This window comes from Flavobacterium sp. (genome assembly GCF_027482425.1).
Lineage (GTDB): Bacteria > Bacteroidota > Bacteroidia > Flavobacteriales > Flavobacteriaceae > Flavobacterium.
Genome location: NZ_JAIXWA010000051.1, coordinates 1 through 45,166, shown reverse-complemented (window position 1 = coordinate 45,166; position 45,166 = coordinate 1). Strand labels below are relative to the sequence as shown.

The following is a 45,166-nucleotide window of genomic DNA, read 5'->3' as shown; positions in this document are numbered from 1 at the left end:
TTCGAATCCCGTTTTTCGCTCAAAATACCAAGGCTTGAGTGGTGGAATTGGTAGACACGCTGGACTTAAAATCCAGTGGGCAGTAATGTCCGTGCGGGTTCAAGTCCCGCCTTGAGTACAAAAGCTCCTTACCTTGTAGGGGGCTTTTTTTATGTATTTATATGGTAGAGGTTTTTAAGGTTAAAAACCTACAGAAAATAAAAAAGTCCCGAACTCGGGACTTTTTTCTTAACTAGAACGAGGTTCTAATTATTTTTTCTCAGCTGGAGCAGCTGTTTCAGCTTTAGCAGTTGTGTCAGCAGCAGTTGTGTCAGCAGCAGTTGTATCAGCAGCAGCAGTTGTGTCAGCAGCAGTTGTGTCAACAGCAGTTGTGTCAGCAGCAGCAGCGTCAGCGTTTTCTGATTGTTTACAAGATACTACAGTCAAAGCAGCAATTACAGCCAAGCTTAAAAATACTTTTTTCATCTTACTTAATTATAAAAGGTTAATTATTAATTCGGAGCAAAGATATAAATTTTTTTAATCAGAAAAACAATTGCCTCCTTTTTTTTAAAAAATTCGTACTTTGGATTCCGCGATTTATTTATCAAATATCATGCCAAAGTCTATTTTTTGGACTTTTTATTTTTTGTTTGCGGAGTGATGATTTTCAGCTCTTTAATGATGTTTTGTGCATTGGCAAATTTATCAATCACAAATAAGATGTACCGCGCGTCTACCATAATATTGCGACAAATATCGGGTGAATAATAAATATCACTCATAGTTCCTTCCCAAACGCGATCAAAATTACACCCAATTAAATTCCCCTCCGCATCAAGCGCCGGGCTCCCCGAATTACCACCTGTGGTATGGTTGGTCGCAATGAAAGCCACGGGCATTTTACCTTGTTTGTTCGCATAGGGTCCAAAATCCTTGTTATTGTATAACGAAATTAATTTTTCGGGGACGTCAAATTCATAATCGCCAGGGATGTATTTTTCTATCACTCCATCCAGCGTGGTAAAGGGTTCGTAATAAACACCATCACTTGGTTTGTAGCCTTTAACCTTTCCAAAAGTCACGCGTAAGGTGCTGTTGGCATCAGGGAATATGCGCGCTGATTTCGGACTCAATTCAACAATAGCCTTCATGTATTTGCGTTGTGTAGCGGCAATTTTAGCATTCCATTCTTCCCATTTGGGAGCCACTAATTTCAAATACGTATCGGTAATCGATTTGACCAATTGGTACCCTTTGTCTTGACGCATATTGGCTAAAATAGTAGCTGTGTCGCCCTCCAATAGTTTCCGAAACCCTTCAAGATTCGTTAGCGCTGAATTAGTGTAGATTTCATCGGTCAAGCTTTCCGCATTGACATTTTCCAACACATTAGGTAGAAAAGCCTTTGGTAAACGTTGAGCATACAACGCGATTAATTGTTCGAAAACAGCTTTATCCAGCGGGGCATGATAATCTTTGTAAAAGGCATCGATTCCTTTATACAATACATTTTTACGTTCTGTAAACGCTTGCTCTCCTTTGTTTTGATACAATTGCTCCAGTTGAACCAGTTTGTAGCCTGTTTGAAGTAACTCGGTATTGCGCAACACCACTTCGGTAAATAAATCGCGGGCCAAGGCATAATCACGGATTTCAGCGTAGTAGGTTTTAAAATCACTCAACAAATTTCCATATTCCTCCTGTTTTTCGGCTTTGATGATTTTTTCACTCAGTTCTTTTTCAAACGCTTCTTTGGCGGCAAGGGCATTCGATTTTTTCAAGCCTTTGGTTTCTCCAATCCATTTCTTCCAATAATTGGCAATACTCGAATTTTTGGAGGCATATTGAATTTTAATCGCTTGATCTTTGCGCATAAAGCTGTTCTGAATTTTCAAAGCAGCGTCTCGCACATCGATTTTGGCCGGATTTAAGGTGTTCACAATTTGTTCTACGGCATACGAAGGTAAGTATTCTTGTGTACGCCCAGGGTAGCCCATTACCATGGTAAAATCATTTTCGCGAATACCTTTTATTGAGATAGGGAAAAAATGCTTTGGGGTGTAAGGAATGTTCTCTGCAGCATAAGCCGCCGGGCGATTGTTTTTATCGGCATAAATTCTAAACAAGGAGAAATCTCCCGTATGTCGGGGCCAAACCCAGTTGTCGGTGTCCGAACCAAATTTCCCTATGGCACTGGGAGGGGCTCCTACTAAGCGAATGTCTTTAAACGTTTCGGTTACAAAACGAATGTATTGATTGCCGTCGTAAAAGGGTTTGATCACGTTTTCTTGCCAACTTTCTTTAGGTAAGTTCTTGGTTAATTCGGCGAGATTTTGTTGAATTTTTTTCTGTTTTTCGGTTTCATTGGTAATGTTTTCCGTGCCAGCGAGTACACTCGAAGTAACATCCTCGATACGTACTACAAACGTAACGACCATATCGGGGTTGGGTAATTCCTCTTTTAAGCTGTAGGCCCAAAATCCATCCCGCAGATAATCGTGCGCTACCGACGAATGATTTTGAATCGCATCAAAACCACAGTGATGGTTGGTTAAAATGAGTCCTTGATTGGAAATCACTTCAGCCGTACATCCTCCATCAAATTGGGGAACGGCATCTTTTAAACTCGATTGATTGAGGGAGTAAATTTGTTCGGCGGTCAACTTGAGCCCCAAATTTTTCATTTCTGTTTCCCGGTCGCCTTTCAGTAAATGAGGCAACCACATTCCGCCCTGTTGGGCAAGGACTTGAAAACTTAAAAAAAGTACAAAAAATAGAAATTTACATTTTTTCATGCGTCAATGTAGGTATGTAATTAGTAGTAATATAGGAAACAATATGTTCGGTAGCTCCCGTATTTTTTTGGACAAAGGTAGCGCAAAGGTTGCCTTTTTCTTTTCGTTCTTTGGAATTGGTAATCCATGTGTCGAGTATCGCTTTTAATTCCGATTCATTCGAAATACTTACGCATCCTCCCAAATGAACCAGCGCTGTGGCTTCTGCAAAATGCTCGTAATGCGGACCAACCACAATGGGAATGCCAAAAGTAGCGGGTTCCAAAACATTATGAACGCCCGGATGACCAAATCCACCGCCCACATAGGCGATATCAGCATAGGCATAAATTTTAGTCAGTAGCCCCACCGTGTCAACAATTAAAATGGCAAAATCTTTAAGCGGCAATGTGTCTCTTTGTGAATACCGAATTGAGGGACGTTTCAATTGCGCTTCAAAAGCATTCAGCTGTTCGGTTTTTATATTGTGCGGTGCAAGGACAAACTTTAGGTTCTCAGGTGCTTCATTGATATAATGCGCCAACAGTTCTTCATCTTTGGGCCATGAACTCCCAATAACAATAGTAGTGGCGCCCTGTGTATATTGTTCCATAAAATCAAGCGTATACTCGCGTTGCAGCACGGCATTGACGCGATCAAAACGCGTGTCGCCTGAAACCGAAACCGCCATTATTCCAATGGATTGTAAAAGGGTTTTGGATAGGTTATTTTGAACAAAAAAGTGGGTAAATGTGCGCAAAGCATTGCGGTAAAATCCGCCATACACTTTAAAGAAAACTTGATTGGGTCGGAAAACACCCGAAATTAAAAAAGTCGGAATTGCTTGTTGACGCAATTGTTTCAAGTAGTTAGGCCAAAATTCATATTTGATAAAAAAAGCCATTTGAGGCCGAACCGTTTGTAAAAAACGATGGGCATTTTCGGGAGTATCCAAAGGTAAGTACACCGTGATGTTGGCAACAGTGTTGTTTTTTCGTACCTCATACCCCGAAGGAGAAAAGAACGTGAGTACAAGCGTATGATTGGGGTATTTCAATTTTATTTGTTCCATCACGGGAAGTCCTTGCTCGTATTCGCCCAAAGAAGCGGCATGAAACCAAAGCGTGTTATCGCGGCCGTGTAGTTCTTTTTCCAAGGTGTCCCAAACCGATTTCCGGCCCTCCACAAACCGCTGTAATTTGGCATTGAAACGGGCCAAAAGAGGGAGAATTAGCGCCACAAAGCGGATGAGTAAGGAGTAAGCAAACTGCATTATGGGAATTTTTCTGGGCTAAAATACAAATAAAATGTGGAAGATGGGAAGCGTTTTTCTCGTCAAATGCGTTGTGGAAAGTAGTCGGATTTTTACGAAACTTTAAATCGAAAAAGAGAATGGGGGTCGTAAAGCGCATGGAGATTTTATGTACTTTTGTTTTGTATTAAGACGATGTATGAAAAAATTACAAATGGTTGACTTAAAAAGTCAATACGATAAAATAAAGGAAGAAGTCAATGCTTCCATCCAAGAGGTTTTAGATACTACCACCTACATTAATGGACCCCTAGTGCATCAATTTCAAGCCGATTTAGAGGCGTATTTGGGGGTAAAACATGTAATTCCTTGTGCGAATGGAACCGATGCATTGCAAATTGCCATGATGGGATTGGGGTTGCAACCTGGTGATGAAGTAATTACAGCCGATTTTACCTTCGCAGCTACCGTTGAGGTCATTGCTTTGTTGCAATTGACTCCAGTTTTAGTAGATGTGGATCTCAATAATATGAACATATCTTTGGAAGGAATTCGCAAAGCGATTACGCCCAAAACCAAAGCGATTGTTCCGGTACATTTGTTTGGTCGTGCGGCCAATATGGATGCGATTATGGCCATTGCCAAAGAGTTTAATCTGTATGTTATTGAAGACAATGCTCAAGCGATTGGAGCTGATTACACGAGTGCCGATGGTGTCAAACGAAAAGTAGGGACCATCGGTCATGTAGGAGCTACCTCATTTTTTCCATCCAAAAATTTAGGATGTTATGGCGATGGTGGGGCGATTTTTACGAACGATGATGCCTTGGCGCATACCCTAAGAGGGATCGTCAATCACGGTATGTACGTGCGGTATCATCACGATGTGGTAGGTGTCAACTCGCGACTGGATAGTATTCAAGCCGCTGTGTTAAAAGCAAAACTTCCCCATTTGGACCACTACAACCGTGCGCGTCAAGAAGCGGCTCGTAAGTATAGCGCCGCCTTGGGAAGCAACCCGAATATTTGGGTGTCTACGATTTGTGAGCAATGTGATTGCCATGTGTTTCATCAATATGTAATTCGCATTCTAAATGGCAAACGCGATGCCTTACTGGCGCATTTACAAGAAAAAGGAATTCCCTGTGCCATCTATTATCCCATCCCGTTACACCGTCAAAAAGCCTATTTGGATGTGCGTTACCGTGAGGAAGATTTTCCCGTAACCAATCAGTTGGTGGATGAAGTTATCGCACTACCCATGCATACGGAACTGGATGACGAACAGATTCGTTTTATTACCGATACCATTTTGGATTTTATATAAAAATAGAAAGTACATGAAAATTGTTGTCACAGGGGGGTTAGGATTTATAGGGTCGCATACCGTTGTTGAATTGCAAAACGAAGGATTTGATGTTATAGCCTTGGATAATTTGTCCAATTCTTCACTCGATGTTTTAGAGGGAATTGAACGAATTACGGGTAAAAAACCCCAATTTGAGCAGATTGATTTGCGCGAGAAAGCAACGGTGCACGATTTTTTCCAACGGCATAAGGATGTATCGGGAGTAATCCATTTTGCGGCCAGCAAAGCAGTGGGGGAAAGTGTTGAAAATCCGTTGTTGTATTATGAAAATAATATTAATGCCTTGGTGTATGTGTTACAATCGTTGGCACAACTTCCCCAAGCCAATTTCATTTTCAGTTCGTCATGTACCGTGTACGGTCAGGCTAAACAAATGCCAATCACGGAGGATGCTTCGGTGCAACCCGCCATTTCTCCCTATGGCAATACCAAACAAATCGGAGAAGAAATTATCACCGATACAACTAAAGTCACCCATATCAATGCGATTTTGTTGCGGTATTTTAACCCTATCGGGTCGCATCCTTCAGCCGAGATCGGAGAGTTACCCTTGGGGGTGCCTCAAAATCTAGTCCCGTTTATAACGCAAACGGCCATCGGACTTCGTGAAAAACTTTCCGTCTTTGGGGATGATTATCCTACCCTCGACGGGACGGCTATTCGGGATTATATCCATGTGGTTGATTTGGCAAAAGCTCATGTGGTTGCCTTACAACGCTTACTACACCAAAAAAACACCGAAAAAGTGGAAACCTTCAACTTAGGAACGGGTACAGGAAGCTCGGTTTTGGAGGTCATCAAAACTTTTGAGAAAGTGAGTGGAAAACCCTTAAACTATCAAATTGTAGGGCGTCGAGAAGGTGATATTACGGAAGCATATGCCAATACCGACAAAGCCAATACGGTATTAGGATGGAAAGCGCAATCTACGCTAGAAGAGGCATTAGCCAGCGCTTGGAAATGGGAGCAAAAGATTAGATCATAATCCATAAAATCAAAAAGAGGGCCTAAGCCCTCTTTTTTTTACAACTAATTGGCCTGTAAATTATTTCTTTACAGCTTCTTTCGCGGCAGTGGTTGCTTTATCAGCACCCTCTTTCGCAGTCTCTTTGGCTTCTTCACCAGCGGCTTTCACAGCATCTCCGGTTTCTTCAATGGTAGCCTCGATTTTGGTGGCTGCGGTATCAGCCTCTTTTTCCAAAGTATCTGCAATCTTTTCAGTTTCAGACACTACTTTTTCATCGGTTTTTTTCTCGCAAGAAACCACCATCAATGCTCCGATTACAGCGAAGCTCAACATTACTTTTTTCATTTTTTTAAGGGATTAAGAATTAATAAATAAAAAGAACTAATTCCCCTATTACAAATCGAATGCCAAAAAAATACGATGTTCGACAAGAATCGAAAAAAAAGTATTTTTTAACACTTCAAGGTATAAAAAAACCCCTGTTTAAGGGGGTTGATAAGTTTGATAAGTTAAAAAAGTTTAATAAGTTTAAAGCGTTTACTGTTTTGCACTTTCTTTAATTGCTTTGGCTTTTTCTTCAACTTTCGTAGCGCCTTTTACCAAAAGCGTATCTACTTTAGATTTAATTTTTTTCGTAGTTGAATCCAATGCTTTTTCTGTTTTGGTAGTCACCGAATCCACTTTTTCTTTTACTTCTTGCGATACCGCATCTTTGGCGGCATCTAGTTTCTCTTGAGTCGTTTCTTTGCACCCAACGAATAGCAGTAGGGATGCAATACTAAATACAATCTTTTTCATCATTATGCCGAAATTGTGGTTACTTCTTTATTAATTTTATTGACCAATCCTACCAATACTTTCCCAGGACCCACTTCCGTAAATGAAGTAGCGCCGTCAGCAATCATTTGTTCTACCGATTGGGTCCATTTTACAGGTGCTGTCAATTGAATGATTAAATTCTTTTTAATGGTGGCGGCATCTTTTACCGCGCTTGCTGTTACATTTTGGTACACGGGACAAATTGGGTCGTTGAAATGGGTTGCTTCAATCGCCGCGGCCAATTCTTCACGAGCGGGTTCCATCATGGGTGAGTGGAAAGCACCGCCCACCGGTAATAATAAGGCGCGTTTGGCACCTGCTTCTTTCATTTTTTCACAGGCTTCTTCCACCGCTTTAAATTCGCCCGAAATCACCAATTGTCCGGGACAGTTGTAATTGGCAGCCACCACAACACCGTCAATGGAGGCACAAATATCTTCTACTATTTTATCGTCCAAATTCAACACTGCCGCCATCGTAGAAGGTGTAATTTCACAGGCCTTCTGCATCACTAAAGCACGTTGTGAAACCAATTTCAAACCGTCTTCAAAAGACAAAGCGCCACAGGCGACCAAAGCTGAGAATTCCCCTAAGGAATGTCCAGCCACCATTTCGGGTTGGAAATCGGCTAAGGTTTTTGCCAAAATCACCGAATGCAAAAATACCGCAGGTTGGGTTACTTTGGTTTCTTTTAACTGTTCAGCCGTCCCTTCAAACATAATGTCGGTAATGCGAAAACCTAAAATTTCATTGGCTTTTTCAAATAACTCACGCGCAACTGCTGAGCTTTCATATAAGTCTTTACCCATACCGGTAAATTGAGCTCCCTGACCTGGGAAAACGTATGCTTTCATATGATGCATCGGGTATTAATTAATGGCTTATTGTATCTTGGTAACAAAAATACAAAAAATTACCTGCCCTGATTAGAATTCGATACCGCGAACAATAGCTTCCAATTGCGCCTTGATTTCGGGTTGGATGATTCCATTGTTTACATCAAAGTTTTCATAAAAACTGGGTAAGGAAAACGTGCCTTTGAGCTGTGCCCCTTGATACGGGAATCTATTTTGCGCCATTTCCAAAACACTTGCCCCGCCGCGTGCCCTTGGAGAAGTCGCGAGAAGCAGCATCGGTTTGTTTTGAAAATTTTTAGGGTTGATACGGGAAGTCCAATCCAACAAGTTTTTAAAGGCAGCTGAGTAGGCTCCGTTGTGCTCGGCTAGTGAAACCACCAGCAAGTCGGCCGAGCCTATTTTTTCATAAAAATCATGCGCCGCTTGGGGGATGCCCTCTTTTTCCAAATCGACCGAAAATAGCGGAAGCGGGTAATCATTTAAATCCAATACTTCAACCGAAGCGTCGGCAACCAAGTGCGCGGCATAAGAAGCGAGTTGTTTGTTGATCGAAGTTCGGCTAGTCGAGCCGCCAAAAGCAATAATTTTTTTCATAGTTACGTGTGAAGCCAAGCTCCAAAATGATTACGTAAAAGCGGTAACAACACATAGGCCATCAAAGGAACAAGAATCAGCGTCATGATTAAGATTCGAATAAGTAAGGCCTGCTCTTTACTACTGTCGCCAAAAAAATGATCTCTTAAGTATATTTATTGAAACATGGGGACTTCCATCAATAACAATTCCGTGTCTTCGGTCATTTGAAAATCAACCGTGGCCAATTGAGCACCGTCAGTCCAAATGCCCATACCGTCACGAAGCCCTAATTCCTGGCCGTCCACAGTCAAAGCTCCTTTAATCACAAAAACATACAAACCGTTGCCTTCTTTTTTAAAGGTATACTTAGCCGCATTACCTGCTTTAAAGTTCCCCATATGGAACCACGCATCTTGGTGAATCCATACGCCTTCATCGTCGGCATTGGGCGATAAAATTTGTTGAAATTTCCCCTCACGATCCGGAACATGCAAGGTAATTTGTTGGTAACGGGGTTCGACATTGCGGTATTTTGGGAACACCCAAATTTGTAGCAAATTCGTACGACGGTCGTGATTGGGGTTGAACTCACTATGTTGAATGCCTGTTCCTGCACTCATCACTTGCACGTCACCGAATTTGATGGTTTCAGCATTGTTCATGCTGTCTTTGTGGGCCAAATCGCCTTCCAGTGGAATCGTGATGATTTCCATATTGTCGTGTGGATGCGTACCAAAGCCCATGCCGCCGGCCACTATATCATCATTGAGCACACGAAGGACGCCAAATTGCACCCGATTGGGATCATAATACCCCGCAAAACTAAAGGTGTGACGGGCTTCTAGCCAACCGTGATTGGCATAACCACGGGTGTTGGATCTATGGATAACAGTATTTTTCATCTCGTTTAAAAAGTAATCATTAGTTCGATACAAAGGTAGGCGAGGTCTTGTTTTGGAGCACTTAATTTAGGTTAAGAAAATGATTTTGATTTTTTGAAGCAGACGTTTTTGTTCTTTATCCAGTATCTTCCCGCTATCCGCTATATCCCTCCACTGCGTTACGGGGATGTCGCTCCTATCGGGGCTAGAAGTCAAGTTTGATTGATTGTTTGAGGTTTTATTTTCGAACCATCTTCCCCTTCATCTTGCTAAAAAACTCAGGCGTAACGCCAATGTAGGAGGCAATCTGCTTTTGCGGCACCCGTTGGATAAGGGCAGGGTAGCGCTTGCAAAATTTTTCAAACCGCTCTTCGGCACTGCGACTCATGTTGTCACGCAATCGCTCTTGATGCGATACCAAAGAATTCTCAGCCAGAAAACGAAAATACCGTTCCAGTTGGGGTAGTTTTTGGTAAAGGAGTTCTTGTTGGGCCTTGGGCAATACAATGACATCGGTGTCTTCCAAGGTTTCGATAAACAAATCGCCCGGCTTTCCCGAAAATAAACTGTACATATCGCTAATCCACCAACCCTCGCAGGCAAAATGAAGAATATGTTCTACGATGTTGTCGTTCACATAAAAACTCCGCACCAAACCCGATGTGATAAAATAGGTCTCCGAACACACCGTGCCCGCATGCTGTAGTACCGATTTAGCTTTGTACGTTAGGGTTTCCGTATGGGCCATAAACAACGCCGCCTCTTCAGGAGAGAGGCGAACATGTTTTTGGATATGTTCGGTAAGTAAGTACACCTTTATTTTTTCAACGGAAGTAATTTAAAATAGGTCACCACAAACCTGTTGCCTTTGATTTCACCAATGACTTCCGCTTTACGAACAGCCGAACAAAAGCCGTCCTCCGCATGGGCATCGCCATGATCGTCTAGTTTCGTTCCGTCTACAAAATAGGATTTCCCGTCGATGCGTACGGCCAAATCACAGCCTTTTTTGTCGTTCATTCCAAATTGGCACTGGCCACAGGAAACTTCGACCAACTGTGTTTTGGGTTGTGCTTTGGGTTCTTGAGCTTGCATCGTAAAGGAACAAACAATCAAGCATAAAGTAAATAGGATAGTTTTCATAACTTACGGGTTTACAGTAATTATTTGCGCCGTTTCTTGCGCGCGTTCAACAAGTTGCTCAATCGGTGTTTCTAATACATCATGGGTCAACACCACGCCCATTCTGCGGTAGGGTCGCGAAGTGGGTTTTCCAAAAATACGAAAATCAGTTTTCGGTAAGCCCGCCACAGTTTCAATACCGGTATAGGTGGGATTGTCAGAATTCGCACCTGCTAAAATCACGGCACTTGCTCCCGCTTTTTCTAGCGTAATTTCATAAATAGGTAAACTCAACACTGCACGCAAATGCAATTCAAACTCGTTGAAGTTTTGCGTACCCGCCAAGGTCACCATGCCCGTATCATGCGGACGTGGCGAGAGTTCAGAGAAGTACACGCCTTCGTCGGTTAAGAAAAACTCCACACCAAACAATCCCGCTCCGCCCAAGGCTTCGGTAACTTTTCGTGCCATGTCTTGGGCTTCGGACAAGTCGCGCTCCGAAACGCGAGCCGGTTGCCAACTCTCTTGGTAATCGCCGCGTTCTTGACGGTGACCGATAGGCGCACAAAATAGGGTTGGATTATTGTTTTGCGTGACGGTCAATAACGTGATTTCCGAATGGAAGTTGACAAAGGCTTCTACAATGACTTCGACCACGTCTCCCCGCGAACCTTCAACAGCGTAAGCCCAAGCTTTGGCAATATCTTCGGTAGTTTTTATCGTCGATTGGCCTTTGCCCGACGAGCTCATCAAGGGTTTCACCACACAGGGGATGCCCACTTCGGCAACGGCTTGCTCCAATTCGGCGGCGGAGGTCGCATAGCGGTAGTTGGCCGTTCGTAGTCCCAAGTCTTGGGCGGCCAAGTCGCGAATGGCTTTGCGGTTCATCGTAAAGTTGGCCGCTTTGGCAGAAGGAACCACTTTAATTCCTTGCGCTTCATAGTCGTAAAACCGCTCGGTGCGAATGGCTTCGATTTCGGGCACGATATAATCGGGTTGGTGTTTGGCTACAATTGCATCAAGTGCGGCACCGTCAAGCATGTTGATGACTTCAAACGCATGGGCCACGGGCATGGCAGGCGCGTTTTCGTAGCTGTCGACCGCAATTACAGTTTGACCCAAACGTTGGGCCGCAATGACAAATTCTTTTCCGAGTTCACCGGAGCCTAAAAGTAAAATCTTTTTTTTCATGCAGTGTATTTTGATACGGTAGGCGAAACATTCGTTTCAGGTTGCGTTAGGGGGTGCACTGGAAAGCCCGGATGCTGGAGTTTACGGAGGCAACGGACTTGCAAGGGAACACCCGACCTGAAGGGGAACGCCCAAAAAATGAAACAAAAAAGCCCCAAGTTTCCTTGAGGCGATGGGTTTATGCAACGGCTTCTTTGATGCGGCGTAAGGCTTCGGTAAGGAGCTCTTCGCTGGTGGCATACGAGAAACGAATGCAGTTGGGGTTTCCGAAAGCGTCGCCCGTTACCGTGGCTACATTGGCTTCGGAAAGCAAATACATTGAGAAATCATCGGCGTTCTGGATTAGTTTTCCGCGCAAGGTTTTTCCAAAAAAGGACGACACATCGGGAAACACATAAAAGGCGCCTTCGGGAACGTTGATTTTCATACCGGGGATATCTTGGAGTAAACCTACGACCAAATCACGACGGCGTTGGAAAGCAGCCACCATGTCGTTTAACACACTCGGATCGGCATCAACGGCGGTAATTGTGGCGCGTTGGGCAATCGAGTTGGCCCCACTGGTCACTTGGCCTTGCATTTTGGTACAGGCCTTGGCAATCACTTCGGGGGCACCGATATAGCCAATACGCCACCCGGTCATGGCAAAGGCTTTGGCCACACCATTGACGGTAATCGTGCGGTCAAACATCCCCGGAATCGAAGCAATGCTGCAAAACGTTCCCGAGAAGTTGATATGTTCGTAAATCTCATCCGAAACGACGTAGAGATTATCGTGTTGGAGTATAATGTCTGACAGTGCGGTCAATTCTGCACGGCTATATACGGAGCCGCTGGGGTTACAGGGCGAACTGTACCAAATCATTTTGGTTTTAGGCGTAATGGCTTGTGCCAATTGCTCAGGTGTAATTTTGAAATCGCTTTCAACGCTCGTGGGAACTTCCACCGGGATGCCGCCTGCGATTTTTATAATTTCAGCATAGGAAACCCAATACGGTGCAGGAAGAATCACTTCGTCACCCGGATTGATCATCACTTGGGCAATGTTGTACAACGACTGCTTGGCGCCTGTAGAAACCACAATTTGTGCCGGGGTATAGGTCAGATTATTATCCCGTTTGAACTTACGGCAAATAGCCTCTTTGAGTTCGAGATACCCATCGACAGGCGAGTAGGTACTGTAATTTTCATCAATTGCTTTTTTAGCCGCTTCTTTAATAAAATCGGGCGTATTAAAATCGGGTTCGCCCAAACTTAAACTGATGATATCTTTTCCTTGGGCTTTTAATTCGCGTGCCAAGGCAGCCATAGCTAAAGTTTGGGATGTAGTCAGACTGTTGATACGGTCGGATAACGGATTCATGGTGGTGTTGTGTTTTGAGATTTCGGGCAAAGATAGTCCTAAAATTTATGCCAATTGGGGTTTTTTACCCAATTCCTTCAAGTGGCTAAAATGCGAAATCACGGCCTCCCGCATGGTTTTAAACTCATAATAAGGGAGGTTACATTCTTTGGCCGTTTGTTTTACGATTTCTGCAATTTTATCGTAGTGAATGTGACTAATATTAGGAAAAATGTGATGCTCAATTTGGTGATTTAAACCGCCAGTATAGTAATTGACCAACCAGTTTTTGGGGGCAAAATTGGCCGTAGTATACAATTGGTGGATGGCCCATGTATTTTCGATTTCTCCATTCTCATTGGGTACAGGGTTGTGGGTTTCATGCACCACGTGGGCCAATTGGAACACAATACTCAAAATAAGACCCGCGGTATAATGCATCACCGCAAAACCTACTATTACTTTCCACCAGGTTATTCCCATCACCATTGGGGTCACTAACCAAATAGAGAAATAAATCACTTTGGTAATAATCAAAGTGGTCCATTGAAACGTTGGACTTTTGAAATCGCCATACGATAGTTTTCGTGCCAAATAGCGTTTCATTTGTAAAAAGTCGGTCGTAATAGCCCAGTTGAACGTTAGCAATCCATACAAAAAGATGGAGTACACATGTTGAAACTTGTGGTGTTTGTACCATTTCGCCTCCCGTGTAAATCGCAAAATACGTCCCGCTTCGAGGTCCTCATCATGGCCTAAAATATTGGTATACGTATGGTGTAAAACGTTGTGTTGCACTTGCCAGTTGTAGACATTGCCCGCCAGAATATAAATACTGCCGCCCATGATTTTGTTCACCCAAGATTTGGTCGAATACGAGCCGTGATTACCATCGTGCATTACATTCATGCCCACGCCTGCCATACCGATACCAGTGATGATATTCAGCAAAAGATACATCCAAAATGGCATATCCATCGCCAAAACAAAAAAGTAAGGCACAAGAAAAATGGAAAACATCACCATGGTTTTCAGGTGCAATTTCCAGTTTCCAGTGCGGCTGAGGTTGTTGTCTTTGAAGTAGTCGTTTACGCGCTTGTTAAGCGTTCTGAAGAATTTTAATTGATCACTTTTGGAGAAGATAGGACTTCCTGCTTCCATGTATTCTAAATTTTAAATATTGCCTCAAATTTAAGTAATATAATTTTTTCAAACCTGACATTGCCCATATTTTATTCACGATTTAACGTAACTTTGCTTAAAATTCAATGCATGGAAGAAATTTGGGAGCAATTTCCTAACCTTACTGAAAATCAACGCAATCAATTTACGCAATTGCAAGCGCTGTATACCGAATGGAATGCTAAAATCAACGTGATTTCGCGAAAGGACATTGACGCGTTGTATACCCGACATGTCTTGCATTCGTTAGGGATTGCCAAGGTTATGGAATTTCAACCGGGCGCTTCGGTAATGGATGTTGGAACGGGAGGCGGATTTCCGGGTGTTCCGTTGGCCATACTTTTTCCAGAAACCCAATTTTACTTGATCGATGTCATTGGTAAAAAGATAAAAGTGGTCCAAGAAGTTTCCGCAGCTTTGGGATTGACCAATGTCAAAGCGGCCCAAATGCGCGCAGAAAACGTGCAAGAAGAGTTTGATTTTATTGTGAGCCGAGCCGTCACCAACATGCCCGATTTTGTGAAATGGGTGAGAGGCAAAGTAAAAAAACAATCCAAACACCCGCTCGATAACGGAATTCTCTATTTAAAAGGCGGCGATTTGACTGAGGAATTGGCTGTTTTTCAGCGTACGGTATTGTATAATTTATCCGACTATTTTGAGGACGACTTCTTTGAAACTAAAAAAGTAGTCTATCTTCCGTTGAAATATAAAACCTAAAAAAAAGTCCCTCTTGAAAAGGGACTTTTTTGTTATGATTTAATCAGTTTAAAGGTTTTTTTACCCGATTCATTCGACAAAGTCAGAAGATAGGCACCAACAGATAGATCCATCGGAATACTTATCAAACCCGAAAATGAGTCCTGAGTAGCTTTCCAAACGGTTTTCCCCGTCATGTCGGTAAGCTGTAAAGTCGAGGCCGTCACTTCATTTGGAGCATAGAGTTCCAATTGGCTCCCCATTGGATTTTTTACTTGCAGTTGCTCTATCGCTAATGCATTCAATCCCAACTGCCCTTGTACAATTTCGTTGTAGGCAAAAAGTTGGTTGGTCGGCGTCAAGGTCACGTGATTTTCATTCACATTGGGCACATGGTAATTGACAAAAGGGGTAACCGAGTTGGTTGTAATCGGACTGTACCAATTGGGGTTGCTCACGGCCAAGGCACTTAACGTGGGAATAAAATCAAAAAATTGTATCTCCAAATTATCCATAAACTCCGTAATTAAGGTATTGCCTGGAGCTCCTGTAGCCAATCCCGACATATCAAAGCGACCGCCTGGGGCCGAATCCAATCCAGCGGTGGTAGCGGGATAGCGGCAGTTGGCTAAGCTTTCTAATAAGGTTACCCATCCAAACAAGATAAAGGTTTGCCCACGGAAACGGCTCACCTGATTGGTTTGACCCGCGGCTGGCGTAAAGCGTAAGTTGATAATGGCCCGTTGGGAGGTGCTTTGGTTAAACGTATGGTCCATGACGACCATATCGGGTGTACCGGTCATTGTTCCATTGCCCGCCCCGTTGGCGATAGCGACATTGCGAACCGTAGTGGGGAATCCCATCGTGTTGAGTTCGTTTTGAAAGGCATTCCGATAGTTGGGAGCTCCTGTCGGAAGTAAAGCATTGGTGGCGGTCATGAATTCAAAGGCACTTCCCGCTTGAAGGTGACCTTCCAAATGGTCAATCAGCATCTGTCGAGCAGCGGGACTCTTCAACATCCCATTGACAATTGCTTGCATAGAAGTGTCGCCCAAAGGACCAAAGGCCATATAATTGAATAAATGTTGAAAGCCAATCGGTACGTTGGCTCCTAAATGGGGCGAATCAAACGAAATATACAAACGGGTATCGTGATTTAAGCTATTCATTTCCATATACCGCAATGCATAACGTGAAATCAATCCCCCCATGCTGGGTCCGATAACTACATTTTGCTCGTTTCCAACTTTCTGCGCATTGATTTGCTGCAAGAGTTCGACCAACACAAACGCATTACGTTGGATAAAGTCCACACCGCCATCGACGGTTGTTGTGCTATTTGGACGAACATAATTGGGGAAGTTGAGCACAATGACATCAAACCCTAGAGCGCGTAAATCATCGGCCATATTTTGTCCCACGCCATAGGTTAATTGGTTGTAAATAGCGGTTGTATTTCGGGTGTCGCCGGGGTCAAAGCCATCTACAAGAATAATCGGTTTGTCCAAAACGCCATTGGTGGTATCCAAAAAAAGTTCATATTCACCACGACCGGCAAAGGGAGCTGTTTCGCCAAAACCTTGGTAGGTGAGTGTCGAATTTAGGGCATTGACCACGTTGGGGACCACGGTAAATCCATTGCTTTTTCCATATACTTGTCCTTCGGTGGTGAAGGTAAATCGGCTTTGGGACTGACTTCCATCGGTAAATTCAAGTAAAACTTCAACCGTATGTTGTCCGCTACGGGGGAACGTTATCGGTAGTTTTTGTCCTTTTTGAAGGGAAAAACTAATGCCGTTTTCTAAAGTAAGTGATAAGGAAGCGAGCGTTTTGGTCGTGCTAAACACCAAATTTTCAGGGAGCGTAAACGTCACTGTATTGGTGCGAGAAGTGCCTATGATGGGCGCTACACCCGCAAAATGGTGTTGTTGTAAATAGTGGGAATTTCCTTTTGCTAACCATTGCCCGAGACTGTTTTTTTGTAAACTGGCATAATGGCTTTGAGGAATAGATTCAAAATCGGTTACCAAAACAGCAAGCGGAATTTCATGTTGTGCTATACCAATCGCTTTAGGGGTTTCCCATGCCGAAAGGGCGGGCAAGCGCTGGTCAAAATCAGCCCTTTGCATTTCGCTGTAGATTTGTTTAAAAAGAGATGCATTAAGTGTGCTGGGAACTTGTCCTTTGATTTTTGAGTTACACCATACCCGGTCGATCAGGATGTGTGTTTGGGAGTCGGATTTCAAAAGATCGTAAGTAGCTTCTTGCGCGTGCAGGGTCATTCCCCATAAGCCCAAAACGAAAACGCGTAATGTTTGATTCATGTGTTAGGATTTTGATGCTCGAATGTACAAAAAATTCAGAATCAAGCCGATAAAAAAATCCGATTCTTAGGTAGAACCGGATTTGTATACGATGAACGTTAAAAAACTATTCGCCCAAAAACGGATAACGATAGTTCGCGGGCGTGACAAAGGTTTCTTTGATGGTACGCGGCGAAACCCAACGCAATAAGTTTTGCATGGATCCTGCTTTGTCGTTGGTTCCAGAAGCCCTCGCTCCACCAAACGGTTGCATTCCGACTACAGCACCCGTAGGTTTGTCGTTGATGTAGAAGTTCCCTGCACTATTTTCTAAAGCTTGTGTCGCTTCCACAATAGCGTAACGATCTTGGCTAAAGATAGCCCCCGTCAAAGCATATTCAGATGTTTGATCGATGAGTGTTAAGGTGTCTTTCCAATCGGCGTCCTCATAAATATATACCGTCAAAACGGGTCCGAACAACTCAGTTTCCATCGTTTTGTATTTGGGATTGGTAGTCAAAATAACGGTAGGTTGAATAAAATATCCCACGGATTTGTCGTAGTTTCCTCCAAATAAGATTTCCGCATCCGCATCTTGTTTGGCTTGTTCAATATACGATACCAGTTTGTCAAACGACCCTTCATGAATGACGGCCGTCACAAAGTTGGAAAAATCTTCAGGCGACCCCATTTTTATAGAAGCCAATTCTTTTCCCATTTCTTCTTTAATCGCTGGCCACAAGGATTTTGGGAAATAAGCACGAGAAGCCGCACTACATTTTTGTCCTTGAAATTCAAAAGCCCCGCGAATGGTATTGGCAACCACCTGTTTCACATTAGCCGAGGGGTGCGCCAAGATAAAGTCTTTACCACCGGTTTCCCCCACTATGCGTGGATAGGTTTTGTAGGTATGGATATTTTCTCCAATTTTTTTCCAGATTTCTTTAAAGACAAACGTGGATCCTGTATAGTGAACGCCAGCAAAATCAGGGTGTTTTAAAACAATATCGGTAATCATTACGGGGTCACCAAAAATCACGTTGATTACCCCATCAGGGACACCTGCTTCTTGGAATACATCAATAATTACTTTGGCCGAAAACACCTGACTGTCGCTCGGTTTCCAAACAACGGTGTTGCCCATTAAGGCAGCGCTGGCAGGAAGATTGGCTGCGATAGCTGTAAAATTAAACGGCGTAATGGCATACACAAATCCCTCTAATGGACGGTATTCTACACGGTTCCAAATGTCAGATACCGAAGTAGGTTGGTCGCTGTAGATTTGCGTCATAAATTCTACATTATAGCGTAAAAAGTCTATTAATTCACACGCAGCATCAATTTCAGCTTGAAATATCGTTTTGGATTGCGCAATCATCGTGGCTGCATTAATGCGTGAACGGTAGGGACCTGCAATCAACTCAGCCGCTTTTAAAAAAATAGCCGCACGATGCTCCCAAGGCATGTTAGCCCATTTTTTTCGCGCTTCCAAGGCAGCGTCAATCGCTTGTGTAACATGCGTAGCTCCCCCTAAATGGTAGGTACCTACTATATGTTTATGATTGTGAGGTGCCGATAGGGTTCGCGTATTGCCTGTTCGAACTTCTTGACTACCAATGTACATAGGCACATCAATCGTTTCGTTCCACATTTTTTGGTAGGCGGCAAGCACAGCTGCTTTTTCAGGGGAATTTGGGGTGTATGCTTTTACGGGTTCGTTAACCGCTTTGGGGACATTAAAAAATCCTTTAGGCATGGTGTTGGATTTAAAAATTGAACAATAAAGAAAAATGGGGGTGCTTTTTACGAATGCATTACCCTTTCGCAAAAATACAAAGGTTTTGGTGATAAAAAAGGAATAAGGAAAGTAATGTGAAAACGACTTTAATTCAGTGCATATGGTGCGTTCAATCGAAAGCCTGGAACAATTACGCGAAAGTTTTTGGTGGTGGTAAAATTGACCATAGTAAACCAACCGCGCATCCCTCCATGGGGTGAAGAAAGTAAGCATCCGGAAGAATAAGTGTGGGTTTCTCCAGGTTTTAAAACGGGTTTTTTGCCAATAACGCCTTCACCATCGACTGTTTCTAAGTCGTTGAGGGAATCAAAAATTTCCCAATGACGGGACAACAATTGTACCGAGTCTTTGCTGTGGTTTTCAATGGTAATTTCATACGAAAAGGCGTAGTGCAACTTGTAGTTTTTGAAGTAGGTACCTTCAAAATTTGTGCTGACAGAAATTTTTATGCCTTTGGTGATTTGGGTTACCATAACCTATTTTTTGTGTCGTAAAGTTATAAAAAATATGTAATAATCAACGCATTACCTGTTAAAGAATCATTAATTGATAATATCAACCGATGAGGCAATTCCTTTTCCAATGACCCGATCATAGCGTTGGTTATTTTCCCGATAATAAACCAAAACCATATAGTCATTTTCGGTTTCAAAGTAATTGCCATCGAGTGCATTTTCTTCGTCGATATTGCCACGGCTATCTGCGATAGTATAGCTAAAATTGGTAAATCCTTGCTTGATCATCACTGCCTTCTCGTATATTTTTTTCTTTTCATTGTACTCCATTTTGTACTCATCATTGAGGGCAAAATTGTTGAACATTCCCGTGATGTAAATGTTTTTATTCGCAAAAAAGGCGGGAGCTGATAACGAAAAATAAACCCAAGCATAATCCGCTTCAATCTCTGAATTGGCCGCGTTGACATTGTTTACCATGAAGTTCCCGTTTTTATCAGGCCAAAAGGTATACGGCTTGTTGCCTCGCGCTTCATTGGTATACAAATAGCAATTGTACAAACCGCCGTTGGTGTCGATGCGCGCAATAGAATTGTTGGCCGCTTGGATTATTTTATTTTCCAAAAACAAATACTCATTGCCACCCCAAAATTGCGTTTCCGCATCGTATTTATAAATTAAATCATTGCCCACCGTAAACATAGGTCGAATATTCGTTTTGGCATTGTTGAATTTGCCGTTTTGAAGCAACATTACTTTGACGTTTTGCAAGGGACTTTGGAAGGTAATCGAACCCGAACGAACGGCAAAATCAAGGTTGTGTTTGTGCGGTGCATCTTCATTGCGGCGGGCGCGTTTTACCTGAACGGGGACCGAAACTAGATTTTCATATAATACAAATTTTCGCGAAAAAACTACTTCACGGTCTTCGTTCAAAATACTAATCATGTAGTTACCACTCACTTTAATTTGGGTGAATTTGTTGGGAAATCCGATGCGGTAGTGCGAATAGATTTGCAAACAATTGAGCGAGTTGGTGTACTCTATGATGCGTTGGTCGTTGAACCCATTCAAATATTCGTTGATGCTGAGTTGCGATGGTTTCCAATCGTAATCACAATGCGTAATGCGGTAGTAATAGTTATCTTCTGAGCCGTGTAAATCGTCGAATTGCAATTGAAATTCGTCGCCCAATTGAAAAACGGGAACTTTATTCAGTCCATTTTGGATAAAAGAAATCGTTTTAATGTAATAGGGTGGAAGTACTTCTTTTTCTTGTGTCCAGCCCCAACAAAAACAAAGGTGTAATCCGAACAGCCAAAATAGATTGCGCATATTTCTTGGTTTAGTTTCGTAAAGATACTAAACTCGCGAAAACAATGCCAAATTATTTAAAACAAACGGGAATGATTTCTCCTTGCGCCAAACAATAGCGCTCTACTTCCTCGGGAGACAGTTTTTTGGTATAATTTTCTTCAATTACTACAAATCCGATATGGCGAAGTTGGTCAAAATAATCACGGCCATATACGCGTACATGATCGTATTGACCAAATATTTTTGCCCGTTCTTTGGGGTCTGTGATGCTATCATCCGTAAAAGTCACTGCCCGATTGAGATCTTGTGGAATCTGGAAAATCCCCATCCCTCCAGGTTTCAACACGCGAAACAATTCTTGCATAGCTTTGGTGTCATCCGGAATATGTTCCAACACGTGGTTGCAAAAAATGATGTCATACGTATTATCTTCAAAAGGTAAGTTGCAAATATCTGCTTTGACATCGGCTAGCGGTGATAGTAAGTCTGTGGTCGTGTAATGAATATTAGCTTGTTTTTTGAAACGCTTGTAAAACTCTTGTTCAGGAGCAAAATGCAATACGTTCTTTTTTTCTGTAGCCGTAAAAAAATCGGTTTCCCGTTGCAAATACAGCCACAACAAACGGTGTCTTTCTAAGGATAAGGTGCTTGGTGAGAGCACATTGTTGCGTTGCGCCCCATAACCATAGGGTAAAAACATTCGGAAGCTTTGACCATCAATTGGGTCGGTAAAGCGATTTCCTTTTAACAAAAAAGCCAATAACGGGCGCACCACGATACTCAGCCGAATCAACAAAGGACGAGGGATGGTGTTGAGTATAAATTTGAATGTTTTTTTGATCATACTACCAAAGGGTTTTTTCGGAATTCATCTTCCTCATGGCTCTCAATACCTAAGGCTTGATACACATATTGGAAAGTAGATAGCAATTCAGGTTTTCCATCGACCAAGGCCACATTGTGTTCGAAGTGTGCACTTGGTTTTCCATCGGCCGTCAAAATCGTCCATCCGTCTTTCAACTGCTTGATATTCTTGGTTCCCATATTGATCATCGGTTCAATAGCGACCACCATGCCTTCAATAAATAATTTTCCGCGACCGCGTTTGCCGTAATTCGGCATTTCGGGTTCTTCGTGCATTTTTCGACCCAATCCGTGTCCCACCAATTCACGAACCACTCCATATCCATTACTTTCACAGTATTTTTGAATGGCATTTCCCACATCTTCCACACGATTGCCTGCGCGAAATTCACGAATACCCACATACAAACTCTCCTTGGTTACTTGTAAGAGTCTTTTTACTTCGGGCGCGACTTCGCCAATTTCAAAACTGTACGCATGATCGCCATAGAATCCATTTTTCAGCACCCCACAGTCCACCGAAATCACATCGCCCTCTTCCAACGGTTTGTTGCTCGGAATGCCGTGAACCACTTGGGCATTCGGACTCACGCACAGGGTGTTTGGAAAACCATACATACCCAAAAATCCGGGTTCAGCTCCGTGATCGCGGATAAATTCTTCGGCAAGTTTGTCCAACTGTAAGGTCGTCACACCCGGTTGAATGACTTTGGCTATTTCCCCTAAGGTTTTGGAAACCAGCAACGCACTTTCGCGCATGATTTCGATTTCTTCACGGGTTTTGGGTTGAATCATAAGTTAAAAATGAGACCGCAAAAGTAGGTATTTTTTTTGGAAAAATTACCGCAGATCACTCTATCACCCTTTACGTTTCTTAGCTTACTTTTTCTCTAACAGAATGAGAAATATCATGTTTTCCTCCAGTAAAGTGACCTACCTTTGACCTTAAATTGTTTAGGTATGCGCAAATATGTAACGGCCGCAGAAGCGGTCAAAGTAGTTAAATCAGGCGATCGCGTGTATTTGCAAGCGGCCGCTGCAGCACCAACCGTATTGGCCAATGCGTTAACCGATCGGGCTTCGGAGCTGCGCAATGTTGAAATCTGTCATTTGCACACCGAAGGCGAAGCACGCTATGCGCATCCCGATTTGGCCGAGAGTTTTCATGTGAATTCCTTTTTTATCGGCGCCAATGTTCGTCATACACTTAAAGCCGGAAATGGATCCTATACGCCTGTTTTTTTGAGTGAATTGCCGCTTTTGTTTCGGAAAAATGTGCTGCCTTTAGATGTCGCTTTTATCCATGTTTCACCGCCCGATATCCACGGATATTGTTCGCTCGGAGTATCGGTTGAAGCTACGGTGGCAGCTATCGAAAACGCCAAAATGGTTATTGCGCAAGTCAACGTTCAAATGCCGCGTACCTTTGGTGATGGTATTATTCACGTTTCAGAGATTGATTATCTGGTTGAAGTCGACAGGCCAATTTATGCGCACGATATAGATTCGACTTCTCCCGAGGAAGAAAAAATTGGATTCTACATCGCCTCACTGATAGAAGATCGCAGCACCTTGCAAATGGGAATTGGATCGATTCCAAATGCGGCATTAAAACAGTTGATACACCATAAAGATTTGGGATTGCATACTGAAATGTTCTCCGATGGGGTTATTGATTTGATTGAAAAAGAGGTTATTACATGTAAATATAAAGGAACGCTTCGCGGTCGTGTTTTGGCTACTTTTTTGATGGGTTCCCAACGGTTATACGATTTTGTACACGACAATCCTTTTATCGAAATGAAGGAGTCTTCTATGGTGAATGATACGGCACGCATTCGCAAGAATCCCAATATGGTGGCCATCAATTCGGCGATTGAAGTCGATGTAACGGGACAAGTTTGTGCCGACTCGATAGGCCCACGCATGTACTCAGGCGTTGGAGGTCAGATGGACTTTATCCGAGGGGCTTCATTGAGTCCAGGGGGTAAAGCGATTATTGCACTTCCCTCCATCACCAAACGCGGGGAAAGTCGCATTGTACCGTTTCTTAAACAAGGCGCCGGCGTAGTGACTACTCGAGCGCACATCCATTATGTGATTACTGAATATGGCATTGCGGACTTGTACGGCAAAACCTTGAAGCAACGCGCCGATGCGTTGGTTCGTATCGCCCATCCCACCCATCAACAAGCAATAGAAAGAGGCTATTACGAAATGGTTCAATAGGGTTAAAAAAGAAAAACGCCGATGAAGGCGTTTCTTTATGCAATATCTTAGGTATTGGTCCTATTCGTTAATCGGGTTGTGCCATAATGCGGAAAAGTTCGGCATTGGAAATTAGGTAACGGTTGTTCAAGGCAATCGCTGATAATTGGGCCGTCACCAAATTGTTCTCGCGGGAATTCAATAAGAAAATGGAACTTTCTCCAAACGAAAATAAGCGTTCTTCCGATTGCAACATGATTTGGTAGTCATTGACCAATTGATTGGTTAACACCCCTTGTTCGAGTAGTGAATTCAATTCGGTTTGTTGCGCTTTGACCTTGTTCCCCAATTGAACGCGTTCCAGGTTGAGGTCAAATTGTGCGTCTTGCACTTTAAATTTGGCCAATTTCAAACTACCGCGTTCTTTTCGTAAAAATAACGGAAAGGAAAAGTTGACGCCAATTTTATAATTCTCAAAATCCCGATTGTTCCATGCACTCGGTTCCGAAAGGTAATGATACCCCACATTGGCTTTCGGCAAAAGCATGTTGGCCTTCAACTTTCGGTCGATTTCGAGCAGATTCACTTTGCTTTCCAAAGCGGTAATTTTGGGGTGGTTGTTCAAACTAACATCGCCCGCCATCAAAGCGTTGGTGCGCAAGGTTTCCTGAATCGTTTTTTCCAGTTCGGGTTCGGGGATCATGGTGTCTTGTAACTCCATGGGAATGTTGTTCTCCAACCAAAGGAAGTTGGACAACTCCAGTTTAGCTTTCACCAATTTCAACTGGGATTCGGTGAGACTCAATTTACGATTGCGCACGATAATTCCCGCTTCTACACTGTCGATGGCGGGTTTGTCACCGTTGCGAATCAAACCGCTAATCCCTTTGAATCGTATCTCAGCATTTGTCAAATACGTCGTGTACAGTTGCACTTCGTCAAAGGTTCGTTTCCAATTGAAATACGCTACCGAAGCTTCATAAAGCACCTGAACCGCCTCCAATTGACGTTCGGCGTTGCCCAAGTTGATTTGGATTTTTGCTTTACGCAAATCGGCCATCCGTTGATTAATCCAAAGTCCTTGACCCAGCGGAACCGTCACTCCAAAGGAGGTCAGTCCTTGATTGGGCAGTGTATTTTCGGGGTTGACAAAAATCCCTTCGCTGTTGTCAAAACCGGCTTTGACCTCGATGCCGTACCAGGTAGGAATTTTAAAACTGCTATTCAACAACGAGAAGTATTCCTTTCCCTTAAATTGTTTGGAGTCAAAGTCCACTTCAATTTTAGGGTCAAAGGCTCCCCGTGCCATCATCAAATTAGCTTGGGCATTGCTGATGTTTAAATCGGCGCTCTTAACCCGTGGATGAAATTTTTTCACATATCCCAAAAACTCGTTGTAGGTGAGAATGTTTGACTCTACATTCTGACCCCAAACGGGTATTGTGATGAGGAAGAAAAGTATTTTTTTCATATGTTTCAAGTAGGCCTGAAGCCTGAATTTTTTAACCCTGATTGCCGTGAAAATCCCGTGGCCGTTGCCAAACGGCTGCGGATTGTAACAGAAAGCAGGAACTAGGATGGCCGGGAAGCCCAAGCCATTCGTTCCTCATTATTTTCCTTTGCCATCGGTTTTGGATTCCCCTTTGTTACCGCCTTTGGGTTGGTAATAGTTGGGTGGGAATCCGTTGAGTGTTCGCCAGATTTCATACCAAACCGGCACATTGTTTAACAAGGCCAAGGTTTGGGCTCCTGAACCAATGCTGATTTGTTTTGGCCAGGCTTGATCTTCGGGATCGGGGGCAATCAATACGCGGAATTTACCGTTGCTGCTGATAAAATTCTCCACGGCCACAATGCGACCTCCAAAGGTTCCATACGACATATTGGGCCATCCCGAAAAGATGATGGTTGGCCATCCATCAAACCAAATTCGTACGCGCTCCCCTTTGTGAATTAGCGGAATATCGTTGGGACTCACATAGGTTTCTACCGCAATGTCATAATTGGCGGGCATGATACTCACGATTTCGGTCCCTTCTTTGATGGTTTCCCCAAGTCCCGATTTTAAGGCGCGGTTGACATAGCCATTTTGCGGTGCGGTAATGTAATACAGTCCGTTACGAATGCGGTAATTGGTATATTGGTTTTTGAGTTTGTTTACCTGTGCTTCGGTATCAAATTGGTTGCTCATTGCTGTAAAGCGATCGCTGCGTGCTTTGGACGCTTTTTCGGCATATTCGGCACCGATACGGTTGATTTCGACACGAGTATTGATTAACTCGTTTTTACTTGCTAAAAATTTGTTTTCTTGGGTGATGATTTTGGCTTCTACTTCCTGCAATTTCAAGCGTTTTTCTTCTACATCGGTCAAGGGTTTTAGCCCTTCTTTGTTTAAGGTCACTGCCCGGTTGAATTGGGTGTTGGCAATTTTAAGTTGGGTTTTCACCGCCTCCAAGTCCATACTGTCGCTTTGAACTTTAAGCAGCGCTTGACGAATTTTGTTTTTGGCTTGTTGCAGTTTCAAATTCCGTTCACTTTCGATGGCTTGAATTTGGGTTCCCAATGTAACCACTTTGTCGCCGTAGGATTCTCCAGCCATAGCTTTAGCTTCCATTTGACTCTTGGTATTGTCCACCAATTCGGGGTCAAAGTAATCATCTTTGATCTCGGAAATAAACAAAATAGTATCGCCTTTTTTCACGTAGTCTCCTTCTTTGACAAACCATTTTTCAATACGGCCCGCGATAGCATTGTGCACGGTTTGGGGACGTTGGTCGGGTTTGAGCGTAGTGACCGATCCTGTTCCGCCAATGTTTTGCGTCCACGGCAAAAATAAAATGATGACGATGATAATGGATACCCAAAGGATAATGCGATTGAGTATTTTGTAATGGGGACGGTCGGCTAGATTTTTAACCGTAGTGTATTGCTCAATTTTTTCGGTAATCGGATTTTTGTCGGATAGATTAAGCATAAGGGTTATTGCGTTATATCGTTACTAATTTTACCTTCAGAGATTTGGATAATGCGTTGGCATTTTTGTTTCCAATACGGATTTTTAGAGGTCACAATTAAGGTCCAAGGATGCTTCGAATCGGTTAAGAAATCAATGATTTTTATAGCGGCATCATCATCCATTTTGTCCAAAGGATCTTCGTAAAATAAAATTTTAGGCTGGGTTACAATACTGCGTGCCAACAAGATTTTTTGCGCATTGGAAGAGGATAATTGACGGCCTTCCGGATAAATCATGGTGTCTAATCCATCGGGAAGTGATTTGATGAAGCTACCTAAGCCAACACTATCAATGGCCCATTTCACTTGTTCGTCGGGGACATGTACATTTTTAAAGGTTATATTTTCTAAAATAGTTCCTTCAAAAGGGGTTTCACCATTCAATATAGTGCCAATATGCAAACGGAATTGGTTGATATCAACTTTGCGGTACGTGTCGTCGTTGATAGAAAACGAACCCGATGTGGGTTGCATCAATCCTGAAAGAATTCGAATTAATGTTGATTTTCCTGAGCCGTTTCGTCCGTCCAAGTAAATCTTTTCTCCGGGGTTAATTGAAAGATTGATGTTGGACAATACCGAATCCTGACTGTCTGGAAATTTGAAACACAAATGATCGGTAACGATTTGAATGTTGGTATAACAAAATTCAGGTTCTTTAGTTTCCATTTTCTCAGTGTCCAATTCGACCACGTGGGCAATTTTTTCTACTGAAGTCAATACATCGTAAAAGGTTTCCAAGCCTAAGATGACTTTCTCTACCGAGTTGATCACCAAAAGGATGATAATCTCAGCTGCGACAAACTGTCCAATGTTCATTTCTCGGCTGATGACTAAATATCCACCGATAATCAACAACGAAGCGGTGATTAAGATTTTAAATCCAATCAATTGAATGTATTGGCGTTTGATGACGTTGAAATGTTTTTCGCGGTTGACCAAGTATTCTTTGACCAAATGATCGTTTTTGTCCAAGGCAAAATCAAAGTTTTCACGACGACGGAAACTGATGCTGTTGCGGGCGATTTCTTGCAACCAACCCACGACTTTATACTTGTATTTGGACTCTTTTAAACTTGTGTCGAGCCCTTTGTAGTAGGAAAAGCGGAAAATGGCATACAGCATAAACAGCAACAACAACCCAAACAAGATGAAGAACGGGTGGTACAACGAGAGTAGAATAATTCCAAAGATGATTTGCAATAAAGCGGAAGAAAAATCAATCAATAATTTGGAGGTTCCCTTTTGAATGGTGAGCGTATCAAAAAAACGGTTGGCCAATTCGGGAGGGTAGGTGTTGTATAGTGCTTCAAATTTAATTTTCGGCAATCGGTAACTAAATTCAAACGAGGAACGGATGAATATTTTCTGTTGTAAGTTTTCTGTAATTCGCAATTGCATGACGGATAAAACGCCACTCAAAGCGACTCCAAAAACCACAATGACCACCAAAAGAATCCATGAAGCACTCACTTGACCCGATTGAATTAAGTTGATAATGGCTTGAATACCAAGTGGAAGAGATAAACTCACCAGTCCGGCAAAAACCGCATACAAGATGATTTGGGTCACATCTTTTCGGTCAACTTTTAGCAAGCCAGTGAGGCGTTGAAGAGGGGTGGATTTCATACTTATTTTAAAATTTGTTCCATTAGATTTTTATAAAAAACAGCGGGCGATTGGGCATCATTGCAATCGGTAATGGTGGTCAAATGCTCTTTCAAAAAATGTTGATGCAAAGAACCTTCAATGATTGACGAAGCCAAACTTTTAGCAAAAGGGTAATCGGGCTTGGCTTCCAAAATTAAATTGACCAAACGGTTGATGACGCGCTTGTATACCAAGAAAAAACCTTCACGATTTTCGCGATCGACTTCTTTGGTCAGTATCGTTTTGGTAAATTCCAAAATGATAATGTTGTTTAGCAACGCTTCATTGATGTGCAACGTAGCCGAGTCGTCTTTTACTTTTTCGGTTAATATCTCGATGCCCTTCAACAACTTCGTTTTGGGGTCGGGGATGTTGTTCGTTTCCAAAACCAATCGGTATTCCATCCATCCCCAATACCAGGAGGAAAGGTACAACAATAATTTGTGTTTGTTTTCAAAATAGCGGTATAACGAACTTTCATTCGAACCAATGCGCTCCCCAAGTTTTTTAAACGTAAAGGCATCAAAGCCGATTTCGTCTATTAAGAGGATGCTGTGCTGGATAATCTTGCGTCCCAAATCGGAAGACTCCGGATTTTTGACATAAAGTTTATCGTTTACAGCAATAATGATCTGGTTTAAAATCATGGTTTAGTCTTTTTTTTGCGGAATCGTTTTCATCTGAATCACATCGACCAAAAAGGCAAATGCCATTGAGAAATAAATGTATCCTTTTGGAATTTCAAAGTGCAATCCTTCCGCAATCAAGGAAACACCAATCATCATCAAAAAGCAAAGCGCCAATACTTTAAACGAAGGGTGTTTACTGATAAATTCACTAATGGGTTTAGAAGCAAACAACATGATGATTACTGTAATAATCACAGCCGTATACATAATCCAAATTTCATTCACCATCCCTACCGCAGTAATAATCGAGTCGATAGAAAAAACCAAATCCAAAAGAATTACTTCACCCAACAAACGACTAAAGGTAGCTTTTTTTGGTGCGCTAAGGGCATCGGGATTGGCGGCCTCGGTTTTGTGGTAAATTTCTTTGGTACTTTTATAAATCAAAAAGAGGCCTCCCAGCAATAAAATGATGCCTTTCCCCGAAAAGGGAATGTTGGCTATAGTGAAGAGGGTGGTGTCCAATTTCATGATCCAAGCGATAACGGTCAACAGTACCAAACGCATAATCATCGCCAATCCTAGTCCCCAAAAACGCAGTTTTTTACGCTCTTGTTCGGGCAAACGGTCGGCCAAAATGGAAATAAAAATAACGTTGTCAAGACCCAAAATTACTTCAAGGGTCACTAAAGAAAGTAGGGCAATAATAGCGTCTGTCATGATTACAATTGAATTTTAAAACCAAAATTTAAGTTACGGGTATCGATTACATCGGGTTGTAATGTGTTGTTGCGCATCTCAAGGTATTGCAAATGAGGAAGCCCCTCCAATTGACGCGGAATCTCAGGTAATTTATTGTTATTGAGGTATAGCGATTCCAACTGCTTCAACGCATACAACTCCTGAGGCAATTGAACCAGTCCGTCATTGTCCAAATGTAAGGACTTTAGCTTAGGCAACTTGGCCAAGATTTTCAGGGTTTGGGGTAAATCCAATGCCACATCGTTGTTGAGGTACAGTTCTTCCAACGACGTCAGCTGGGCCATCGACTCGGGTACCGTGCGTATCGGATTTCCGCTCAAGTTGAGCACTTTTAATTTTTTTAAACGGGTAATGCTCGTTGGAACTTCACGTAGATTGTCGTTTTGCAGCGACAACGATTCTAAGTTGGGAAACAACACATCCCAATCGGTGGGCAATGTTCCAGAAAAATTGTTTAAATCCAATTGTTTTACAGCTAAAGCATTCTTTTTGGCTTCTTCCAAATTGGTAAAGTAGCCGGTCATTGTTTGCTGTGCGGCTACTGGCATGCCCAAAAACAGCATGCAACCGATGATTCCTAAAAGTAGTCCGCGTTTCATATCTAAGTATTTTAACGCAAATATAATAGTAATACTTTCAGTTATGAAATTTTAACTTTTAATTATAAAAAAGAGGCTCCCGAATGAAAGCCTCTTTGAATAATAAATTGCATCGTTTTTATACTAGCGAACGACCTGTCATGACTGCCGGTTGCGGAATCCCCATTAAGGTTAAAATGGTTGGAGCGATGTCGCCCAAAATCCCACTTTCGATGTGTTTGCGATCGGAGTCGATCAAAATCAACGGTACGGGATTGGTGGTGTGGGCGGTGTTGGGGGAACCGTCGGGATTGATCATGGTTTCACAGTTTCCATGGTCGGCAATGAGTAAGGTGGTATACCCATGTGCTAAAGCCACGGGAATAATTTCGGAAACACATTGGTCGACGGCTTCACAAGCTTTAATGGCCGCTTCCATGATTCCGGTGTGTCCCACCATATCGCCATTGGCAAAATTCAAACAAACAAAATCGGCCGATTCATTGAGTAGCTCTGGAATTAAAGCGTCTTTCAATTCAAACGCACTCATTTCGGGTTGTAAATCGTAGGTAGCTACTTTGGGTGAATTGCGTAAAATGCGACTTTCGCCTTCAAACGGGACTTCTCTTCCTCCCGAAAAAAAGAAGGTCACGTGGGGATATTTTTCGGTTTCGGCAATGCGAATCTGTTTTTTTCCGGCTTTTTCAAGGACTTCCCCCAAGGTTTCGCTTAAGTTGTTTTTGTCGTAAATGACATGTACATTTTCGTAGGTATCATCATAGTTCGTCATGGTGACGTAATACAAAGGCAATTTATGCATACCAAACTCCGGAAAGTCTTTTTGCGTCAAGGTTTCTGTTAATTCGCGACCACGATCGGTTCGGAAATTAAAGAAAATCACCACATCATCTTCCGCGATAACAGCCATGGGCTCCCCATTGGCTTGCGTCACTACCAAAGGTTTGATGAATTCATCGGTTACACCTTCTTTATAACTCTGCTGAATACTTGCAAGGATGTCCCTAGTTTTTTCACCCTCTGCATGAACTAGTAGGTCATAGGCTAACTTTACCCTTTCCCAACGTTTGTCGCGGTCCATGGCATAATACCGTCCAATCACACTAGCAATTTTTGCGTTAGATTGTTGGGTGTAGGCAAGTAAATTAGCCAAGTCGGTTTGCGCCGATTTCGGATCAACATCGCGGCCATCCGTAAATGCATGAATGTACACGTGTTCTAAGTCGTAAGAAGCCGCCGCATCCAACAAACCATATAAATGAGACGTATGCGAGTGCACGCCCCCATTGGAAACCAACCCTAAAAAATGGACTTTTTTATCATGTTTTTTAGCATATTCAAAAGCATTGATTAAAGGTTGCTCGTTGCGTAAGGTTTGGTTTTGTACGGCTAAATTTATTTTTGCCAAATCCTGGTATACAATGCGACCTGCACCGAGATTCATGTGGCCCACTTCGGAGTTTCCCATTTGTCCTTCTGGGAGTCCCACATGCAACCCATCGGTGCGCAATTCAGCATGGGCATAGCGGGTGTACAAACTCTGAATAAAGGGAACTTGGGCATTGTCGATAGCCGAAACTTTGGGGTCGGGTGACTTTCCCCAACCGTCCAATATCATGAGAATAACTTTTGAATTCATTGCAAAATAATTTGAACAAAGGTACGGCAATTCGGTGGGCTGAATCAAGTCTCCACCCATAGAATATTCTCAAAAATACAGTGGGAATATTACTTTTTTCGTAACGAATTGTAGTCAACAAAATAGCGAACACTCACCGAAAGAATGTGGTCTAAGCTATCGGCACTCATAACACGCCCAAAATTACTGCGGGTGTCAATATTGAAATCTGCACTATTCAATAAAAAGGCATTATTGCGGTACAAGATGTTGATTTGACTTCCCGGCGCAAACCACCATGAGAAATTCAAGTCGCAGTTCCACGTGTTGAAATTCTGATCGGCATCAAAGGCATCGGCTCCCAAATTGGTCAATGAACCATTGGTATTCAAACTGTAATACCGGTTGTACAAGGCATACGACCAGTAGTAACGGGCAATAAGGTTGATGGTGATGTTATGATTGATCGAGTATTTTCCAGTAATGGCCAAGGTGTGTGTGGTGACATCACGGCGCCCCATATAAATGTTGCCCAAAATATCGTTTTGCCCTGTGTATCCAATATTGTTGTTTTGGAAATTAAAACTGTAATCCCACACCATCGAAAATTTATTCGAAAAACGGTAGCGCGGCGCCAATTGTACATAATACGAACGACGACCCTCTTCATTGAGATAGGTGAAAGAGGGATTGAAATCAATAGCAAAAGGACGGTTGTAATTGGTAGAGATGTACGCAAATACATTGAACGTCTCTGGAAGTGTTAAAAATCGGGTGTCAAACTCGGTGCGCGCTTCATAAAAATCATACACTTTTACTGGACGCGTACTTATACCAAAACCATAGTAATCATTTTTCTTGTCGACAATGTTCATATTGTAACGCAAATTGAATTGCTGTACTCGTCCCGTTCGGTTATCAAATTCTGAATATCCGTTTACAAACAAACTAAACGTGTTGAATCGTTTGGTAGGATTCAGGATCCTGTAACTCGCATTGGCATACAACGAGTGGTAATGCGTTTGAAAGTTGACGCCCAAATCATTGATATCAAAGAAAGTACTTACATATTGTCCGCCGATTCCAAAACGATAGTTGCCGCTAGTTTCACCAAAAAATAGGGAATTATTGTATCCAGTTAAATCACGTGCCTCAGGGCGTTTTATGGTACTAATTTTATAATCGCCACTCAGGTTGAAAGTATTTTCACGAGTGTTCAAATCAAACAAAAGTGCCGTTACATTAGCATCCCGAAAATGACCTTCGCGGGTAACATTGGTATTGATCAAACTTACCGAAGAATTTTTGCGAAAACGTTGGTCCAAGACCATTAAATTGTAGTTGGTTAAAGGTTCCACCAATTCCTTTCGTGTTGCTCCTGTCACCGTATTCCGTATATCCGAAAACATACGTTGGGTTAACGCATTCAATATCCCCACACCCAAGCCTTTTTCGGTACGTCCGGAGATTTTCATGGCATTATACAAATTCACGGCTACAGGGCGCTCTACAACTTCTTCATTAGGACCCAAATTTTCTTGCAAAATGGGAGTGCCCCCAATACGACGGGAGTACAGTAAATCCCCTTTGCTGAACATTTCAGTCCCTTCCGTAAAGAACGGACGGTTTTCATTGAAGGTTTGTTCAAAGGGTCCCAAGTTGAGCACCACATTATCAAATTTGGTTTGTCCAAAATCGGGTATTAGAATGGCGTCCAAGGTAAAGGCGTCGTTGATTCCATATTTGATATCCATTCCGCCTTTGAGTTCGCCATTCGTTTTTTGAGTATTGTTGGTGTTGAGGTAAAACGAAGAATAGGGAATAAAAAAGAGGCGCGTAGGGGTTTTGATATTTTCAATCCCTTCCAATATACCCGCTTGATTGGCTTCGGTGCCAATTTTATTATTGATTAAATTCCAAGTATATTGAAAACGTAAGGTTTTAACCTCCCGATAAAAGTTAATGCCCCAAGTTTGTTTCGCATTAGGAGGAAATCGCAAGGCCGCATAAGGAATTTTAAATTCGGCTACCCAACCGAAATCAGTGATTTTGACATCGCTTTCCCAAATGGCATCCCATGAAAAATCTTCTCCACTTGCGTCCGTGTACACACAGTCTTGTTGCACGCCCGCCGAACTTACAAAAAATCGGAAATCTTGTTGACCGTCGTTGTAGCCGTTTAAAATCACTCCAAAATGATCGGCTGTAGCAAAGTCATCGCGTATGGTTAATTCTCGTAAAATGGTTTCTGGCTGACTATCGTACATGATGGCGCCCACATACAAGGCTTCATTACTGTAAACTACTTTTACGACCGATTTGCGGGTAGGTTCTTCCAACGTGCCATTGTCGGGCTCAATCATCACAAAATCGGTAGCCGCTTCAGCAGTAGTCCATGCTTTTTCGTCAAGTACGCCATCAATAGTAAACTTCTCATCTGAGAATTGGGTGCGTAACGTTTTCTTTGGGGCCTGAGCAAGGCCGTAAACCGAAAGCAATAAAAGGAGGATGATAAATCCGATTCTTGGCTTCATTAACAGTGGGTTGGTGTGCAAATATAACCATATTCCCGAATCGTATCGGGCTGTGCGAATGTAATTGGAATTTGAAATACACGCCAATTTATTTGTTAAAAATCTTATATTTTTAACATAAATATGCATTTCATCGATAAATTACGACTTTAATCGTCTTTTTTGTGTTTTTTTTCTTGGTCATTCCAGGACAACTCCCTACATTTGAAATCCCAAATTATACTACTTAACCCAAAAATTCAGATGCCTGATGCGTGGTCTTGTATTGGTTTCATGCCTACTATTGGTGTCTTTTACAACGGTGCCCACCCCAAAAAAGATACCTTCGTTTTCGCTTTCGGAAGTGCAATTTCATTTTCAAAAGCTTACGGCTCAATCGAGTTCCAATCCATCATGGACCTGTTTTGCCTATGCCGAACAAGGGTACCAAAAATTAGTAGCTTCAGGGAAAATCAATAACCCGTATCTCACGGTCGTCGATTTTAGTTTGCCCTCCACACAAAAGCGATTGTGGGTCATCGATATGCAACAGCTCAAAGTAGTACAACACACCTATGTTGCCCATGGTCGGAACTCAGGTTGGATTACCCCAACGGAATTTTCCAACTTTCCGGAGTCTCAACAAAGCAGTCTTGGGTTCTATCTCACAGGGAGCACTTATTTTGGGAAACACGGATTGGCGATGAAATTAAAGGGCATGGAACCTGGCTTCAATGATAAAGCAGCCGAACGCGCGATTGTGATGCATGGAGCCACTTATGTTTCAGCGCAACACATTCAACGTCACCAACGTCTAGGCAGAAGTCAGGGGTGTCCCGCGCTTTCACAAAATGATGCTCAAGTAATTATTCCTACCATTCAAAACGGTTCGTGTCTCTTTATTTATGCGCCACAAGCTACCTATTTGGAACAATCAACTTTTATAGCGCAGCAAAGTATATAAATCGGAATCGAGACAGTAAATGTCCTCTCTAAAGTGAAGTGTTCCGTTTTCCTCCCAAGCGGTCCAATAGAATTGGTGTATCCGAATGTCTTCTTTGATTTTTAGCACAATGGTTTTTAACTCGGCTTTCGGAAGTTGAATGGGCGCTAGTTTTGCTTTCGGATTTTTGGCTTTAACGAGGGCTTGTTTTTTTTCTAATGCTTTGATTTTTGCCTCACGTAATTTTTGATAATGCTTAATATTGGTGGTGTCTTTTATCTTTTGTAAAGGCCATTGTAGAGTATCGTTGAGTAAATGAGCCGCCATTTCGAGTGGACGTTCCAAGCGGACACAACCCGAACTCAAGGAACGAAACGAAAGCGAAAAATAATCTCTATGGTTGGTATCGTGTAAATACACTGTGAATCGGTTGGGGAAATTAATTTTCATCAGACCCAACGAGTTGTTGCGCCCCGGATTTTGAACATAACGGTATTTAAAAGCATCCTCTAAGCGCCATATTTCGGGGGCAACTTCTTGGTTGTTACGGTCTATAATTTGTAAGCCTTTTTTCCGGAAAAAGTTGGGATTTTTTTCGGCTTCGGGAAAAATGTCTTCCTTCAAAATGGTGGGTGGTACTGTCCAGTTTGGATTCAAATGGAGGTTGGTAATCTTTGAGGTAAGTATAGGCGTCCGTCGACTGTCGCGCCCAACAACCACGCGTTGCATTTGAATGGTATCGTTCGCTTTGACGGCAACCAAGGTGTAATCGGGAATGTTAATTAGTAAATAGTGTGCGCCCAAATTTTTAGGGTACCATCGCCATCGTTCCATATTGACCACAATCTCTTCGATTCGCTGATCTCGGGAATAATTAAGGGCATCTATTGTTGCGCGCGCTATAATGCCATCGGGCCGCAAGCCGTGTCTTTTTTGAAAACGAAGCACCGCGGTCCGTGTTTTGGCATCATAGGTCGTGGTAAGCAATGTGTCTTTCTCGGGTAGGTCTCCCCAATACATCAATCGTTTTTTGATGATGGGCATGTATTTACTTTTTTGATTGGGTTTAATGATTTCCTTCAAATTGACCAATCCGATAAATTTATCGGGGTAGGTTTTCAGCAGTCGAAGCGCCCGTTTCAACTTTTGATATACGGGATGTTTGGGGTGACAGTCTGTGAGCAAAGCCGAAAGTTTTTGTTGTTGCAGCCCCTCATAAAGCATTTGTGCTACTGGCGTCGGCGTGCGCTTCAAGTCCCAATCCTCATAAAGTAAATTAGGATTGAGTTTTCCATCCGATGCATGGCGTAACCAACGCAAGGCACTGCGACTGAAGCGAATCTCGGTGTCAATTTGCAGTGAATCGGAGAGGCTGTCAAATTGCGCATGCCGTTGGATTAGGAGATTGTAGTCGTAATCGGATGCTCGTAAACCTTCCCATTCGGCTTGCCCGATGTGCAGGAGTAACGTGTCGCGAAGAGCCGTGTCGCTCCACACGGGGGTAAACAGGGTATGTCGGTAAAAGTCTTTGAGCAACCCATTTTTTTCAAACAAAATATGGGTAGAATCAATTGTAGTCAGTCGAGATTCAGGGCGAGACTTCATCCTCGGATTTTTAGTCATCCATCCGAACCAAAGCAATCCAGGGAGAACGATGCTCCAAAATCCTGCGTTTCTCATAGTGTTTTTACCATTCGCCAGTGGGGCCCTACCTCCGGAATTTCAAATTCGTTTCCTTCGCTCGCATAACCAAGGCGACGGTAAAACGGTACCGCCGTGGTTCGAGCATTGCACCAAATTCGTTCTACACCGTTTGATTTTAGTGTATTTTCCAGGGCTGTTAATAGCCATTTTCCAATCGATTTCCCTTGGTGTTCTGGCAAAATAGCCATGCCGCGTAACTGGTATTCTCGTTCGTTGGGTGCGTCGGGTCGGGGAACAGCATATACCGAAGCAACGCCAATTAATTGTCCATTTTCCCATGCGCCCCAGTGTTGGGTAGCCGCATCGTCATCGCCTTGAAAAAAACAGGTTGATAGCGGTTTTCCCTGACGCAAAACCGCATGCCGTATAGGAATCACAGCACTTGCCGAGAGAGGGGAACATTTTGTGTCAGCAGGAAAAGGGGATAAATTATTCATCCTAAAATTGTTAGCTTTCGCGCAATTGAGAGTATAAATGTCGGGCAAAAAAATTTTATAAAAAACTTGCACAGATAAAAACAATCGTCTTATATTTGCATCCACAAAAGCGGAAGTAGCTCAGTTGGTAGAGCTCCAGCCTTCCAAGCTGGTTGTCGCGAGTTCGAGCCTCGTCTTCCGCTCCAAAATACAAAACCTCTAGGAAACTAGAGGTTTTTTTATGCTTATATGTGACTTTTGAATTATTGTTCCAACGGCCACTCTGTGCCAGGTACCAATTCCATGGGCGTTTGATTTGGGGTAAACCAACGTCCCGTCAACGTCCCCATCAACCGAATACGATCGCCTTCCACTTCCAACCAACTTCCTTCGCGCAAACCTAATACAGGGATGCTGTTGTACACATGAAATTCCTGTATTCGGGTTTCTCGCGTTTCTCCCATATGGGTGCTGCTCGGATCAGGGTCCAAATAATGCGGATTTAAGTTAAACGGAATAGCCCCCAACGTTTCAAACGATGGCGGATACACGATTGGCATATCATTGGTCGTTTGCATCGATAGACCCGTAATATTGCTTCCTGCACTACACCCCAAATACGGTGTGCCTTGTGCTAGCGCCATACGCAAATTCTCCCACAAATCCAAAGCATACAATTGCGAAACCAATTGAAAGGTATTGCCACCCCCGGTAAAAAGGGCCTCAGCCTCCAGTACCGCTTGCTTTGGGTTGGCAAACGTATGTAACCCAACCACGGCAATGCCTATTTTGGCGAAAGCCTCTTGCACCTTGGCCGTGTAGGCGTCGTGCGATAGGCCACCCGGACGGGCAAAAGGAATGAACACAAGGGTTTTGACGCCTTCAAAATGCGTCGACAAACGCGGGAGAAGGTAGTCTAAATAAGCCCCTCCATGCAAAGTGGAAGTGCTTGCAATCACCATTTTTTTCATGAGTTAGCACCATTACGTGAACGGCAAAGGTAACAATTAACAAAAATTTAGACGCATAGTACCACCGAAGGCCTTTGAAATTTCGGTATTTTTACCCCATGCGATACGTCTGGATTTTATTCTTTTTCTCGGCAACCTTGCTTCAAGCGCAACCCAAACCCTTTCGGTTGGAAGGTATCGTGCTCTCGGAAATGCGCAATGAATTGTCCAACATCAATGTGACCAATATGGTTTCGCAAGTAAGCGTAGTTACCGATGCCCAAGGAAAATTTAGCATTCCCGTACAACAGCAAGAGGCCTTAAAATTTAGTGCGGTAGGCTACGAAGATTTTTACCTGCGTATCGAACCCCTACACCAGCAACAAGGGCGCGTGATTGTCAAATTAAAGACTGCCGTTTATCAATTGGATGAGGTCAACATCATTCACTTGGACGCGCAAAAAATGGGGATTATCGATTACAAACCCAAAAAGTACACCCCCGCCGAACGTAGATTGGAAACCGCGGGACGTTTTAGCCCTTGGCAATTTTTACTGATTCCGCTAGGAGGAATGCCGCTTGACCCACTAATCAACGCCATTACAGGGCGAACCAAACGATTGGAAAAAGAACTTGAGGTTGAACGTCGGGAGTATGCCCTTGAGGCCATGGAAGTCCAATTGGATTCGGTTTATTTTACGGATAAACTTCGCCTTCCCCCCGATCAGATCAAAGCGTTTCAATACTATGCTGTCGAAAATGCCGAAGTGCGCGATTTGTTGAAAACAAATAATGTAACCCGTCTGCAATTCAAATTAACGCAATTGGTTGTTGAATTTTTAAAAACCAAAGAAAATGAGTAAACGCTTGCTTTTCGGATGCTTAGGGTTGTGGATACTGACCACTGGATTTTCCGTGCATAAATTTTATGTAGCCATCTTTCAAGTAGATCACAATGCCTCCAAAAAACGTATAGAAATTACAGCGCGCGTCTTTGCCGACGACTTAAATACCGCCATGGATAAAAAGTACAAAACGCGTCATTATCTCGCTTCCGACCAAGAAACTGAAGCCGATGTCGCCGATTTGAAAAAGTACTTTGCCGCCCATTTGCGCCTCACTATAGGTCGACAACCCAAGACCTTACAATTCAAAAGTAAAGCCTTGGATGGTAATGTTGTCGTTTGTTATTTCTCCATTCCCAACGTCCCAAAAGCCACCCCCTTGGAAGTCGAGAATACGGTGTTTACCGAGCTTTTTGAGGACCAACAAAACATGATGCATTTTCAATACAACGGGACCAAGCAAACGCTACTCCTCACTGCCGAAAACACCAAAGGAATGTTAAAATAATTCGCCCTATTGCAGTTAACCTCGCAAAAAAAAGTAATTTTAGGGCACAAAAAATATATGGCTATGCGTAAATCACTACTAACCCTTTTCGGACTCGCTTTTGGTATCACTTTTACGGCATGGGGCCAAGACAAACCCCAACCCGATTCGAATTATCGAAATCCTGATAAATTCAAACAGATGTACGATTTATTGGCAACACCCAATATGTACCGTACGGCTTCTGGGGCGCCAGGGCCTGAATATTATCAGCAGCAAGCCGATTATAAAATCAAAGTCGAATTGGACGACCGTACCCAAAAAGTCTATGGTACGGAAACCATTACCTATACCAACAATGCCCGTGAGGCCCTCGACTACCTTTGGTTGCAACTAGACCAAAATCAGCAGTCACGTACCTCCTTGTCTCCCCTGCAAAATGGCGATCGTACCGAACCCGCCATGGGCGTGAAGCAATTTTCCCGTAAATACTTGGAAGAGCGTTTCGATGGGGGATTCCGTATCGAATATGTCAACGACGCCAAAGGGAATCCGATGCCCTATACCATCAACCAAACGATGATGCGCGTGGAATTGCCCAAACCTTTAGCCAAGGGCGAAAAAGTGGAGCTTCACCTTAAATGGTGGTATAACGTTAACAACTATTTGCTCGACGGCGGTCGTTCAGGCTATGAGCATTTTGATGCCGATGGAAATAATGTGTACATCATCGCTCAGTTTTACCCTCGAATGGCGGTGTACAATGATGTAGAGGGGTGGCAAAACCAGCAATTCTGGGGGTCTGGGGAGTTTACCTTGCCCTTTGGGAACTTTGACGTAGAAATTACCGTACCTGCCGATCATATTCTTGAAGCGACTGGTGATTTGCTCAACCGGAAAGAGGTATTTACCAAAGCCCAACTCGAGCGTTATGCCTTGGCCGAAAAAACATTTGACAAACCCGTAATCGTAGTCACGCAAGACGAAGCAATCGCGGCGGAAAAAGGGTTTTCTGAGGCAAAAAAAACATGGAAGTTTAAAGCATTAAACGTTCGCGACTTTGCTTTTTCTACCTCCCGAAAATTCATTTACGACGCCATGGCGGTGCAGTTAGCGGGTAAAACAGCGATGGCTATTTCCCTGTATCCCAAGGAAGGAAATCCGTTGTGGGGGGACTATTCCACACGCGTAGTGGCCCACACCTTAAAAAGTTATTCGGCCCACACCTTTGATTACCCATACCCCAAAGCCATTTCGGTGCATGCCCAAGACCAAGGGATGGAGTATCCAATGATTTGTTGGAACTGGGGGCGTCCCGATCCTGATGGGAAATATACCGATCGCGTGAAAAACGGAATGATCTCGGTCATCGTTCATGAGGTGGGGCACAACTATTTTCCCATGATTGTGAATTCAGATGAACGCCAATGGACTTGGATGGACGAAGGGTTAAACTCGTTTATGGAGTATATGGCCTTGATCGAATGGGATCCGAAGTTTCCCGCAACCCGAGGTCCTGCCAAAAATATTGTACCGTACATGAGTGGCGACCAAAAAAACCTCGAGCCGATCATGTCCAACTCCGAAAGCATCCGTCAATTTGGGAACAATGCCTATGGGAAACCCGCATGTGGATTGAACATATTGCGCGAAACCATTATGGGACGCGAGTTGTTTGATTATGCGTTTAAAGTGTATGCCAACCGTTGGAAATTCAAACACCCTACGCCAGAAGATTTTTTCCGTACGATGGAAGATGCTTCGGCGGTTGACTTGGATTGGTTTTGGCGCGGTTGGTTCTTTACGACCGATTACAATAATATTGGTATCAAAGAAGTGAAAAAATATTTTGTGAGTAACGAACCCTCCAAAGAAGTGGAAGAGTTTCTCAAAAACCGTCGCCGCCGCAATGCTCCTATGGGTCCGATGGTCTATATGATCGAAGAAGGTTCGGCCGATTACAAACCCGAACTCAATAAACCTTTTGTGATTAAAGACTATCAAGCTTTGGACACCTATCTCAATGAACGTTTTACCGCCGAAGAGCGCGCAACCTTAAAGTCGCCAAAGTACTTTTACCAAGTCACTTTTGACAAGCCCGGCGGATTGGTGATGCCGTTGTTGGTCGAACTTACGTTTGAAGACGGTACCACCGAAATGCACCGTTTCCCGGCACAAATTTGGCGTATGAACGACAAAGAGGTGAGCCGTACGTTTGCAACGAACAAAGCCATTACAAAGATTACGGTGGACCCTAAAGAAGAAACGGCCGACATCGACACCCAAAACAATGTGTGGCCAAAACAAGCGGAGAAATCCAAATTTGATTAAAGAACTTCGTACCTTTGGGTCGTTAAAAACACAGGACTATGTTTGGAATTGGGGGAGGAGAATTGCTCTTTATTATTTTCATCGCCTTGATGCTCTTCGGAACCGATAAGATTCCCGAATTTGCACGCACGTTTGGGAAGTTTATGGCCAATTTGAAGAGTACAACCAATGAAATCAAATACGAAATTCAAAAAAGCGCCCAAACCGAAGACCTTACCAAGTCTATGAGCACCTTAACCGATTCGTTTACCCGTGAAGTAGAGGAGGTAAAGGAAAGTGTGGCTCCCGGCGGAATCATTGATTTGAATGAAAATGCGTTGCTCGATGACCCTCTTAATCCTGTTAAAGCGATAGAGGAAGATATCGAATCACTCACGGGGCCGATAAAAAGAAAACGCTAATGCTAGCCCGATTAATTTCTTGGGACCAACAGCTGTTTGTTTGGCTGAACAACTTAGGGTCCAAACCCTTTGATCCCTATTGGTTGTTTATGACCAAACAACTCCATTGGACGCCCTTTTTTATCCTGGTTTTTTATGTGGTGTACCGCAAATTGGGACGGGTTTCTTTTTTGTATCTACTCCTTTTTATGGCCGTGTTGTTGGTGGTGACCGACCAATCAGCCAATTTGTTTAAAAATTATTTTATGCGCTTGCGGCCCTGCAATGAGCCAGCACTTGAAGGTTTGATTCGCGTGGTCAAACACAGCCACTCTTTCAGTTTTTACTCGGGACATGCCACCAATTCGATGGCCACAACAGTGGTGGTGTTTTTAGTATTGCGACTCTATTACAAGTATGCGGCCTTATTGTTTTTGTTCCCTTTGATTTTTGCCTACAGTCGCATTTATTTGGGCTTACATTACCCGGGGGATATTTTGACGGGGTACTTTTTTGGGGCAGTTTATGGCTACGGAACCTATCGGTTGTTTCGCAAGTTCGTTTTAAAACACTAATTACAGCACCCGACTCACCGTCAAGCCATCGCGGATAGGAAGCAAGACTGTTTCCACACGCGGGTCATTTTTCAACAACGCATTGTATTCCAAAAGAACCTTTGTACTCGTATCGCGGGGATCCAGTTCCTCTAGCACTTTGCCGCTCCACAATACATTATCCGACAAGATAATCCCACCCGGATTCATCATCGGTACAATAAGGTGGAAATACCTGATATAGTTTTCTTTATCGGCGTCGATGAAGACCAAGTCAAATTTTTTATCCATCGTTGGAATTACTTCTAGGGCATCTCCTAAGTGCGCCGTGATTTGATTTTTCCAAGGTGAAAGGGAGAAATATTTTTGTTGAATACCCACCAATTCCTCTTTGATATCAATGGTGTCCAAAGTTCCTTCAGGTGCCAATCCTTCCGCCAAACACAAAGCGGCATACCCGGTATACGTTCCAATTTCGAGAATGTGTTTAGGGCGAATGATTTTTGACAGCATACTCAACACCCGACCCTGAAAATGCCCACTCAGCATGCGCGGTTGCAATACCTTTTGGTGCGTTTCCCGAAAAAGTCGCACCAGCAATTCGGGTTCGTCTTGCGAATGTTGTTCAACATAATGCTCTAGATCTTCGGAGATGAAATGCATGCGGTAATTTTTTTGGCAAAAGTACGAATTTGAGGTGGAATTGGTTTATTTAGTATTTGGTTGTGCTATATGGGATGCATAAAGATTGATTTATAAGTTTTAAATTAACTTTCTTAGAGGCTCTATGATTCACGACTAAAAATCTTCGTACCTTCGAACGGAAAGAAGTTCAAAAAAACCAGGGAGTAGCCTCAAAGGGTTGTTTGTACTCTTTCTTTTTCATAAAAATGGCACCCCATGAAATACATTAGCCTTCTGCTCGTTCTTTGCCTTACCCACGAAGGACCTCAAAAGAAGATTTTTACTTTTTCCTCCGAAACTAACCTGCGGGAATGGCGCATTGTTAACGATGGTGTTATGGGCGGAATTTCTAGCAGTACTATTCGTCTCACTCCCGAAGGGCATGGTGAATTTTCGGGACAGGTTTCCCTTGCCTACAACGGCGGTTTTGCTTCAGTACAATGGGACACCGCTCAATCCCTTACCCCCAACCAAACCCATATCGTTCTTCGTCTCAAGGGCGATGGCAAGCGGTATGAGTTTCGTCTTAAAGGAACCCGAAACCAACCCGAATCGTATGTGCAGCCTTTTCGCACCAACGGCCAATGGCAGGAAATTCGCTTGCCCCTCAACGACTTTTACCCCCAATTCCGAGGGCGTATGTTGGCCATGCCTAACTTTAATTTTGACCGCATCGCCCAAATCAGTTTCCTCATTGCCAACAAACAGGAAGAAGATTTCACCTTGCTTATCGATTGGATTGCTGTGGAATGAGTCAATGAGTCAATGAGTCAATTTGAAAATGAGTTAATTTGAAAATGAACGTATCAATCAATATTCCGTTACACTATTACACCTAATAAACATTTAAACTAAACAAAACTTTTCTACTTAATCAACGTCAATTCTTTGCCAAGCGTAGCGACTTAGTGTTCTTAAAAACTTCGCGAACATTGCGCTTACTTTGCGTCTTTGCGGTAAAAAAACCTTGTGATACATATAATCAATGTGTCAATGTGTCAATGTGTCAATGAGCCAATTTGAAAATTTGCCAATTTGAAAATGAACGTATCAATCAATATTCCGTTACACTATTACACCTAATAAACATTTAAACTAAACAAAACTTTTCTACTTAATCAACGTCAATTC

At 43.0% G+C, this 45,166-nt stretch carries 42 protein-coding genes and 2 tRNA genes; 13 read left to right on the top strand and 31 right to left on the bottom strand.

Features of this window, described 5'->3' with window-relative positions; all coding sequences use genetic code 11:
• Positions 1–32 precede the first annotated feature (32 nt).
• Positions 33–118: transfer RNA gene (locus Q0037_RS07105), tRNA-Leu, on the top strand.
• A gap of 131 nt (positions 119–249) precedes the next feature.
• On the opposite strand, the gene Q0037_RS07100 is transcribed toward Q0037_RS07105, so the two are convergent.
• The 3 genes from Q0037_RS07100 to Q0037_RS07090 form a co-directional block, all read right to left on the bottom strand.
• A complete protein-coding gene (locus Q0037_RS07100; protein ID WP_297516953.1) occupies positions 250–465 on the bottom strand; it encodes a hypothetical protein in 216 nt (71 codons plus the stop codon).
• A gap of 140 nt (positions 466–605) precedes the next feature.
• Positions 606–2,777 (bottom strand): S46 family peptidase, encoded by a 2,172-nt coding sequence (locus Q0037_RS07095; RefSeq protein WP_297516952.1) that lies wholly within the window; start codon positions 2,775–2,777, stop codon positions 606–608.
• Entirely contained in the window at positions 2,764–4,029 is a 1,266-nt protein-coding gene (locus Q0037_RS07090; RefSeq protein ID WP_297516951.1) for a glycosyltransferase N-terminal domain-containing protein, read from the bottom strand. Before Q0037_RS07090 ends, Q0037_RS07095 begins: the two co-directional genes overlap by 14 nt.
• Before the next feature lie 178 nt (positions 4,030–4,207).
• On the opposite strand from Q0037_RS07090, the gene Q0037_RS07085 reads away from it, so the two are divergent.
• On the top strand, positions 4,208–5,335 hold the full coding sequence (locus tag Q0037_RS07085) for a DegT/DnrJ/EryC1/StrS aminotransferase family protein (RefSeq protein WP_297516950.1): 1,128 nt from the start codon (positions 4,208–4,210) through the stop codon (positions 5,333–5,335).
• 13 nt (positions 5,336–5,348) lie between these two features.
• A complete protein-coding gene (gene galE / locus Q0037_RS07080; protein ID WP_297516949.1) occupies positions 5,349–6,362 on the top strand; it encodes a UDP-glucose 4-epimerase GalE in 1,014 nt (337 codons plus the stop codon).
• A gap of 60 nt (positions 6,363–6,422) precedes the next feature.
• On the opposite strand, the gene Q0037_RS07075 is transcribed toward galE, so the two are convergent.
• The 10 genes from Q0037_RS07075 to Q0037_RS07030 all read right to left on the bottom strand — a co-directional run bounded on the left by Q0037_RS07075 (position 6,423) and on the right by Q0037_RS07030 (position 14,293).
• Positions 6,423–6,689 carry a hypothetical protein gene (locus tag Q0037_RS07075; RefSeq protein ID WP_297516948.1) on the bottom strand — a complete coding sequence of 89 codons (267 nt, stop codon included), beginning with the start codon at positions 6,687–6,689 and terminating at the stop codon, positions 6,423–6,425.
• Between the two features lie 192 nt (positions 6,690–6,881).
• Positions 6,882–7,145 carry a hypothetical protein gene (locus Q0037_RS07070; protein ID WP_297516947.1) on the bottom strand — a complete coding sequence of 88 codons (264 nt, stop codon included), beginning with the start codon at positions 7,143–7,145 and terminating at the stop codon, positions 6,882–6,884.
• The gene (gene fabD, locus Q0037_RS07065; RefSeq protein WP_297516946.1) at positions 7,145–8,017 is read right to left on the bottom strand and encodes an ACP S-malonyltransferase; all 873 of its coding nucleotides are present in this window, start codon (positions 8,015–8,017) and stop codon (positions 7,145–7,147) included. The genes Q0037_RS07070 and fabD overlap by 1 nt, the downstream gene beginning before the upstream one ends.
• Positions 8,018–8,089: 72 nt before the next feature.
• Positions 8,090–8,614 (bottom strand): NADPH-dependent FMN reductase, encoded by a 525-nt coding sequence (locus tag Q0037_RS07060; protein ID WP_297516945.1) that lies wholly within the window; start codon positions 8,612–8,614, stop codon positions 8,090–8,092.
• Positions 8,615–8,769: 155 nt separating this feature from the next.
• Entirely contained in the window at positions 8,770–9,498 is a 729-nt protein-coding gene (locus tag Q0037_RS07055; RefSeq protein ID WP_297516944.1) for a pirin family protein, read from the bottom strand.
• 217 nt (positions 9,499–9,715) lie between these two features.
• Positions 9,716–10,291, bottom strand: a complete 576-nt coding sequence (locus Q0037_RS07050; protein WP_297516943.1) for a Crp/Fnr family transcriptional regulator — start codon at positions 10,289–10,291, stop codon at positions 9,716–9,718.
• 2 nt (positions 10,292–10,293) lie between these two features.
• Positions 10,294–10,620, bottom strand: coding sequence for a DUF6370 family protein (locus tag Q0037_RS07045; RefSeq protein WP_297516942.1), 327 nt, complete (start codon positions 10,618–10,620; stop codon positions 10,294–10,296).
• 3 nt (positions 10,621–10,623) lie between these two features.
• Positions 10,624–11,790, bottom strand: a complete 1,167-nt coding sequence (gene purT / locus Q0037_RS07040) for a formate-dependent phosphoribosylglycinamide formyltransferase (RefSeq protein WP_297516941.1) — start codon at positions 11,788–11,790, stop codon at positions 10,624–10,626.
• A 178-nt stretch (positions 11,791–11,968) separates the two neighbouring features.
• Complete coding sequence (locus Q0037_RS07035; protein ID WP_297516940.1) at positions 11,969–13,153, bottom strand: pyridoxal phosphate-dependent aminotransferase; 1,185 nt, start codon at positions 13,151–13,153, stop codon at positions 11,969–11,971.
• A 45-nt stretch (positions 13,154–13,198) separates the two neighbouring features.
• Positions 13,199–14,293 (bottom strand): acyl-CoA desaturase, encoded by a 1,095-nt coding sequence (locus Q0037_RS07030; protein ID WP_297516939.1) that lies wholly within the window; start codon positions 14,291–14,293, stop codon positions 13,199–13,201.
• Positions 14,294–14,404: 111 nt separating this feature from the next.
• On the opposite strand from Q0037_RS07030, the gene rsmG reads away from it, so the two are divergent.
• Positions 14,405–15,034 carry a 16S rRNA (guanine(527)-N(7))-methyltransferase RsmG gene (gene rsmG / locus Q0037_RS07025; RefSeq protein WP_297516938.1) on the top strand — a complete coding sequence of 210 codons (630 nt, stop codon included), beginning with the start codon at positions 14,405–14,407 and terminating at the stop codon, positions 15,032–15,034.
• Between the two features lie 32 nt (positions 15,035–15,066).
• Here rsmG and Q0037_RS07020 read toward each other — a convergent pair whose 3' ends face one another.
• The 6 genes from Q0037_RS07020 to map form a co-directional block, all read right to left on the bottom strand.
• A complete protein-coding gene (locus Q0037_RS07020) occupies positions 15,067–17,337 on the bottom strand; it encodes a T9SS type A sorting domain-containing protein (protein ID WP_297516937.1) in 2,271 nt (756 codons plus the stop codon).
• A gap of 106 nt (positions 17,338–17,443) precedes the next feature.
• Positions 17,444–19,072, bottom strand: a complete 1,629-nt coding sequence (gene pruA, locus Q0037_RS07015) for an L-glutamate gamma-semialdehyde dehydrogenase (RefSeq protein WP_297516936.1) — start codon at positions 19,070–19,072, stop codon at positions 17,444–17,446.
• A gap of 128 nt (positions 19,073–19,200) precedes the next feature.
• Positions 19,201–19,587 (bottom strand): Co2+/Mg2+ efflux protein ApaG, encoded by a 387-nt coding sequence (apaG, locus tag Q0037_RS07010; protein ID WP_297516935.1) that lies wholly within the window; start codon positions 19,585–19,587, stop codon positions 19,201–19,203.
• Positions 19,588–19,656: 69 nt separating this feature from the next.
• Positions 19,657–20,904, bottom strand: a complete 1,248-nt coding sequence (locus Q0037_RS07005) for a DUF5103 domain-containing protein (protein WP_297516934.1) — start codon at positions 20,902–20,904, stop codon at positions 19,657–19,659.
• Between the two features lie 52 nt (positions 20,905–20,956).
• The gene (locus Q0037_RS07000; RefSeq protein ID WP_297516954.1) at positions 20,957–21,727 is read right to left on the bottom strand and encodes a class I SAM-dependent methyltransferase; all 771 of its coding nucleotides are present in this window, start codon (positions 21,725–21,727) and stop codon (positions 20,957–20,959) included.
• On the bottom strand, positions 21,727–22,545 hold the full coding sequence (gene map, locus Q0037_RS06995; RefSeq protein WP_297516933.1) for a type I methionyl aminopeptidase: 819 nt from the start codon (positions 22,543–22,545) through the stop codon (positions 21,727–21,729). Before map ends, Q0037_RS07000 begins: the two co-directional genes overlap by 1 nt.
• Before the next feature lie 165 nt (positions 22,546–22,710).
• Between map and Q0037_RS06990 the strand changes: the two genes are divergently transcribed.
• The gene (locus Q0037_RS06990; protein WP_297516932.1) at positions 22,711–23,979 is read left to right on the top strand and encodes an acetyl-CoA hydrolase/transferase C-terminal domain-containing protein; all 1,269 of its coding nucleotides are present in this window, start codon (positions 22,711–22,713) and stop codon (positions 23,977–23,979) included.
• 67 nt (positions 23,980–24,046) lie between these two features.
• On the opposite strand, the gene Q0037_RS06985 is transcribed toward Q0037_RS06990, so the two are convergent.
• The 8 genes from Q0037_RS06985 to Q0037_RS06950 all read right to left on the bottom strand — a co-directional run bounded on the left by Q0037_RS06985 (position 24,047) and on the right by Q0037_RS06950 (position 34,762).
• Positions 24,047–25,429 carry a TolC family protein gene (locus tag Q0037_RS06985; protein WP_297516931.1) on the bottom strand — a complete coding sequence of 461 codons (1,383 nt, stop codon included), beginning with the start codon at positions 25,427–25,429 and terminating at the stop codon, positions 24,047–24,049.
• Between the two features lie 138 nt (positions 25,430–25,567).
• Positions 25,568–26,932 carry an HlyD family secretion protein gene (locus Q0037_RS06980; protein WP_297516930.1) on the bottom strand — a complete coding sequence of 455 codons (1,365 nt, stop codon included), beginning with the start codon at positions 26,930–26,932 and terminating at the stop codon, positions 25,568–25,570.
• Between the two features lie 5 nt (positions 26,933–26,937).
• On the bottom strand, positions 26,938–28,602 hold the full coding sequence (locus Q0037_RS06975; RefSeq protein ID WP_297516929.1) for a peptidase domain-containing ABC transporter: 1,665 nt from the start codon (positions 28,600–28,602) through the stop codon (positions 26,938–26,940).
• Between the two features lie 2 nt (positions 28,603–28,604).
• Positions 28,605–29,270 carry a TetR/AcrR family transcriptional regulator gene (locus Q0037_RS06970; RefSeq protein ID WP_297516928.1) on the bottom strand — a complete coding sequence of 222 codons (666 nt, stop codon included), beginning with the start codon at positions 29,268–29,270 and terminating at the stop codon, positions 28,605–28,607.
• Positions 29,271–29,273: 3 nt separating this feature from the next.
• Entirely contained in the window at positions 29,274–29,972 is a 699-nt protein-coding gene (locus tag Q0037_RS06965) for a TerC family protein (protein ID WP_297516927.1), read from the bottom strand.
• A gap of 2 nt (positions 29,973–29,974) precedes the next feature.
• Positions 29,975–30,613 carry a leucine-rich repeat domain-containing protein gene (locus tag Q0037_RS06960; RefSeq protein ID WP_297516926.1) on the bottom strand — a complete coding sequence of 213 codons (639 nt, stop codon included), beginning with the start codon at positions 30,611–30,613 and terminating at the stop codon, positions 29,975–29,977.
• Positions 30,614–30,731: 118 nt separating this feature from the next.
• Entirely contained in the window at positions 30,732–32,249 is a 1,518-nt protein-coding gene (gpmI, locus tag Q0037_RS06955; RefSeq protein WP_297516925.1) for a 2,3-bisphosphoglycerate-independent phosphoglycerate mutase, read from the bottom strand.
• Between the two features lie 89 nt (positions 32,250–32,338).
• Positions 32,339–34,762, bottom strand: coding sequence for a DUF5916 domain-containing protein (locus Q0037_RS06950; RefSeq protein ID WP_297516924.1), 2,424 nt, complete (start codon positions 34,760–34,762; stop codon positions 32,339–32,341).
• A 250-nt stretch (positions 34,763–35,012) separates the two neighbouring features.
• On the opposite strand from Q0037_RS06950, the gene Q0037_RS06945 reads away from it, so the two are divergent.
• The gene (locus Q0037_RS06945; protein ID WP_297516923.1) at positions 35,013–35,705 is read left to right on the top strand and encodes a murein L,D-transpeptidase catalytic domain family protein; all 693 of its coding nucleotides are present in this window, start codon (positions 35,013–35,015) and stop codon (positions 35,703–35,705) included.
• Here Q0037_RS06945 and Q0037_RS06940 read toward each other — a convergent pair.
• Both Q0037_RS06940 and Q0037_RS06935 read right to left on the bottom strand, forming a co-directional pair.
• Positions 35,676–37,364, bottom strand: a complete 1,689-nt coding sequence (locus Q0037_RS06940; RefSeq protein WP_297516922.1) for a L,D-transpeptidase family protein — start codon at positions 37,362–37,364, stop codon at positions 35,676–35,678. The two genes, Q0037_RS06945 and Q0037_RS06940, sit on opposite strands and share 30 nt — an antisense overlap.
• Complete coding sequence (locus Q0037_RS06935) at positions 37,361–37,825, bottom strand: GNAT family N-acetyltransferase (protein ID WP_297516921.1); 465 nt, start codon at positions 37,823–37,825, stop codon at positions 37,361–37,363. The genes Q0037_RS06940 and Q0037_RS06935 overlap by 4 nt, the downstream gene beginning before the upstream one ends.
• Positions 37,826–37,934: 109 nt before the next feature.
• On the opposite strand from Q0037_RS06935, the gene Q0037_RS06930 reads away from it, so the two are divergent.
• Positions 37,935–38,010, top strand: a tRNA-Gly gene (locus Q0037_RS06930).
• A gap of 57 nt (positions 38,011–38,067) precedes the next feature.
• On the opposite strand, the gene pepE is transcribed toward Q0037_RS06930, so the two are convergent.
• Positions 38,068–38,775: a dipeptidase PepE gene (pepE, locus tag Q0037_RS06925; RefSeq protein ID WP_297516920.1), complete on the bottom strand. Its 708-nt coding sequence runs from the start codon at positions 38,773–38,775 to the stop codon at positions 38,068–38,070.
• 98 nt (positions 38,776–38,873) lie between these two features.
• On the opposite strand from pepE, the gene Q0037_RS06920 reads away from it, so the two are divergent.
• The 5 genes from Q0037_RS06920 to Q0037_RS06900 all read left to right on the top strand — a co-directional run bounded on the left by Q0037_RS06920 (position 38,874) and on the right by Q0037_RS06900 (position 43,372).
• Positions 38,874–39,617, top strand: coding sequence for a carboxypeptidase-like regulatory domain-containing protein (locus Q0037_RS06920; RefSeq protein WP_297516919.1), 744 nt, complete (start codon positions 38,874–38,876; stop codon positions 39,615–39,617).
• Complete coding sequence (locus tag Q0037_RS06915) at positions 39,610–40,107, top strand: DUF6702 family protein (protein WP_297516918.1); 498 nt, start codon at positions 39,610–39,612, stop codon at positions 40,105–40,107. Before Q0037_RS06920 ends, Q0037_RS06915 begins: the two co-directional genes overlap by 8 nt.
• Before the next feature lie 63 nt (positions 40,108–40,170).
• Positions 40,171–42,417, top strand: coding sequence for a M1 family metallopeptidase (locus tag Q0037_RS06910; protein WP_297516917.1), 2,247 nt, complete (start codon positions 40,171–40,173; stop codon positions 42,415–42,417).
• 38 nt (positions 42,418–42,455) lie between these two features.
• Complete coding sequence (locus tag Q0037_RS06905; protein WP_297516916.1) at positions 42,456–42,818, top strand: twin-arginine translocase TatA/TatE family subunit; 363 nt, start codon at positions 42,456–42,458, stop codon at positions 42,816–42,818.
• Positions 42,818–43,372, top strand: a complete 555-nt coding sequence (locus Q0037_RS06900; protein WP_297516915.1) for a phosphatase PAP2 family protein — start codon at positions 42,818–42,820, stop codon at positions 43,370–43,372. The genes Q0037_RS06905 and Q0037_RS06900 overlap by 1 nt, the downstream gene beginning before the upstream one ends.
• Here Q0037_RS06900 and Q0037_RS06895 read toward each other — a convergent pair whose 3' ends face one another.
• A complete protein-coding gene (locus tag Q0037_RS06895; RefSeq protein WP_297516914.1) occupies positions 43,373–44,014 on the bottom strand; it encodes an O-methyltransferase in 642 nt (213 codons plus the stop codon).
• A gap of 237 nt (positions 44,015–44,251) precedes the next feature.
• On the opposite strand from Q0037_RS06895, the gene Q0037_RS06890 reads away from it, so the two are divergent.
• Positions 44,252–44,788, top strand: a complete 537-nt coding sequence (locus Q0037_RS06890) for a CIA30 family protein (protein WP_297516913.1) — start codon at positions 44,252–44,254, stop codon at positions 44,786–44,788.
• Positions 44,789–45,166 lie beyond the last annotated feature (378 nt).

Coding starts and splice junctions, on each gene's coding strand:
- Q0037_RS07100 (WP_297516953.1), bottom strand. CDS start 465: ATGAAAAAAGTATTTTTAAGCTTGGCTGTAATTGCTGCTTTGACTGTA.
- Q0037_RS07095 (WP_297516952.1), bottom strand. CDS start 2,777: ATGAAAAAATGTAAATTTCTATTTTTTGTACTTTTTTTAAGTTTTCAA.
- Q0037_RS07090 (WP_297516951.1), bottom strand. CDS start 4,029: ATGCAGTTTGCTTACTCCTTACTCATCCGCTTTGTGGCGCTAATTCTC.
- Q0037_RS07085 (WP_297516950.1), top strand. CDS start 4,208: ATGAAAAAATTACAAATGGTTGACTTAAAAAGTCAATACGATAAAATA.
- galE (WP_297516949.1), top strand. CDS start 5,349: ATGAAAATTGTTGTCACAGGGGGGTTAGGATTTATAGGGTCGCATACC.
- Q0037_RS07075 (WP_297516948.1), bottom strand. CDS start 6,689: ATGAAAAAAGTAATGTTGAGCTTCGCTGTAATCGGAGCATTGATGGTG.
- Q0037_RS07070 (WP_297516947.1), bottom strand. CDS start 7,145: ATGATGAAAAAGATTGTATTTAGTATTGCATCCCTACTGCTATTCGTT.
- fabD (WP_297516946.1), bottom strand. CDS start 8,017: ATGAAAGCATACGTTTTCCCAGGTCAGGGAGCTCAATTTACCGGTATG.
- Q0037_RS07060 (WP_297516945.1), bottom strand. CDS start 8,614: ATGAAAAAAATTATTGCTTTTGGCGGCTCGACTAGCCGAACTTCGATC.
- Q0037_RS07055 (WP_297516944.1), bottom strand. CDS start 9,498: ATGAAAAATACTGTTATCCATAGATCCAACACCCGTGGTTATGCCAAT.
- Q0037_RS07045 (WP_297516942.1), bottom strand. CDS start 10,620: ATGAAAACTATCCTATTTACTTTATGCTTGATTGTTTGTTCCTTTACG.
- purT (WP_297516941.1), bottom strand. CDS start 11,790: ATGAAAAAAAAGATTTTACTTTTAGGCTCCGGTGAACTCGGAAAAGAA.
- Q0037_RS07035 (WP_297516940.1), bottom strand. CDS start 13,153: ATGAATCCGTTATCCGACCGTATCAACAGTCTGACTACATCCCAAACT.
- Q0037_RS07030 (WP_297516939.1), bottom strand. CDS start 14,293: ATGGAAGCAGGAAGTCCTATCTTCTCCAAAAGTGATCAATTAAAATTC.
- rsmG (WP_297516938.1), top strand. CDS start 14,405: ATGGAAGAAATTTGGGAGCAATTTCCTAACCTTACTGAAAATCAACGC.
- Q0037_RS07020 (WP_297516937.1), bottom strand. CDS start 17,337: ATGAATCAAACATTACGCGTTTTCGTTTTGGGCTTATGGGGAATGACC.
- pruA (WP_297516936.1), bottom strand. CDS start 19,072: ATGCCTAAAGGATTTTTTAATGTCCCCAAAGCGGTTAACGAACCCGTA.
- apaG (WP_297516935.1), bottom strand. CDS start 19,587: ATGGTAACCCAAATCACCAAAGGCATAAAAATTTCTGTCAGCACAAAT.
- Q0037_RS07005 (WP_297516934.1), bottom strand. CDS start 20,904: ATGCGCAATCTATTTTGGCTGTTCGGATTACACCTTTGTTTTTGTTGG.
- map (WP_297516933.1), bottom strand. CDS start 22,545: ATGATTCAACCCAAAACCCGTGAAGAAATCGAAATCATGCGCGAAAGT.
- Q0037_RS06990 (WP_297516932.1), top strand. CDS start 22,711: ATGCGCAAATATGTAACGGCCGCAGAAGCGGTCAAAGTAGTTAAATCA.
- Q0037_RS06985 (WP_297516931.1), bottom strand. CDS start 25,429: ATGAAAAAAATACTTTTCTTCCTCATCACAATACCCGTTTGGGGTCAG.
- Q0037_RS06980 (WP_297516930.1), bottom strand. CDS start 26,932: ATGCTTAATCTATCCGACAAAAATCCGATTACCGAAAAAATTGAGCAA.
- Q0037_RS06975 (WP_297516929.1), bottom strand. CDS start 28,602: ATGAAATCCACCCCTCTTCAACGCCTCACTGGCTTGCTAAAAGTTGAC.
- Q0037_RS06970 (WP_297516928.1), bottom strand. CDS start 29,270: ATGATTTTAAACCAGATCATTATTGCTGTAAACGATAAACTTTATGTC.
- Q0037_RS06965 (WP_297516927.1), bottom strand. CDS start 29,972: ATGACAGACGCTATTATTGCCCTACTTTCTTTAGTGACCCTTGAAGTA.
- Q0037_RS06960 (WP_297516926.1), bottom strand. CDS start 30,613: ATGAAACGCGGACTACTTTTAGGAATCATCGGTTGCATGCTGTTTTTG.
- gpmI (WP_297516925.1), bottom strand. CDS start 32,249: ATGAATTCAAAAGTTATTCTCATGATATTGGACGGTTGGGGAAAGTCA.
- Q0037_RS06950 (WP_297516924.1), bottom strand. CDS start 34,762: ATGAAGCCAAGAATCGGATTTATCATCCTCCTTTTATTGCTTTCGGTT.
- Q0037_RS06945 (WP_297516923.1), top strand. CDS start 35,013: ATGCGTGGTCTTGTATTGGTTTCATGCCTACTATTGGTGTCTTTTACA.
- Q0037_RS06940 (WP_297516922.1), bottom strand. CDS start 37,364: ATGAGAAACGCAGGATTTTGGAGCATCGTTCTCCCTGGATTGCTTTGG.
- Q0037_RS06935 (WP_297516921.1), bottom strand. CDS start 37,825: ATGAATAATTTATCCCCTTTTCCTGCTGACACAAAATGTTCCCCTCTC.
- pepE (WP_297516920.1), bottom strand. CDS start 38,775: ATGAAAAAAATGGTGATTGCAAGCACTTCCACTTTGCATGGAGGGGCT.
- Q0037_RS06920 (WP_297516919.1), top strand. CDS start 38,874: ATGCGATACGTCTGGATTTTATTCTTTTTCTCGGCAACCTTGCTTCAA.
- Q0037_RS06915 (WP_297516918.1), top strand. CDS start 39,610: ATGAGTAAACGCTTGCTTTTCGGATGCTTAGGGTTGTGGATACTGACC.
- Q0037_RS06910 (WP_297516917.1), top strand. CDS start 40,171: ATGCGTAAATCACTACTAACCCTTTTCGGACTCGCTTTTGGTATCACT.
- Q0037_RS06905 (WP_297516916.1), top strand. CDS start 42,456: ATGTTTGGAATTGGGGGAGGAGAATTGCTCTTTATTATTTTCATCGCC.
- Q0037_RS06900 (WP_297516915.1), top strand. CDS start 42,818: ATGCTAGCCCGATTAATTTCTTGGGACCAACAGCTGTTTGTTTGGCTG.
- Q0037_RS06895 (WP_297516914.1), bottom strand. CDS start 44,014: ATGCATTTCATCTCCGAAGATCTAGAGCATTATGTTGAACAACATTCG.
- Q0037_RS06890 (WP_297516913.1), top strand. CDS start 44,252: ATGAAATACATTAGCCTTCTGCTCGTTCTTTGCCTTACCCACGAAGGA.